This window comes from Pseudoalteromonas sp. MB41, from assembly GCF_020966275.1.
Taxonomy (GTDB): domain Bacteria; phylum Pseudomonadota; class Gammaproteobacteria; order Enterobacterales; family Alteromonadaceae; genus Pseudoalteromonas; species Pseudoalteromonas lipolytica.
Window position 1 is genome coordinate 1 of the sequence record NZ_JAJJZF010000020.1, and the last position, 57,671, is coordinate 57,671.

The 57,671-nt window shown below is 40.2% G+C and carries 45 protein-coding genes and 2 tRNA genes (1 of these 47 running past the window's edge); 25 read left to right on the forward strand and 22 right to left on the reverse strand.

Annotation, left to right across the window (positions count from 1 at the left end):
* Positions 1 to 298, reverse strand: a 298-nt coding sequence (gene tnpA / locus LPA49_RS16450) for an IS200/IS605 family transposase (protein ID WP_230237308.1), incomplete at its 3' end; no start/stop codon positions are given.
* A gap of 187 nt (positions 299 to 485) precedes the next feature.
* Positions 486 to 1,811, reverse strand: a complete 1,326-nt coding sequence (pssA, locus tag LPA49_RS16455) for a CDP-diacylglycerol--serine O-phosphatidyltransferase (RefSeq protein WP_180310861.1) — start codon at positions 1,809 to 1,811, stop codon at positions 486 to 488.
* A gap of 288 nt (positions 1,812 to 2,099) precedes the next feature.
* Here pssA and trxB point away from each other — a divergent pair, with 288 nt between their 5' ends.
* From trxB to infA, 4 genes are all read left to right on the forward strand, one after another.
* A complete protein-coding gene (gene trxB / locus LPA49_RS16460) occupies positions 2,100 to 3,050 on the forward strand; it encodes a thioredoxin-disulfide reductase (RefSeq protein WP_180310862.1) in 951 nt (316 codons plus the stop codon).
* Positions 3,051 to 3,155: 105 nt separating this feature from the next.
* Positions 3,156 to 3,872 carry a leucyl/phenylalanyl-tRNA--protein transferase gene (gene aat / locus LPA49_RS16465; protein WP_036968111.1) on the forward strand — a complete coding sequence of 239 codons (717 nt, stop codon included), beginning with the start codon at positions 3,156 to 3,158 and terminating at the stop codon, positions 3,870 to 3,872.
* A complete protein-coding gene (locus tag LPA49_RS16470; RefSeq protein ID WP_036968108.1) occupies positions 3,865 to 4,569 on the forward strand; it encodes an arginyltransferase in 705 nt (234 codons plus the stop codon). The genes aat and LPA49_RS16470 overlap by 8 nt, the downstream gene beginning before the upstream one ends.
* Before the next feature lie 90 nt (positions 4,570 to 4,659).
* Positions 4,660 to 4,878, forward strand: coding sequence for a translation initiation factor IF-1 (gene infA, locus LPA49_RS16475; RefSeq protein WP_002962494.1), 219 nt, complete (start codon positions 4,660 to 4,662; stop codon positions 4,876 to 4,878).
* A gap of 173 nt (positions 4,879 to 5,051) precedes the next feature.
* On the opposite strand, the gene clpA is transcribed toward infA, so the two are convergent.
* Positions 5,052 to 7,316 (reverse strand): ATP-dependent Clp protease ATP-binding subunit ClpA, encoded by a 2,265-nt coding sequence (gene clpA / locus LPA49_RS16480; protein WP_036968105.1) that lies wholly within the window; start codon positions 7,314 to 7,316, stop codon positions 5,052 to 5,054.
* 70 nt (positions 7,317 to 7,386) lie between these two features.
* Positions 7,387 to 7,695, reverse strand: coding sequence for an ATP-dependent Clp protease adapter ClpS (gene clpS / locus LPA49_RS16485; RefSeq protein ID WP_174403847.1), 309 nt, complete (start codon positions 7,693 to 7,695; stop codon positions 7,387 to 7,389).
* 209 nt (positions 7,696 to 7,904) lie between these two features.
* Here clpS and cspD point away from each other — a divergent pair, with 209 nt between their 5' ends.
* Both cspD and LPA49_RS16495 read left to right on the forward strand, forming a co-directional pair.
* A complete protein-coding gene (gene cspD / locus LPA49_RS16490; RefSeq protein WP_036968098.1) occupies positions 7,905 to 8,120 on the forward strand; it encodes a cold shock domain-containing protein CspD in 216 nt (71 codons plus the stop codon).
* Positions 8,121 to 8,680: 560 nt separating this feature from the next.
* Positions 8,681 to 10,903 carry an NADP-dependent isocitrate dehydrogenase gene (locus LPA49_RS16495; RefSeq protein WP_180310863.1) on the forward strand — a complete coding sequence of 741 codons (2,223 nt, stop codon included), beginning with the start codon at positions 8,681 to 8,683 and terminating at the stop codon, positions 10,901 to 10,903.
* Between the two features lie 301 nt (positions 10,904 to 11,204).
* On the opposite strand, the gene LPA49_RS16500 is transcribed toward LPA49_RS16495, so the two are convergent.
* From LPA49_RS16500 to LPA49_RS16510, 3 genes are all read right to left on the reverse strand, one after another.
* Positions 11,205 to 12,431, reverse strand: coding sequence for an amidohydrolase family protein (locus LPA49_RS16500; protein WP_036968090.1), 1,227 nt, complete (start codon positions 12,429 to 12,431; stop codon positions 11,205 to 11,207).
* 11 nt (positions 12,432 to 12,442) lie between these two features.
* Positions 12,443 to 13,825, reverse strand: a complete 1,383-nt coding sequence (locus tag LPA49_RS16505) for an amidohydrolase (RefSeq protein ID WP_036968087.1) — start codon at positions 13,823 to 13,825, stop codon at positions 12,443 to 12,445.
* 114 nt (positions 13,826 to 13,939) lie between these two features.
* Positions 13,940 to 14,725 (reverse strand): hypothetical protein, encoded by a 786-nt coding sequence (locus LPA49_RS16510; RefSeq protein ID WP_074989370.1) that lies wholly within the window; start codon positions 14,723 to 14,725, stop codon positions 13,940 to 13,942.
* A gap of 364 nt (positions 14,726 to 15,089) precedes the next feature.
* Here LPA49_RS16510 and LPA49_RS16515 point away from each other — a divergent pair, with 364 nt between their 5' ends.
* Positions 15,090 to 15,452 (forward strand): DUF3718 domain-containing protein, encoded by a 363-nt coding sequence (locus tag LPA49_RS16515; RefSeq protein ID WP_036968081.1) that lies wholly within the window; start codon positions 15,090 to 15,092, stop codon positions 15,450 to 15,452.
* Positions 15,453 to 15,499: 47 nt separating this feature from the next.
* Here LPA49_RS16515 and LPA49_RS16520 read toward each other — a convergent pair whose 3' ends face one another.
* Positions 15,500 to 16,195 (reverse strand): hypothetical protein, encoded by a 696-nt coding sequence (locus LPA49_RS16520; RefSeq protein ID WP_036968078.1) that lies wholly within the window; start codon positions 16,193 to 16,195, stop codon positions 15,500 to 15,502.
* Positions 16,196 to 16,306: 111 nt separating this feature from the next.
* Here LPA49_RS16520 and LPA49_RS16525 point away from each other — a divergent pair, with 111 nt between their 5' ends.
* Together LPA49_RS16525 and LPA49_RS16530 are read left to right on the forward strand one after the other, a co-directional pair.
* A complete protein-coding gene (locus tag LPA49_RS16525; protein ID WP_065978462.1) occupies positions 16,307 to 17,167 on the forward strand; it encodes a fructosamine kinase family protein in 861 nt (286 codons plus the stop codon).
* Positions 17,168 to 17,379: 212 nt separating this feature from the next.
* Positions 17,380 to 17,583, forward strand: coding sequence for a CPXCG motif-containing cysteine-rich protein (locus tag LPA49_RS16530; RefSeq protein WP_036968072.1), 204 nt, complete (start codon positions 17,380 to 17,382; stop codon positions 17,581 to 17,583).
* Here LPA49_RS16530 and LPA49_RS16535 read toward each other — a convergent pair.
* Positions 17,580 to 18,209: a riboflavin synthase subunit alpha gene (locus tag LPA49_RS16535; protein WP_180310864.1), complete on the reverse strand. Its 630-nt coding sequence runs from the start codon at positions 18,207 to 18,209 to the stop codon at positions 17,580 to 17,582. The two genes, LPA49_RS16530 and LPA49_RS16535, sit on opposite strands and share 4 nt — an antisense overlap.
* Positions 18,210 to 18,306: 97 nt before the next feature.
* Here LPA49_RS16535 and LPA49_RS16540 point away from each other — a divergent pair, with 97 nt between their 5' ends.
* The 15 genes from LPA49_RS16540 to LPA49_RS16610 all read left to right on the forward strand — a co-directional run bounded on the left by LPA49_RS16540 (position 18,307) and on the right by LPA49_RS16610 (position 35,558).
* On the forward strand, positions 18,307 to 19,662 hold the full coding sequence (locus LPA49_RS16540; RefSeq protein ID WP_180310865.1) for an MATE family efflux transporter: 1,356 nt from the start codon (positions 18,307 to 18,309) through the stop codon (positions 19,660 to 19,662).
* Positions 19,640 to 20,659: a DUF3080 family protein gene (locus tag LPA49_RS16545; protein ID WP_230237310.1), complete on the forward strand. Its 1,020-nt coding sequence runs from the start codon at positions 19,640 to 19,642 to the stop codon at positions 20,657 to 20,659. The genes LPA49_RS16540 and LPA49_RS16545 overlap by 23 nt, the downstream gene beginning before the upstream one ends.
* Positions 20,660 to 20,772: 113 nt before the next feature.
* Positions 20,773 to 20,849: transfer RNA gene (locus LPA49_RS16550), tRNA-Val, on the forward strand.
* 26 nt (positions 20,850 to 20,875) lie between these two features.
* Positions 20,876 to 20,952 (forward strand) — tRNA-Val (locus LPA49_RS16555).
* Between the two features lie 578 nt (positions 20,953 to 21,530).
* Positions 21,531 to 24,503 carry a TonB-dependent receptor gene (locus tag LPA49_RS16560; RefSeq protein ID WP_180310867.1) on the forward strand — a complete coding sequence of 991 codons (2,973 nt, stop codon included), beginning with the start codon at positions 21,531 to 21,533 and terminating at the stop codon, positions 24,501 to 24,503.
* Between the two features lie 201 nt (positions 24,504 to 24,704).
* A complete protein-coding gene (locus LPA49_RS16565; protein ID WP_075593518.1) occupies positions 24,705 to 26,231 on the forward strand; it encodes a tryptophan halogenase family protein in 1,527 nt (508 codons plus the stop codon).
* A 9-nt stretch (positions 26,232 to 26,240) separates the two neighbouring features.
* Complete coding sequence (locus tag LPA49_RS16570) at positions 26,241 to 27,728, forward strand: tryptophan halogenase family protein (RefSeq protein ID WP_180310868.1); 1,488 nt, start codon at positions 26,241 to 26,243, stop codon at positions 27,726 to 27,728.
* Between the two features lie 408 nt (positions 27,729 to 28,136).
* Positions 28,137 to 29,465, forward strand: a complete 1,329-nt coding sequence (locus tag LPA49_RS16575) for a GH1 family beta-glucosidase (RefSeq protein ID WP_180310869.1) — start codon at positions 28,137 to 28,139, stop codon at positions 29,463 to 29,465.
* A 17-nt stretch (positions 29,466 to 29,482) separates the two neighbouring features.
* Positions 29,483 to 31,015, forward strand: a complete 1,533-nt coding sequence (locus LPA49_RS16580; RefSeq protein WP_180310870.1) for an MFS transporter — start codon at positions 29,483 to 29,485, stop codon at positions 31,013 to 31,015.
* A 34-nt stretch (positions 31,016 to 31,049) separates the two neighbouring features.
* Positions 31,050 to 32,051, forward strand: a complete 1,002-nt coding sequence (locus LPA49_RS16585) for a LacI family DNA-binding transcriptional regulator (protein WP_036968046.1) — start codon at positions 31,050 to 31,052, stop codon at positions 32,049 to 32,051.
* Between the two features lie 110 nt (positions 32,052 to 32,161).
* A complete protein-coding gene (locus LPA49_RS16590) occupies positions 32,162 to 32,566 on the forward strand; it encodes a MerR family transcriptional regulator (RefSeq protein ID WP_180310871.1) in 405 nt (134 codons plus the stop codon).
* A gap of 152 nt (positions 32,567 to 32,718) precedes the next feature.
* Positions 32,719 to 33,414, forward strand: coding sequence for a DUF4336 domain-containing protein (locus LPA49_RS16595; RefSeq protein ID WP_075593515.1), 696 nt, complete (start codon positions 32,719 to 32,721; stop codon positions 33,412 to 33,414).
* A 166-nt stretch (positions 33,415 to 33,580) separates the two neighbouring features.
* On the forward strand, positions 33,581 to 33,961 hold the full coding sequence (locus LPA49_RS16600) for an NAD(P)H-dependent oxidoreductase (protein WP_180310872.1): 381 nt from the start codon (positions 33,581 to 33,583) through the stop codon (positions 33,959 to 33,961).
* A 266-nt stretch (positions 33,962 to 34,227) separates the two neighbouring features.
* The gene (locus tag LPA49_RS16605) at positions 34,228 to 34,869 is read left to right on the forward strand and encodes a bifunctional 2-polyprenyl-6-hydroxyphenol methylase/3-demethylubiquinol 3-O-methyltransferase UbiG (RefSeq protein WP_306822749.1); all 642 of its coding nucleotides are present in this window, start codon (positions 34,228 to 34,230) and stop codon (positions 34,867 to 34,869) included.
* Between the two features lie 32 nt (positions 34,870 to 34,901).
* The gene (locus LPA49_RS16610; protein WP_074989381.1) at positions 34,902 to 35,558 is read left to right on the forward strand and encodes a LysE family translocator; all 657 of its coding nucleotides are present in this window, start codon (positions 34,902 to 34,904) and stop codon (positions 35,556 to 35,558) included.
* 69 nt (positions 35,559 to 35,627) lie between these two features.
* On the opposite strand, the gene LPA49_RS16615 is transcribed toward LPA49_RS16610, so the two are convergent.
* From LPA49_RS16615 to bla, 6 genes are all read right to left on the reverse strand, one after another.
* Positions 35,628 to 36,419, reverse strand: coding sequence for a LytTR family DNA-binding domain-containing protein (locus LPA49_RS16615; RefSeq protein ID WP_180310873.1), 792 nt, complete (start codon positions 36,417 to 36,419; stop codon positions 35,628 to 35,630).
* Positions 36,416 to 37,471: a sensor histidine kinase gene (locus LPA49_RS16620; protein WP_227006816.1), complete on the reverse strand. Its 1,056-nt coding sequence runs from the start codon at positions 37,469 to 37,471 to the stop codon at positions 36,416 to 36,418. The genes LPA49_RS16615 and LPA49_RS16620 overlap by 4 nt, the downstream gene beginning before the upstream one ends.
* A gap of 58 nt (positions 37,472 to 37,529) precedes the next feature.
* Positions 37,530 to 40,061, reverse strand: a complete 2,532-nt coding sequence (locus LPA49_RS16625; protein ID WP_180310874.1) for a glycoside hydrolase family 3 protein — start codon at positions 40,059 to 40,061, stop codon at positions 37,530 to 37,532.
* Positions 40,062 to 40,096: 35 nt separating this feature from the next.
* Complete coding sequence (locus LPA49_RS16630; protein WP_065978475.1) at positions 40,097 to 40,873, reverse strand: family 16 glycosylhydrolase; 777 nt, start codon at positions 40,871 to 40,873, stop codon at positions 40,097 to 40,099.
* 60 nt (positions 40,874 to 40,933) lie between these two features.
* Complete coding sequence (locus LPA49_RS16635) at positions 40,934 to 43,624, reverse strand: TonB-dependent receptor (protein ID WP_230237312.1); 2,691 nt, start codon at positions 43,622 to 43,624, stop codon at positions 40,934 to 40,936.
* Positions 43,625 to 43,889: 265 nt separating this feature from the next.
* Positions 43,890 to 44,645 carry a subclass B1 metallo-beta-lactamase gene (gene bla / locus LPA49_RS16640; RefSeq protein WP_180310876.1) on the reverse strand — a complete coding sequence of 252 codons (756 nt, stop codon included), beginning with the start codon at positions 44,643 to 44,645 and terminating at the stop codon, positions 43,890 to 43,892.
* A gap of 288 nt (positions 44,646 to 44,933) precedes the next feature.
* On the opposite strand from bla, the gene LPA49_RS16645 reads away from it, so the two are divergent.
* Complete coding sequence (locus tag LPA49_RS16645; RefSeq protein ID WP_036968026.1) at positions 44,934 to 45,842, forward strand: ABC transporter substrate-binding protein; 909 nt, start codon at positions 44,934 to 44,936, stop codon at positions 45,840 to 45,842.
* Between the two features lie 15 nt (positions 45,843 to 45,857).
* Here the strand turns inward: LPA49_RS16645 and LPA49_RS16650 are convergent, their stop codons facing one another.
* From LPA49_RS16650 to prpB, 7 genes are all read right to left on the reverse strand, one after another.
* The gene (locus LPA49_RS16650; protein ID WP_180310877.1) at positions 45,858 to 47,726 is read right to left on the reverse strand and encodes a hypothetical protein; all 1,869 of its coding nucleotides are present in this window, start codon (positions 47,724 to 47,726) and stop codon (positions 45,858 to 45,860) included.
* A gap of 9 nt (positions 47,727 to 47,735) precedes the next feature.
* Positions 47,736 to 48,827 carry a hypothetical protein gene (locus LPA49_RS16655; protein ID WP_075593509.1) on the reverse strand — a complete coding sequence of 364 codons (1,092 nt, stop codon included), beginning with the start codon at positions 48,825 to 48,827 and terminating at the stop codon, positions 47,736 to 47,738.
* A 59-nt stretch (positions 48,828 to 48,886) separates the two neighbouring features.
* The gene (locus LPA49_RS16660) at positions 48,887 to 51,961 is read right to left on the reverse strand and encodes a hypothetical protein (protein ID WP_180310878.1); all 3,075 of its coding nucleotides are present in this window, start codon (positions 51,959 to 51,961) and stop codon (positions 48,887 to 48,889) included.
* Between the two features lie 362 nt (positions 51,962 to 52,323).
* Positions 52,324 to 53,493 carry a 2-methylaconitate cis-trans isomerase PrpF gene (gene prpF / locus LPA49_RS16665; RefSeq protein WP_180310879.1) on the reverse strand — a complete coding sequence of 390 codons (1,170 nt, stop codon included), beginning with the start codon at positions 53,491 to 53,493 and terminating at the stop codon, positions 52,324 to 52,326.
* A 2-nt stretch (positions 53,494 to 53,495) separates the two neighbouring features.
* Positions 53,496 to 56,087 (reverse strand): Fe/S-dependent 2-methylisocitrate dehydratase AcnD, encoded by a 2,592-nt coding sequence (acnD, locus tag LPA49_RS16670; protein WP_180310880.1) that lies wholly within the window; start codon positions 56,085 to 56,087, stop codon positions 53,496 to 53,498.
* Between the two features lie 116 nt (positions 56,088 to 56,203).
* Entirely contained in the window at positions 56,204 to 57,328 is a 1,125-nt protein-coding gene (gene prpC / locus LPA49_RS16675) for a 2-methylcitrate synthase (RefSeq protein WP_118844358.1), read from the reverse strand.
* 24 nt (positions 57,329 to 57,352) lie between these two features.
* On the reverse strand, positions 57,353 to 57,671 hold the end of the coding sequence (gene prpB / locus LPA49_RS16680) for a methylisocitrate lyase (protein WP_036968012.1). The gene runs 557 nt beyond the window's last position; the window shows 319 of its 876 coding nt (coding positions 558-876); the start codon falls outside the window, past its right edge — the gene reads right to left on this strand; it ends in the stop codon at positions 57,353 to 57,355.

Sequence of the window (57,671 nt, forward strand, 5' to 3'; positions counted from 1 at the left end):
TGTTTTTCCTTAAGTATGGATATTTGCTAAATAGCTTTAACGCTATTTTTCCCTTTAAAGCACCCATTAATTTCGAGACTGATAACTTCGGCGGTATCTTTACTACCAAATGAACATGGTCAACCTGCACATTTAACTCGACTACTTTGCACCCTAACTGCTCACAATAAACTTGTATGCACCTGTAAACATCTCTGCCTACTTTGTTCTTCAATATTCTGAACCTATACTTTGGCGTCCAGACTATATGATATTGACATCGCCAATACACATGCGATGCTTTCTCGTATCTACTCATGTTTTTTCCTTATATGACTTCGCTAAAAATCAAGTAAGGAATTAACATGAGTATTTTTTCAGGCAAAGCCTAAATGATGATAACCACCTACTGAAGTAGGTGGTTTAGGGCCGAAAACAAAAAAGCAGCGATATCGCTGCTTTTTTTCGTCTCAAAAAACACAAGACTCTGTTTATCTGGTTGATAGTTAGATAAATCGTTTGATTATAAAATCAACTTTCACACGTTTGGCCTGACCCAATAATTTTTTTACAGGCGCTGGGTAGTCATCCATCGTTTCTAAATCTTGCGGGCCTGATAAGCGTCGGCAATGTGTTAATATCGCCTGCTTTTCTTGCTCTATTTGCTTTAGTATATGCTGCTGCGGATCGTCAATTAAAATACCATTTTCAATATCAAGCCCCCATGCACGCGGATTTAAATTATGCCCGCTTAACAGATGCAAACGCTTGTCAGAGCAAATCCCTTTTAAATGGAATGAGTTGCTCTCGTGTTTCCACAGATAAACGTTAAGGTTACCATTGGCGATATGACGCTTTTGCGATTTTAAAAATTTATACAAAATGGTTTCGTATAAATATGGCAGCGCACCAATTTTACTAAACGGCTCAGATGGCGGTAAGTAAAAGTCGTTTGCTGTTTTATCTCCCACCACAATGGTCACGTTTTTACCTTGTTTTAATAGGCGACGCAACGAGCGCATCAACGGTGCAGGGAAATTAAAATACGGCGTGTAAAGAATGAGTTCGTGCTCTGTTGTATCAAACAATGATTTGATTAAGCGGTTTAGCTTATTGCTACGCCGACCTAAACCCAAAAACAAACGCACCCCTAACTCACCTGCACTTGCCTCAGCCGCACTGTCATAACTTGCTGATTTTAGATCTCTCATTAATTGCTTTTGAGCAACTTTGATATCATTGAATTGAGTTAACGGACGCGTATCAATGCGTGGAACAGCTGAAGAGCTCAATAAATGTGTGTTAATAAATTCGATGACCGAATTACATAAGCCTGCTTGGTGAACTAAAAAATAACGGTCAAGACGATAACGATCATCCTGTTGTAAATAAACATTATTTAAGCTCGCACCGCTGTAAAGTAAGGTGTCGTCAATTACGAAGCCTTTTAAATGTAATACCCCAAAAAGCTCTTTCGCTTTTACGGGTACACCATACACTTTAACGTTTGACTGATATTTTTCTTGAAAATCACAATACATGCTGGCATTGCCATCAGACTTGGCAGCACCAATTAAGCCCCGTTGAGCACGATGAAAGTCTACTAACACGTTTACTTCCAACTCAGGATTCGCTAAAGACGCCTCATGTAAGGCTGTTAAAACCTCTTGACCTGCTTCATCGTCTTGCAAATATAAAGCAGTAATATAAATTCTTTTCGTCGCCGAACGAATTAGACGCAATAGTTCAGTGCGATACTCTCTCGCATTGGTTAAGACTTGGACGTCTTCTGTAGTCAGCCCAAATGCGGGCTTTTCCTGCCAAAATACCATAATTGCCTGTTCGTTTATCTAGCCTAAAGTCTAAGCTAATATCAAAATTAGCTAAAACATACCAAAAAAATATTGCTTGGTCATGAATTAACGCACTTTGCTACGCTAATACTTCACTATTAGCTCGTTTTATAAGCAAAAAGAGGCATTTAAATTTTATTAAGTAAGGATTATTTGACAGCTTCGCGATTTACTTAAAAAAATAATCCGCCCTTTTGTTTACTTCCGTCTTGTTTTTCTTAGAATCGGGCGCATAGACATCGTATCAAAACGTTTTTAGGAAAAACCATGAGTGACACAAAACACTGTAAATTACTAATTTTAGGTTCTGGCCCTGCTGGCTACACTGCTGCTGTATATGCTGCACGTGCAAACCTTAACCCTGTTCTTATTACGGGTATTCAACAAGGTGGTCAATTAACAACGACAACTGAAGTTGAAAACTGGCCGGGTGATGCTCACGGCCTAACAGGCCCAGCATTAATGGAACGTATGAAAGAACACGCTGAACGTTTTGAAACTGAAATTGTGTTCGACCACATTAACAAAGTAGATGTATCTAAGCGTCCTTTCACTCTAACAGGTGATTCTGGTACGTATACGTGTGATGCACTTATTATCGCAACAGGCGCATCAGCTAAATACTTAGGCTTAGAGTCTGAAACAAACTTCCAAGGTCGTGGTGTTTCAGCCTGTGCAACGTGCGATGGTTTCTTTTATCGTGGTCAAAAGGTTGCTGTTGTAGGCGGTGGTAATACGGCTGTTGAAGAAGCGTTATATTTATCAAATATTGCAGCAGAAGTTCACGTGGTTCATCGCCGTGATAGCTTCCGCAGTGAAAAAATCTTAGCAGACCGCCTTAAAGAAAAAGCTGAAAATGGTAATGTTGTCTTACACTATAACCGTACCCTAGACGAAGTATTAGGTGATGAAATGGGTGTAACCGGTATTCGCATTAAAGCCACGGATTCTGATGAGACTGAGAATTTAGATCTTGCCGGTGTATTCATTGCAATTGGTCATAAGCCAAACACGGATATGTTTGCAGGTCAGCTTGAAATGAAAGACGGCTACTTAGTGGTTGAATCTGGCTTAAACGGTAACGCAACACAAACAAGCGTACCGGGTGTTTTTGCTGCGGGTGATGTATGTGACCATATTTATCGACAAGCCATCACATCAGCCGGTACAGGCTGTATGGCAGCACTTGATGCAGAGCGCTTCCTAGACAATCTGTAACCAGCGATTTAAAACACCTTTTTAAAATACCAAGGGGCTATACAGCCCCTTTTTTTAGGCAAAAATTTTGCTAAAATTATCAAAAAAAATAATGAATCCGCTGCAATGACAAAGCAAATTTATCAACTTCCTGAATCAGGTGTTGATTTCCCCAACCCTGAGCATGCCCTTGACGAGCCTGATGGCCTTTTAGCAATTGGCGGTGGGTTATCTGTTGCGCGCTTAAAGAACGCCTATCAATCCGGTATATTCCCTTGGTTTAGTGATTATGAGCCGATTATGTGGTGGTCACCTAGCCTGCGAGGCATCATTGAACTTGACGAGTTTCATGTTAGTCGTAGCTTAAAAAAATATTTAAAGCGCTCTGCGTTTCGCGTCACGATTAATCATGCTTTTTCTCACGTGATTTCAGCTTGCCGTGAACAACGCTTAGACGCAGAAGGTACGTGGATCACTGAGCAAATGATGGATGCTTACATTCAAGCCCATCAACAAGGTCTTGCACACAGTGTCGAGATTTGGCATGACAATGAGTTAGTCGCCGGTCTCTATGGCATTATGCAACATGGCGTATTTTGTGGAGAGTCGATGTTTCACCAAGTATCAAACGGCTCAAAACTAGCGATGTGGGCACTCGTTAACTGGCTAAAGAAACACAATGCTCATTTTATTGATTGTCAGTTAGAGAACCCTTATTTGCTAACTTTAGGTGCAAAAGTTATCCCACGTAGTGAATTTTTAACTAGACTTAAGTTAGCAAAAAACTATGTTCCCACAGCAGACATGTGGCAACCACAAGAGTTGATAAATATTTATGACTGAGCATTTACCCGCTAGGCTTGGTTTGAGCCAGCAATTTGATTGCAGTTATTTACCGGATCGCCAAGAGCAGCTCCTCGTTATATTGGACCCAAGTTGCTATTGCCCTGATAAATTTGAACAATTGTTAGCATTGGGGTTTAGGCGCAGTGGTGACCAAATATATCGTCCTCACTGCCCTGTTTGTAACGCCTGTAATTCAGTGCGTGTCTTAGCGCAACAATTTACGCCTTCTAAATCACAAAAACGTAAACTAAACAAAGCAGACAAACTTTTTACGGTTAGTTACAGTGAATATGAACGCGCAGAATATTACCCTCTTTATTGCAAGTACATTACGCAACGACATCAAGATGGCTCTATGTTTCCGCCTGATCAGAACCAATATGAAAGCTTTTTATTTTGCCAATGGTTGCCTGTGACATTTATTGAACTGCGAGAAGGTGACAAGCTCGTTGCTGTAGCAGTCACCGACTGCATGCACAATGCAGTTTCCGCAATTTACACATTTTTTGATCCCGATTATGAGAAGTACAGCATTGGTAGTATCATGATCATGCAGCAAATTAAGTTTGCTAAACAACAAGCAAAACAATTTGTCTATTTGGGCTATCAAATCGACGAATGTGACAAAATGAAATACAAAACCCAATTTTTGCCCGCAGAAAAGCATCTTGGCGATCACTGGTTGGCGATTTAATTTACAAATTTGAGCCCTGTAGCTTTACTTATTGCTGTATTTTCGGCAAAATCTGCAGCGTTTAACTATTAAAGAGGTGTTACGCTAAACATGGCGAAAGAAGACGTAATCGAAATGCAAGGTACGGTCCTTGATACTTTACCAAATACAATGTTCCGAGTTGAGCTAGAAAATGGTCACGTAGTTGTGGCTCATATCTCTGGAAAAATGCGCAAAAACTATATCCGCATCTTAACTGGCGACAAAGTAACCGTAGAAATGACTCCTTACGATTTATCGAAAGGTCGCATCGTATTCCGTGCTCGCTAAGTTAGTGCGATAACGAGAGATTTAGCTTTTTGCTGCTTTGAATGGGCAGGTGTGTTTATTACAAAGAGCTAAAAGCGTTTATTAAATGGTGTTCAAACTACCCTAGTTTCAATTCCATTTAATAAACAAAAAGCCCAGCATTAGCTGGGCTTTTTGTTTTCGCCTTTTAAACCTTACGCTGTTTCGAGGTTTGTTTCATATTCAAAGTGAATTTTCTTGTCCTTAACCGACACTTTCACTGAACCACCCGCGGCCAGCTCACCAAATAGAATTTCATTGGCCAACGGCTTTTTGAGCTCGTCTTGAATCACACGCGCCATTGGCCGTGCGCCCATTGCTTTGTCGTAACCTTTATCAGCCAACCATTCACGTGCTTTAGATGTCAGTTCAAGATTAACAGACTTCTTATCTAGCTGAGCTTGAAGCTCAACAATGAATTTATCAACAACCTGCAAAATAACGTCTTTTTCAAGGTGATTAAACCAAATAATGTTATCTAAGCGGTTTCTAAATTCAGGTGAAAAGACCTTGTTAATCTCAGTCATGGCATCGTGAGAATGATCTTGCTCTGTAAAGCCTATCGATTTACGCACAGTCTCTTGTACACCGGCGTTGGTTGTCATTACCACTACCACATTTCTAAAGTCGGCTTTACGGCCGTTATTATCCGTTAAGGTGCCGTGATCCATCACTTGTAATAAAATGTTGTAGATATCTGGATGCGCTTTTTCAATTTCATCAAGCAACACCACCGCGTGCGGGTTTTTGATAACGGCTTCGGTTAATAATCCACCTTGCTCAAAGCCAACATAGCCTGGAGGCGCACCAATCAAACGGCTTACTGCGTGACGTTCAACGTATTCAGACATATCAAAGCGAATAAACTCAACCCCCATGCACTTAGCTAACTGCTTAGTGACCTCTGTTTTACCAACACCCGTTGGGCCTGCAAATAAGAACGACCCCACAGGTTTATCTTCATTTGCGAGTCCAGAGCGAGATAAACGAATAGCCGAAGTTAATGCATCAATTGATTGATCTTGACCAAATACAAGCATCTTCAAGTTACGATCAAGGTTCTTCAATGTTTCTTTATCACTTGAAGAAACGCTTTGCTGTGGTATACGCGCCATTTTTGACACAATTAACTCGATATCAGCTACACCAATGGTTTTTTTGCGTTTTGATATCGGTTGTAGGCGCTGATTTGCACCGGCTTCGTCAATCACATCAATCGCTTTGTCAGGTAAATGACGCTCATTAATGTATTTTGCGCTCAGCTCAGCAGCTGCCTTAAGGGCTTTTTGCGTGTAACGAATACCATGATGCTCTTCGTAACGCTCTTTTAAGCCATTGAGGATTTTCGTTGTATCAGCCACACTTGGTTCAAGTACATCAATTTTTTGGAAACGACGTACCAGAGCACGGTCTTTCTCAAAAATATTTTTATACTCGTTGTAAGTGGTCGAGCCCATACAACGTAATTTACCACTTGAAAGTAACGGCTTAATTAAGTTAGACGCATCCATTACACCACCAGACGCAGCACCCGCACCAATAATGGTATGTATCTCATCGATAAATAAAATTGAATGCGGTTTAGCTTGCAGCTCTTTTAGTAACGATTTAAAACGTTTTTCAAAGTCGCCGCGGTATTTTGTACCGGCTAATAATGCGCCCATATCAAGTGAATAAACAACCGCATCGGCTATTACATCAGGCACTTCGTTTTTCACAATACGATAAGCAAGGCCTTCAGCAATGGCTGTTTTACCTACCCCTGCTTCACCAACCAACAATGGATTATTTTTCTTACGACGGCATAATACTTGTACCGTACGCTCGACTTCATTATCACGGCCAACAAGCGGATCGATATTTCCTTCAATCGCTTGCTGATTGAGGTTTGTTGTAAAGTTTTCAAGTTTAGTCGGCTCTTCGCCTTGCACCTCTTGTACTTCTTCATGAATATCATCATGGTCATCGCCACCGATATCATCATCGGCTTTCGAAATACCATGCGAAATGAAGTTAACGATGTCTAAACGATTTACATCCGCTTTTTTAAGTAAATAAACAGCTTGGCTTTCTTGTTCAGAGAAAATAGCCACAAGTACATTTACGCCTGTTACTTCGTTCTTACCTGACGATTGCACATGAAACACCGCGCGTTGAAGCACACGTTGAAAACCCAATGTAGGCTGTGTTTCTCTGTCTTCTTCTAAGTCAGGAATAACCGGCGTTGTTTCGTCGATAAAATCTGATAACTCAACTTTTAACGCGCTCATATCTACACCACAGGCGTTAAGCGCTTCTCCAGCAGAAGGGTTATCGAGCAGCGCGAGTAAAAGATGCTCGACGGTCATAAATTCATGTCGGCGCGTTCTTGCTTCGCGAAACGCCGCATTCAAGGTTAGTTCTAAGTCTTTGTTTAGCATTGGCAACCCCTTACTGAGATAATATTTATATACCGTTGTGATGGGCTAAATGTTCACCCTACCTTGGTATTTATTCCTGCTCACAACTACATAGCAGTGGATGCTCGTTGTCTCGTGCGTAACGATTAACTTGCTCAACTTTGGTGTAAGCAACATCAGCGCTATAAATGCCGCATATTGCTTTGCCATTATGATGAACTTGAAGCATCACATCTGTTGCTCTATCGCTATCCATATTAAAAAACGTCATTAGTACTTCTATCACAAAGTCCATTGGCGTGTAATCATCATTATTTAAAATGACCTTATATTTTCGCGGTGGTTGCAGTTTTTGCTTTTCACTATCGCGAACCGTTTCAATAACACCAGAATCTTTCATACCACTCATAATTAAATATAGTCTTGTCTTTAGAACTCAAGCAAACTTGAATAAAAAAATAAATAAATTGTTAAAAAATAGTTCAAAACACTTGACTGACTGCCTAAATAAACTACAGTCAATTATAGATTGATTAAACCTTAGTCAGTCTAGCAAATTACACGGTTTAGAATAACTAAATTAGTCAACTTATAGAAGGATGTAGAAGTATGGCTTGTGGTAAAGTCAAATGGTTCAACAATGCCAAAGGTTTTGGTTTCATCGTAGAAGACGGTAGCGAGACTGATATATTCGCTCATTACTCAACGATTGTAATGGACGGTTATAAAACACTTAAAGCTGGTCAAGATGTAACATTCGAATTGCAACAAGGTCCAAAAGGGTTACACGCAACGAATATTGCGCCTAACGATGAAATTTCTTAGGTATTACCTATTCGAGTATCAAGCGAGCGACCTTGTTAAGTTCCTCGCTTACTCTCTTCCCACTAATATATCTCATTTTTATCCTTGAAATTCCTTTTCTTCATCCCAATTGTTTAATTGTTATTAGCCCTTTAGAGCCAAGCTTGTTACACTCTTGTTGCTTAAATTTAGCTTTTTCGTCATTTTGACCTAAGGCTTATGGCTAATTTCATTTTATGCCTATTTAGGCTATAAGAATTTTACAGTCTGTCAGCTGTGGTTATTTTGATACCCCGTATTAAGTTGCAACAGCTAACAGACTGATTGCTATGATACCAATTCAGTTAATTAAATGAGCGATATTGAGGAAAATCTTGCCGATAACTCAGCAAAAGTCGTTATTTAGTGATTCTAAATAAGCGCTGCAATGCTGTTAGGTGCGGTTTATTCTCGAATAAAGCAAATGTTATGGCGAGTTGGTATTATTTGATAGCAATATAATTGCATTGTTGAATATGGCTAATTAAGGGTGGCTGCTTGCAGTAACTGCCAAACATTACGCCAACTATCTAGGAATGATGATGACATCAAAAATTATCTACACTAAAACAGATGAAGCGCCAGCACTGGCAACGTATTCATTGTTACCAATCATCCAGGCGTATACTAACGCGGCAGGTGTTGAAGTTGAAACACGCGACATTTCATTAGCAGGTCGTGTAATTGCTAACTTCCCTGAGTACCTTACAGAAGAGCAACGTATTGATGATGCACTTGCTGAACTAGGCCAAATGGCTAAAACGCCTGAAGCAAATATTATCAAGCTTCCTAATATCAGTGCGTCGGTTCCACAGCTACGCGCTGTAATCAAAGAGCTACAAGAAAAAGGTTACGCACTACCTGACTACCCATCAGAGCCAAAAACTGATGAAGAGCAAAAAATTAAAGCGACTTACGACAAAATCAAAGGCAGTGCTGTAAACCCTGTACTTCGTGAAGGTAACTCTGACCGTCGTGCACCTAGCTCTGTAAAAGAGTATGCTCGTAATAACCCACATTCAATGGGTGCTTGGAGCAAAGATTCTGAGTCGTATGTTGCAAGTATGGAAGAAGGTGATTTCTTTGGTTCTGAGCAATCAGTGACTGTTGCAGAAGCGACTGATGTGCGTATTGAGCACGTTGCAGAAAATGGCGACGTTACAGTACTTAAAGCAAGCACACCGCTTCTAGCAGGCGAAGTGATTGACGCATCTCGTCTAAGCGTTGCAAAATTACAAGATTTCTTAGCGAAAGAAATTCAGACTGCTAAAGAAAAAGGTGTATTGTTCTCACTACACATGAAAGCAACGATGATGAAGGTATCTGACCCAATCATCTTTGGTCATGCAGTAAAAGTATTCTTTAAAGATGTATTTACCAAACACGCTGACCTTTTCAAAGAGTTAGATGTTGATGTGAATAACGGTTTTGGTGACGTATTTGCTAAAATCGAAAAACTAGATGCTGCTAAAAAAGCTGAAATCGAAGCCGATATCCAAGCTGTTTATGACAACAACCCTGCTATCGCGATGGTTGACTCAGACCGTGGTATTACTAATCTTCACGTACCAAGCGATGTGATCATTGATGCATCAATGCCTGCTGCAATCCGTTCAAGCGGTCAAATGTGGAACAGCGAAGGTAAATTACAAGACACAAGTTTTGTCATTCCAGATCGTTGTTATTCTGGTGTATACCAAGCAACTATTGATTTCTGTAAAGAAAATGGTGCATTCGATCCTACAACCATGGGTAGCGTACCTAACGTAGGCCTTATGGCACAAAAAGCGGAAGAATACGGCTCACACGATAAAACGTTTGAAGTATCAGCAGCAGGTACTGTTCGCGTGGTAGATACAAACGGCACAACATTACTTGAGCACGCTGTTGAGCAAGGTGACATCTGGCGTATGTGTCAGGTAAAAGATGCACCAATTCAAGATTGGGTTAAACTTGCTGTTAATCGTGCTCGCGCAACAAATACACCCGCGGTATTCTGGTTAGATGAAAATCGTGCGCACGATGCCGAGCTAATCAAAAAAGTAAATGCGTATTTACCACATCACGATACTGATGGTTTAGATATCCGTATTTTAGCACCCCTTGAAGCGACTAAGTTCTCACTTGAGCGTATTAAAGAAGGTAAAGATACGATTTCTGTAACAGGTAACGTACTGCGTGATTACCTAACTGACTTATTCCCTATTCTTGAGCTAGGTACAAGCGCTAAAATGCTGTCAATCGTACCACTTATGAATGGTGGTGGTTTATTCGAAACGGGTGCGGGTGGTTCTGCTCCTAAGCATGTACAGCAATTCGAAAAAGAAAACCACTTACGTTGGGATTCTCTGGGTGAGTTTTTAGCACTTGCGGCTTCTTTAGAGCACTTAAGCGTTAATACTGGTAATAAGAAAGCACAAGTACTTGCTGATACGCTAGATAAAGCAACAGGTACTTTCCTTGCTGAAAACAAATCACCTTCACGTAAAGTGAAAGAGATTGATAACCGTGGTTCTCACTTCTTCTTAGCATTATTCTGGGCTCAAGAACTTGCTGCTCAAAACGATGACGCTGAGTTAAAAGCACAGTTCACGCAAATCGCTTCTGACCTTGAATCACAAAAAGAGCAAATCGTTACTGAGTTGAACGATGCACAAGGTCCAGCAATGAATGTAGGTGGTTATTACCAACCAAATGACGATGCGGCATTTAAAGCAATGCGTCCAAGCACAACATTCAATGACATTTTAGCTAAATTAGTTTAATTGTTATTGAAATCTGTTAAAAAAGCGCTCATTGAGCGCTTTTTTTATGAATGCGATAATACCAATCCGCAATACGACTTAATTATTTTGAGTGATTAAACCTGCCGCTACCTGCGTTAAAAATGTCTAATTTACGACAGCATGGATGCAGGAGATAGAGCAATGCAGGAGCAATTGCCGAGAACAACTAGCTAACGACATTTTTGCCTTGGTATAAACGGGGTTTTATTGCGTGAAAAAAAGACCAGTTAATTAAGCTAATTGGTATAAAAGGCCGCATAGGCGGCCTTTCTTATTAAAATTACTTTGTGTACGCTCTTGGCATCGCTGATTCGGTTGTGTAACGTTCGCGCAATTTATCTTGACGCGCTTCAGTTGAAACCTCTTCACCATTGATCCACATTTTACTTACGTGTGATTTCAATTCAAATGGATCATTAGACCACATTACTAAGTTCGCACGTTTGCCTGTTGCTATTGCTCCTGAGTTCAAGCCAAAAACATCCGCAATATTACTGGTCACCGCATTCAATGCACCTTGTTGTGTCATACCATACGACACAGCGTTACCCGCATCAAAACGTAACTGGTAAACATTGTGACTCGAGTCCCCTGCAACACCAATAATCACTTTAACACCGGCCTTTTCGAGTTTGCCTGCATTGGCTAAGTTAGCATGCATTGAATCAAAGCTACCCGGTAAGTTTGCCATAGAACTGATAATCACCGGCACATTAGCTTTTGCTAAAGTATCCGCAACAACAACGGCATCATCACCACCATGAATTACTAAATTAATTCCAAACGTGTCTTTTAATTTCACTAATTCATAGATATCTGACGCGCGTTGTACACTGGCAATCAGTGGCATTTCACCTGAGAGTACTTTATCAAGGATCTTTTGCTCTGTGGTGGGGTCTTTTTTATCATCTTTTTTAGCTGACTTGTGCCCTTCAAGCTTGTCGATCAGTGTTTTCATCGACATTGCACGTGAGCCTTTACGCTTTTCACCTAAATGAACCACAAGGGCAACTTGTTTTTGATTTACACTATCGAAAGAACCCGATAAATCAACAACAGAGGCAAGACCTGCAAAAATACTTTCACCACCATTTGGTACGATTACGTCTTGAGTAATCCCGCCTTTTCGAGCATAAGGAATTAAGCTACTGCGTGGGTTAAAAGCAAGACTAGGATCGAAATCAATACTCGCTTTATCATCACCGCCGTCACGAGAACCCGCAACAGCCCCTACTTCAACTAAGCCAAGTTGGTTCATCGTACCGATAAACCCTGCGGTCACGATTTGACCTTGAGCATCAACAGTGGTGTCTGCATTTATTGATTCTGGATTAATTGCAACAATTTTTCCCTCGTCAATAACGACACTAGCACCTTCTAATACACCTTGTTCTGTTGATGTGTGAATGGTTGCATTAATAATTGCAATCGATTGTGCGCTCGCTACCGACGAAAATAAACCAGCAGCAACTAAAGAGAGCGAAAATGTTTTAGTTAATTTTGTCATCAATGTTACTCCTACTGTTGACCAAGCATGAAATCGCTTTGTGCTTGATATTTTTCATCATGACGATCGTATACCTTGGCACCATCAATAAATACTTGCTCAGCTTTTGCGTACACACTAAAAGGGTTTTGATTCCAGATAACAACATCGGCTTGTTTACCCGATTCAAGTGAACCTGTTTTATCATCGATACCCAGTGATTTAGCAGCGTTTGCTGTGATCCACTTAATAGCGTGTTGTTCTGAAATATTAAAACCAACATCGTTTGCACGGTACATCACTTTACCTGCTTCTTGGTTTAAGCGTTGAATAGTTGTATCAGAATCTGAATGGACAATCGCGCATGAGTTTTTAACCGCATCGACAATAGCCACGTTTTCTTGAACCATGTCATAGGCTTCCATTTTAAAGCCCCACCAATCTGGCCACAGTGCTGCACAGTTGCCGTTTTCAGCGAGTAAATCGGCAATCTTGTACGCTTCAATACCGTGGTGGAAAGTGCCTGAGTGATAACCAAATTCTTTGCCTAGGTCGATCATCATCGCCATTTCTTCTGCTTTATAGCAATGGTTATGAATAAGAATATCGCCATCAAGGACACCCGCTAGTGTGTCTAGCTTAATATCACGGTGAGGAATTTCAGGATTTTTACCTGCCGCGTAATCGCTGTCATATTTTTCCCACTGACGCTTATATTCCGTTGCATCAATCCATGCTGTTCTGTAGCCCGCCATATTACCCATACGTGTTGAAGGTAATACCCCTTTACTTCCATAAACACGTTTTGGATTTTCACCACAAGCCATTTTTAAACCATAGGGTGCATCAGGGAATTTCATACCTTGCATTGTATGTGAAGGAACATTTTTTAAAGTAACACCACGGCCACCAATTAAATTTGCTGAGCCTGGTAAAATTTGTAATGACGTAATGCCGCCTTCACGAGCACGGTTAAAACCAGGGTCTTGCGGCCAAATAGAGTGTTCAACCCATACTTCAGCAGTCACTGGGCTTGTCATTTCGTTACCATCTTGATGCGATGCCACAGACGGTGTTGGGTATGCGCCTAAATGCGAATGCACATCGATGATACCGGGCGTGACCCATTTGCCTTGTGCATCAATGGTGTTATCTGCTTGTACAGATAAGTCCTTGCCTACTTGTTGTACTTTACCATCAACAAAATAAACATCAGCCTCGTCTAAACGCTCACCGGTGCCTGTTAGTACCGTTGCATTGGTAATAAGAGTACTTGTTGATGCCAGTGGCTTATAAGTACTTGGGTATGGGTTTTTATCAATGGTTACTTTTGGATCTTGTGGGCCATTATCTTGGCAACCCGCAAGCGCGATACCAAGTGAAATAACCATCAAGGATGGTGCAAATTTATGCATTTTGTTGTTTCTCCTTTTTTTTATTATATAACTTTAATCAAATGTTAATAGCAATGCTAACAAACGAGGTAAGTGACGTTTAAGTAAGACGAATTACGTTATTTCTTCCGTTACTTATTTTTTAATGTAATTCGTATAGAGCTTCTCTAATGCACCTTCGGTCGTGAGGCTAGGATCTTTATTAATAAAATGCGTCACGGTACGGGTTACGAAATCAGAGTTTTGTTTATGTTGTTTAGCAAAGCTTTTGATTAAAGTATTGGCATCAGTGGCTGCCGTTACTTTTTCATGACGGTGGCGATATTGACTCAAGGCACGATTAAAATCGCCGTTATAATCTTCAACGACTAATTTATAAAAGTCACTTTTATCGACGCTAAGCTCGTTGATACAGTAATTTAGCGCCTCTTTAAAGTCGTAAAAGACTATTCCTTGCACATCAAATTCAGTGCGTTTTTCGCGAATAGTAACGCGGGCATCTTCAGTCGCATAACTGTAGCCCTGAAAATCAAGCCGCTGTGCAGCTTCTTCGCCCAATTTCATTCCCGCTTTAATGCTATGAACAAATTCATCACTCATATCATCAAGCTCATTTTCGTGCCACATGTGAAATACTCGCAGCGCTTTGGCATATTTATTGGCTATTTTCTTTTTTACTTTGGTGAATCGGCCATCAATCGTTAGCACTCGCTCATTATGAAGTAGCGCAAAACATTCATAACACGCTGGTATTGAAATAAATTCAGCGTCTTCACCTAAATCAATAATACTTTGCATCATATGAAGAGGGGGGCAATAGTCGCGCTCAGTTGCCTCACAACCACAATAAAAGCATTGATTAAAATGCTTAGAATGTGAGGCATAGGCTTGTTGATAATAGCCTGATAATTTTGTGGTCACTTAAACTCCTTACACTTTATTCAGTGTCTAATAGTGAACATTTAAATTAGAGTTAAAACGTAAATGTAGCAATACCGTAAAACAAATAGAAAATACGCTCTCTAAACCTGCTCAGTTTGCTCTAAAATGAAATTATTTTCTCGTTATTTGTGTCAAAATTCATACTTTAAAATATGTCTAATCAAACGGTTATATATTGGGGTACACATCTACATACTTGCTTACATCTTGTCCGTTTTCATTAACAGCAATCAATCAAATTTAGGGTAATACTTTAATGGTGCCTAGCAAATAGGAATTGTGAAGTATCCCACGCGAGGTTGCACGACTTTCATGTCACATGGACAAACAACTGGAGAGAAAGATGAATACATTAACATTAGCATTTGGTACAGCACTTATTGTCGGTTCTTCAATGGCAGCAACAGATGCAAACGCCGCACAGTTTGTAGCTGCAGATAATTCTGCTGGGACACAAGCATGTATGGCTATTGTGTCAAATAAACCCATAAACCTTGCTCAAACAATGCGTGATTTACGCTTAAACAAACGCGTCATCTCAGACAAGTTACAGTGCAATGATATGTCTACGGCACAGTTTGCCAGCACCTATGGCTTTAATAAATCAGCAAGCTACTTAAATTTAGAGCAACAAACAAAAACAAGTATTCAAGATATCGCTAAAGTCAGTGATAACACCGTCTACGTCATTTCGGGTTCTAAATAATGACAGATTTGATGTAGCAGACCTTGTATAGGTCTGCTACACACTTTTTATAAAAGCGCAGCAATTAAGCCAAATACACCACCAAACACGCCACCCCAAATAACCAGCCAGCCTAAATGTTCTTTAATCATTGTTTGAATGATATCTTTTACCATGACGGGAGTTAGTTCGTTTAAACGCTCATCCACTAACCTTTCTACCGTGTTATGTAACGAGCCACCAATGTGCGAGTTTGCAAACAGCTTTTCATCGAGTATTGTTTTAAATTCGTCACTGTGAGAAATATCAATGACGGCCTGTTTCATTTTATTTATGAACGGCTCACGCATTGGCTCTAAGGCATCACGTCCACCAAACATTCCTAACATACTGCCAAATTGCGATTGCTCAATAACTTCGATTAATGAGTCATAGGCTGGGCTTAGGTTTACTTCAGCAATGACAGGCTCTAATTCTATTTGAGGTTTCGCAAGAGCCATCACTTGATCTATTTTCTCTGCCGCGAAAAATTCCGTCATGACTAACTGCCTGATGGATGCTTTAAACGACTCAAACTTTAGCGTAATGACACCTGAACCATACAAGAAAGGCACTTTTTCAAACAGCATATGTATCGCTAACCAGTTTGTTACAGCGCCAGACAAAGCAAATAATCCCACAGATAATACAATTGCCTGATCAAACAAAAATCCAACTAACACGAAGGCCAAAGCCACTAAATTAGTAACAAGACTTTTATTCATTTAAATCCTCACGCACACAGCCAAATATTTAATAATATTAACGCTATGAGATTGTTAATTCACCGACTTTTTGCCATAGTTTAACTACATGGTTAAAAGGTGAGCGATATTATGTGGAATTCAGTGAATGAACAGATAAGCCAAGCTATGCACTTTGATTTTAAGCATACCTTTAAACGCCAACTGCAATCGCCCAACAGCGATAAATACTTTGAACTGCGCGATGAAAATCACCGATTTTTTGTCAAGGTGGCTCACTTAAGTGATTTAGAAAGATTAGAGTGCGAATCCTTTAATTTAAAGCTTTTAACGCAAGAAAGCTTATTTATGATCCCCGACTGCATTGCCACAGGGTGCAATATTGAATTTTCATTCATCGTTTTAGAGTGGTTAGAACTGGACAAACTTCCTCACTCAAATTGGCATACGATGGGCGAACATTTAGCCACACTTCATCAAAAGCATACGCAAGCCATGTTTGGTTTTGATCACGACAACTTTTTAGGCCCCACAGTCCAGCCAAACCGATGGCACAAAAAATGGGATGTTTTTTTTGCAGAAGAACGGATTGGTTGGCAACTTCAACTCTTACAAGAGAAAGGCATTGAACTCGTTGATCAAGATATGTTTATCGCTTTTATTAAAGACACCTTGCACGGCCATAATGTCGAACCTTCATTACTGCATGGCGACTTTTGGCGACGAAATATGGGCTTTATACAAGCGGTTCCTAGTCTGTATGACCCTGCTTGCTATTATGGTGACCGGGAATGCGATATCGCTATGAGCGAACTTTTCGCACCGCTTCCTGATGCTTTTTATACTGCATACAATCAACAATACCCCCTGCAAAATGGCTATGAACAGCGTAAATTGATCTATCAGCTATACCCTATTTTAAATCACGCTAATATTTTTGCCGGACACTATCTGACTGAAGCTAAACAACAAATTGATTTGCTGCTTAAATAAACTTTAAATTGCTGTAAAACGAATGTCATAAACGCAAGAACAGGACTATAGTGTAAATAGAACACGTTTATATACAGGTGCTAGCCGCTTGTTTAGCGGTTAGTGTGTAAGTTATATCAATCTTATTAAATTTGCGTTCATCACCATTAGATTACGATTTTATAAGATTGCAATTTAACGAATTCAGGCATGCCTGATTAAGGTAAAAGCTGATGAAAGACAACTTTTCTCAACGTATATCCTGCCCTCATTGTGGACATCATATATTCGTGGCATTAGATGCCAGCGAAGGCGACCAAGATTATTACGAAGAATGTAGCGCATGCTGTAACCCTATTCATTTAAACATGCACATTGACTACGCACACAACAAATTAGAATTACATGTTGACAGTGACGACGAGCAAATTTTTTAATTTGCTTGTCGTGCCAAATAGTTTTCAACCGTGTTTATAATTGTGTAAGTTTGTTGGTCAACCTCAATATTGAGTAGATTGCCTTCGCGTTGTTTATCTAAATTAGTAATCGCGAGAGTTTCAGGTATGAGGTGTAACCAAAAACCACGCTCATCAACCTCACCCACGGTTAAACTTGCACCATTTACACTGACAAACCCTTTATACAAAACATATTTTTGCCACTTTGGATCGATTGCAAGATGCATTTTGCAGTTATTTTGTTCATGTATAATAGACGTTATGTTTGCCATACAGTGAATATGGCCCGATACAATATGCCCCCCAAGCTCAGTGCCTACCGTTACGGAGCGCTCAAAGTTGGCCCAATGTCCGTTTTGCAATTGACCAAGGTTAGTCAACTTTAATGTCTCATCAATCACATCAAAATAAATAAGTGTAAAATCACTGTCCTGAAGTGCTTTAAATTCAACAACAGTCAAACAACAGCCATTAATTGCAATGCTGGCACCCATAGTCAGTTTTTGCGCATACTCATTAGCGACTTTTAAGGTTAACCTTAGTACCCCACCCTCGAGCTTTGTGTGTTCGACAATGGCTTGAGTTTGTATAATTCCAGTAAACATCTTGGCGTCTTCTTTTATTCGCAAAATACATATCTGCGATTTTTATTGATCTTTGAATAGATTACAATGACAACCTGTTTTTTTAGTTGTGTATTTTATGTCTTTTTGTAGTTGGGAAGCCAAACGGTTAATTTCTTTAGCCATCCCTGTATTTTTGGCGCAAGTGACACTGATATTAATGACGGTTGTTGATACCGTAATGGCAGGACAAGTGAGTGCAACGGATCTGGCTGCTTTATCAATCGCAACAGGTATTTGGAACCCCTTAATGTTAGCGCTTCAAGGTATCCTGCTTGCACTGACGGGAATTATTGCGCAGTTTTCGGGCTCAAATGACAAACACGGCATAAGCCATTATTTTCAACAAGGTCTATATTTAGCGCTGGTGCTTAGTGTCATTGGCTTAGGGCTTGCTACTTTAGCTGACAATATTCTCTCTCATTTAAATACAACAGCGGCGATTACAACGCTCGCTGAACAGTATATACATTTTGTAAAATGGGGCATTTTTGGCTTTTTACTCTTTAGTGTTTATCGCAATATCACTGAGGGTATGGGCATGACCAAACCTGCTTTTTACATAAGCTTAATCGGCTTAGCCGTTAATATTCCTGCTAACTACGTGTTTATACACGGTCATTTAGGTTTTAATGCGTATGGCGGTGCAGGCTGTGGTATTGCAACGGCGTTAGTTTTTACGGCGATGGCTATCACACAAATGATATACTGCCATTTTGATAAAAAAATTAATGCAAAGGCGTTATTAGCGAATTTCTCGTTACCACAGCCTGCCACTATGTGGACAATCACTAAAGTCGGCATTCCTATTTCACTGGCCACATTTTTCGAAGTGACACTGTTTGCCTGTATTCCACTGTTTATTGCACATTTAGGTGCTGTTGCTGTCGCAGGCCATCAAATAGCGGCAAGTGTAACCACTTTACTTTTCATGATGCCGTTGAGTTTATCTATAGCTATTAGTATTCGTATTGGTAATTTGTTTGGACAACAGCATTTCAAACAATTAAGAAGTGCGGTGAGTACAAGCTATATTTTAGCCGCTATTATTGCCTTTTTATTGGCGAGTGTGACTTTCTTTGCGCGAGATATTATTAGCCAACTGTACTCAGATAATCTTGAGGTTTTAGCGCTTGCCTCATCAATCATGGTACTTGCCTGTATTTACCAATTACCTGATGCATTACAAGTTTCTGCCAATGGAATTTTACGTGGTTTAAAGTATACCGCCCCAATTGGTTATATTACCTTCGTGTCGTATTGGTTGATCGGTTTTGCACTTGGATTCGTACTTGCTCGTACAGATTTAATTGTGCCAGCGATGGGGCCTCATGGGTTTTGGATAGGTATTATCGTTGGCCTCAGTGCTGCGGCCATCATGTTGATGTACACAGTTCATAGGCGATTTAACTATGCACCTTTTCAGCAAAACTAAGTCTTTATTTAAGCTCACAGTGTGTGCTGTGAGCCTTGTGCTATTTGGTTGCTCACCCTCAGCCAGTGATATAAACAAAACATATGCCGAAAGGCTCAATAATGTTCTAGCATTTAAAGAATTTGAACTCACTAAACCCGCGCGCATTGAGCCCGTTCATTTTGATATCGTTTCAGGCAGCGTTCACACCATTGGCATGTTAGAACTTGCGCAGTTACGTCAATGTGAACTCGCAACGTTAATTGCAGAGCATAATAATCAATTAGGTAAAACAGCCACTGCTGCGGGTGTGCTTAGCTATCAAATTGAATTTATTCAAGCCGCTGAAAAGTGCTTAGATACCCTATCGCCTGACAATCCGCTGTATACAAAAATTGCCCAAGCTTCTGAGCAAAAACAACAAACGCTCCCGCAGTATTTTGAAGCAATGATAACGAACGAAAGAGAATTCAAAGTTATTTGGCAACTTACGTCATCTAACTTAGATGAACACACGGCAGGCTTCACAGAAACCGAGCACGCTATGAGCATGTTCGCGATGTTAAACGAACAAATTAAAACCGGTGACATTAGTAAAATTGATACAGCGTCGCTTATAAACGCGTTAGAAGTATTAAATAAGTTTAAATACAACACCTTATTAGTGTCTGCCGTAAGAACACAAATTCATTATAATGAGCAACTCACAACGTTATTGCAGCAATATGAAATAGACGCACTCTGCCCTGCTAACAAAAATAAACAGAAAGCACAAAAGCTCAGTAATATTTTTAAAAAGTTTTATTTAGAGCAGTTACAACCCTATCAATCATTCTTAACAGGTAAACTCGAGTCACTGCTACCTTTGTACGAAAAAATATGGCAAGACCCAACGTTAGGTCATTATGTTGATAGCAGCCATGAAGGCAACATTCTTACACAGCTTAAATTTTCAGCAAAACAACACGTTACTTGGTGGCAAAACTTTTATAAGCAGTGTGAAATTAGTCCATTATGAATAAAAAAACAGCACTTAACACAAAAATAGCTAAAGCAGCTTGATTCAAGTAACCAGTCGCTATATATTAGCCACCGTTGTTTAGCCAATTAAACAACCGCTAAAATCAAAATACAACCGTAGCTCAGTTGGTTAGAGCACTACCTTGACATGGTAGGGGTCGGTGGTTCGAATCCACTCGGTTGTACCACGATTTATTGGATATTTCTTTATTGTACGACCGTAGCTCAGTTGGTTAGAGCACTACCTTGACATGGTAGGGGTCGGTGGTTCGAATCCACTCGGTCGTACCAATTCTCTCCAAAATTTTTACATAAAAATAATTAGCCTAGTTACGTAAAGCACACCCACTCTTAATGACCCGGTCCAGTGGTCTGTGGTGCGTATCCACTCGGTCGTATCAATTAATTCTCTCCAAAATTTTTTCATAAAAATAATTAGCCCAGTGGCTTAAAGCACACCCACTCTTAATTATATTTTCCCTAGCACTGTTGGTTATATCACGCTCACTGCTCCTAGCCCACGCCAGATACTGCAAGCTTTAAGCGAGTCGTAGAATAATTAAAAATCGCAATGACTCTGTTAGTTACCGCACTTATTTATCATTTAATTACTACATGAAGTAAACGGTAATAATGAAAACGAATTAATAAATAACGGTAAATGGCTTGTGTTATTTTTTAATCAATTTTTTAAATCAACTGTTGACGTAAACGAAAATTAGCACTACCCTTTTCTGGAAGCGCTTTCAGAAGCGTTTTCTTTTTCGTTATTTATGGTAGCGCTTCCATATTTATGAAAAGGCATATTTAGACAACAATAGCATGCACTTGCTGCGTGAATAACAATGATAAAGAACGAGGGAAACCTAATGTCAAGCCATAACTTTAAAAGAACAAAGTTAGCAACTAGCTTATCTTTGCTCTTAGGTGCAAGTACCTGTTTACCGGCCTTCGCAGAACAAACTGAACACAACAGCGACATTGAAGTTATTCAAGTTACTGGTTTTAAAGGTAGTATAAAAGAATCAACGCAACTAAAACGCTACTCTTCCGGTGTTGTGGATGCAATATCGTCTGAAGATATTGGTAAATTCCCAGACACGAATCTAGCAGAATCATTACAACGCATTACGGGTGTATCAATTGATAGAAGTAATGGTGAAGGCTCGAAGGTTACTGTGCGTGGTTTTGGTCCTGATTATAATATGGTTACCCTCAATGGCCGTACTATGCCAGCAGCTTCCTTACCAGCGGGAGGAGGAACACCTAACTCAAGAGCTTATGACTTTGCAAACTTAGCCTCTGAAAGTGTTAAATCAGTCGAAGTTTATAAAACAGGTAAAGCAAGCATTGCTTCAGGTGGAATTGGTGCAGCAATCAACATTAATACAACTCGCCCATTAGATAACCCTGGTTTAATTGCAAACGTGGGTGTAAAAGCAATGCACGATACAACAAATCGTGTTGCTGATGATATCACTCCAGAGATATCAGGTATTTTTAGTTGGACTGATGCCGATGCCAAATTTGGCGCATCACTCACCGCGAGTATGCAAAAACGTGATAGCTCTGCAACGGGTGCATTTGTCAACGAATGGCGAACAACAGCATACGATGGAACAATTCCACAAGCAGCTGATGACATTATTGTTGAGAACGCCCCTGCTATGGGCCAGTATTATTCAATGCCATCTGATCTTCGCTATACAATTGCGGACCGCGAAAGAACACGTACGAACGCTCAATTAACTTTACAATATAGTCCCGTCGAATCATTAACAGCAACACTTGATTATACCTATTCGCAACAAGACTTATATGAAGCACGCGCAGAGCAGTCAATATGGATGGATAACTATAAAACCCACCTAATATTTGACGATAATTCCGTAAAAACGCCTATTTATTACCAAGAAGAGCGTCGTGATTTATCAACTCGAGATATAGGTTTGGCTCTACAAGAGTTAAATCAAGTAAATAAAAATGACTCTATCGGCCTAAACCTTGAGTACTTTTTTAATGATCAACTCAGCTTTGTTTTTGACGCACATAGCTCAAAAGCAACAAGTGAACCCGATGCCCCCTACGGCAGCTGGGTAAATGCGGGATTAGGTGCCAATATAGTTGCAGGCCAGCAAGTTGACTTTAGCCGCGATCTTCCTTCGATGGTTATCAATTTTGATGATTGCTCGCGCACTAACCTCAACTGCAGTGGTGCTTTGGAACAAAGCGATGTAGGTACTTCTATTCTTGATAGTAACTTTGCTCGTCAAGAATCAACGGTCGATGAATTCCGATTACTCGGTAAATATGAAATAGAAACGGGCGTGATTGACTTCGGCATTGAGTCTCGTTCAATGGAAAGTCATTCATTACAATCTCTTACTCGAAACACAATGGGTAACTGGGGTATCGAAAACCCAGGGGAACTTCCTGATGGTTATTTAAACCCGACTAATTTTTTAAATGAATTTGATGACTACGATACCTCAGGATCATTTGATCAAGGGTTTACTGGCAGTGCATCTGAAATTGGTTATTGGGCTGCACAACAGTACGGTTTTAACTTTGCTGCTGACGGTGCATTCGCGACCAACCGAACAATAAAAGAAGAAATTAAAGCAGCCTTTGTACAATATAAACATCAAGGTGAAATAGGTGATATGCCATTCAACCTATTAGTGGGTGCGCGTTACGAAACCACAGATGTCACATCAACTGCTAATATTGATTTACCTAATGCTGTTGCATGGGAAGGCAATAATGACTTCAATGTGCGTTATGGTACAGATAAACAAGATTACTCTCTCAGTTCTGACTACAACCATTTTTTACCGAGTATCGATTTCGATATAAACGTGGTTGATGATGTAAAAGTGAGAGCATCATACAGCACCACGATCGCCCGCCCTACTTATGATAATTTAAGTTCTGCAGCGACTGTCGGCGTACCTACAGGTCCAAAACTTATTCCGGGAACAACGAATGCACCAGCATCAACAGGTAACCCGGGGTTAGTCCCGCTTGAGTCTGACAATTTTGATGTGTCTGTTGAATGGTATTACAGTGATGTTAGTTATGTATCTGTTGGTTATTACAATAAAAAAGTCGACAACTTTATTGGTTTAACACCCATGACACAAAACTACTATGACTTACGTGATGTCTCAGCTGGCCCTCGTGCACAAGCGGCCATTGCTGAATTACAAGCCAGAGGACTTGCAATAACAGATTCAAACCTATTCCAAATGGTGGCTGCAATGGAAAATGGGGTTGAATTTGACTCAATGAGCTACGAAGAATTCGAAGCCGCATATGATATATTGCCTAATGGTGACGATCCGTTAATGGAATTTACAGCTCAAGTGCCAACCAACAATAAAGACGCCAAAATAGACGGGTATGAATTAGCGATTCAGCACTTCTTCGGTGACTCTGGGTTTGGTGTTCAAGCCAACTACACCATTGTAAATGGCGATATTGATTTTAACGTTGCAGCAGATCCCACAACAACACAATTTGCATTAGTCGGTTTAAGTGATACAGCAAATATCATAGCCATGTACGAAAATGATAAATTCCAAGCGCGTATTGCCTATAACTGGCGAGATAAGTTCTTAAACAGTGCTGCACGATATGTTAACGAACCAGCATTCACAGAAGAATATTATCAAGTCGATTTTAATGTGGCATATAACTACAGTGAAAAAATGTCTTTCTTTATAGAAGGGATTAACATCACAGAACAAAATAGCCGCCAGCATGGTCGCTACAAAGCACAGTTATGGAATTTAGAACAAAATGGCGCGCGTTATAATGTCGGTATGCGCTATAACTTCTAGATACTATCTCTTATCGTGATGCATTTTTAGCCAGTCTCTTGATGCACAAACACCGTACGTGTTTCAGTGTGAACCACTGGTTAATTATTGCTCATGGTAATGAGAATTAGCTTTGTTGTCAGAGGCATATTTAGCTGAACCCTTTTTATGCCCGCAAGCCGTTCCTTGTTTGGAGCGGCTTTTATTATTTAAAGTAATGCTATGAATACACACATAAATAACATAGTCATCGTGGGTGGTGGCGCCGCAGGTTGGTTAACAGCGGGATTACTGGCAAGCGAACACCCTGATAAAAACATAACGTTAATCGAGTCAGTTAATATTGGGATCTCTGGGGTTGGAGAAGGCACATGGCCGTCGATGCGAAACACACTGCAACGCATCGGTATTAAAGAAACTGACTTTTTACGTCATTGCGACGCCTCGTTTAAACAAGGTTCTAAATTTATTAACTGGCAAACAGAATTAGAAGGCGATAATTACTATCACCCTTTTATGGTGCCTCAAGGCTATACCGAATGTGATATTCATGCGGCATGGCAATACCTATCCCCAGAGCATAAATACGCTGACACTGTAAACATGCAAAGCTTTGTTTGTCAGGCCGCTCTCGCCCCAAAGCAAGCCCAAACACCTGATTATGCAGCTGTTACAAATTATGGATACCACCTTGATGCACATAAGTTTGCTCACTTTTTAGCGCATCATTGTGTTAACAAGCTTAATGTAAAACACATTGTTGATGATGTACTGAATGCAAATAATGATAGTCATGGCTATATTCAAAGCGTAAATACGCTCAGTAACGCAGCTATTTCTGGGGATTTATTTATTGATTGCTCAGGTAGTGCAGGCTTATTAATTGCAAAGCACTACCAAATAGAGTACTTAAATCAGAATCACATTTTATTCAATAATTGCGCCGTCACGACCCACCTTCCCTATCAGGATCCACACGATAATATCGCGTCAGCAACGTTATCCACTGCGCAACAAGCAGGCTGGATATGGGATATTGGATTACCTACTCGACGGGGCATAGGATACACATTCAGTGATAAATATTGTGACGAAGCAACGGCAATAAAGACCTTAAAACACTATGCAGAGCAATCTATTGGCTCCAAACTAGCGGAGCAACTTGATACTCGAACGCTGCGCTTTACACCAGGATACAGAAAAGAGTTTTGGCATAAAAACTGTGTCGCTGTTGGTATGTCACAAGGCTTTATTGAGCCCTTGGAAGCGTCAGCTTTAGCGATGGTGGAGCTAAGTATTAGTATGCTAAGCGAGCAAATGCCGTCAAACCGCCAACATATGACTTTATTAAGCGCACGTTTTAATGAGCGCTTTAACTACCGCTGGCAAAAAGTCATCGAGTTCTTAAAACTCCATTATGTGCTTAGCAAACGTAATGATAGCCCATACTGGCTCGATAACCGCCAAACGAATACAATTCCAACCGCGTTACAGAAATTACTCGAATTATGGTGTTATCAACCGCCAAGTCGGTTTGACTTAATTGAAAATGAAGAAGTATTCCCTTCGGCTAGTTATCAATATGTGCTTTATGGCATGGGTTTTCACACCCGTTTACCCGCTCATATGAGCACAAAACAGCAAGAATTTGCGCAGCAACTGTGTAAGCTAAATCGAGAGCGGATTGGGCACTACTTAAAAAATTTACCTAGCAACCGCTTATTACTCCAACAACTATTAGCTAAGTAAGGGTTAAGAATGACAAATCACTTTACCAAACATGTCGTTATTGCTGGGGGCGGTACCGCCGGTTGGATGGCCGCAGCTGCGTTAGCTAAATTATTAGGCAATGAAATAACCATCACTTTAATTGAATCTGATGAAATTGGGACTGTCGGTGTCGGCGAGGCAACAATCCCCCCTATTCGCACCTTTCATAAGTTACTGGGTATAGATGAACAGCGCTTCATGACCCAAACACAGGCGACTTTTAAACTCGGGATCAGTTTTGAGAATTGGCACAAACCAAACAGTGACTATATTCACTCGTTTGGCATCACAGGCAAAGAGTGCTGGGCTGGCGAATTCCATCACTTTTGGTTACATGCTCAAAATCAAGGTGTTAAAGATGATTTTGGCGACTATTGTTACGAATTGCAGGCTGCAAAACACGGAAAATTTGGCTTCAACAAGCAAAACCCAATCAACTATGCCTTTCATTTGGATGCCAATCGCTATGCTTTATTTTTACGAGACTTTGCTGAACAACACAGCGTAAAACGCATAGAAGGAAAGATAGAGCACATCAACAAATCTGCAACGAATGGCTTCATTGAAAGTGTCACGTTAAAAAATGGCACCACCGTTTCGGGGGATTTTTTTATTGATTGCACTGGCTTTAAAGGCTTACTTATAGAGCAAGCCTTGCATACAGGCTTTGAAGACTGGTCACACTTATTACCGTGTGATAGCGCTGTCGCTGTACAAACAACAGGCTCAGATGAAATTCTCCCGTATACACGCTCAATCGCACACCAATCGGGCTGGCAGTGGCAAATACCATTACAAAACCGTACAGGTAATGGCTTAGTGTATTGCAGTCGCTATTTGACTGACGCGGATGCCACACACCTATTACTCAACAATATTAGTGGCGAGATTTTAACAGAACCAAAAGTCATAAAATTTAAAACGGGGCGTCGTCTAAAAGGCTGGAATAAAAACTGCCTCGCTTTGGGTCTCGCAAGTGGCTTTTTAGAGCCTCTCGAGTCAACCAGTATTCACCTTATTATGACCGGTATAATCCGCTTTATACGATTATTCCCGTTCACCTATATCAGCCAACATGCAATTGATGAATACAACAAACAATTAAAATCTGAACTCGAGAGCATTCGTGATTTTATCGTGCTGCACTACAGGGTAACCGACCGCGACGATAGTGAATTTTGGCGTCATTGCAAAACAATGGAGATCACTCAAACACTCAGCCATAAAATTGCATTATTTAAACAAACAGGGCGCGTTTTTTTAGATGACGGTGACATATTTCGCGTTGATTCATGGGTGCAGGTAATGCTTGGCCAAGGAATAAAGCCACAGCAATATCATCATGTAGCCAGCTTAATGAGTGAACAAGAATTAATGCAGTTTTTACACGGTATTAAACAGCAAATAGCACATCGCCTTGCGCAATTGCCTAACCATAAAGAGTTTGTAAGTAAGTATTGCTCACAGAACAATTAGTGTATTGACTGATTGCCATGCACTTTTTAGGCTCATATCGCATAGAGTCTGTATGCTGTGTCAGTACTCATACCTCGTTAAATATGTTTGGTAAGTATACGCGTTTTATAAGGTCATACTATTACAGCGAGTGTCAGCAGAGATGTGGAATTATTAATCGTTTTTTCTTTTATAAAGCAAGCAGTAACACTTGCTTTATTGTTTTTTAAAATGCAAAAAACACCGTATTAAACCCGTTATTAAAATAAACTATTGACCATAACCAAATTAGTCTCTAACCTAAATATGGAAGCGCTACCATAAACACGCAATATTTTGCGTGTTTTTTTGAAAAAACATGGAAGCGCTTTCAGTAGAAAAGAATTAGTCACCATTTAACTTGCAATTGTTCACCAAAGGTTTCTTTAAATGACTCAGCTCACGTTACCAAAAAACTCACCTATGCTTAGCAAAGACTTTATCTATGGCGTCGCTACGGCTTCGTTTCAAATTGAAGGTTCTGCGGATAAGCGCCTCCCCTGCATCTGGGACACTTTTTGCGCAACCCCAGGAAAAATCGCCGATAATTCGAATGGTGAACGTGCGTGTGAACATGTCATAAAATGGCGTGAAGATATTGCTCTCATTGACTCTTTGGGAGTGGATGCTTATCGCCTCTCAATTTCTTGGCCACGAGTCATAACCTTAGACGGCACTTTAAATCATGATGGTGTAAAGTTTTATACCGATATACTAGATGAGTTAGCACGTCGTAATATAAAAGCCTTTGTGACGCTTTACCATTGGGATTTACCGCAACACTTGGAAGACAAAGGGGGATGGTTAAATCGAGAAACCGCCTTTGAATTTGAACGCTATGTTGATTTAATAAGTAAAGCATTTGGTGATAAGGTTTATTCATATGCGACATTGAATGAACCTTTCTGTAGTTCATACTTAGGCTATGAAATTGGTGTTCATGCTCCTGGAATAAAAGGCCGTGAATTTGGCCGAAAAGCAGCGCATCACCTATTACTTGCCCATGGATTAGCCATGAAGGTTCTGAATAAAAATAGCCCACACGCGCTCAATGGAATTGTACTTAACTTCACCCCTTGTTACCCGGTTACTCAAAGTGATGCCGATTTAGCTGCCACAGCATTTGCTGATGACTATATAAATCAATGGTACATGAAACCGGTAATGACCGGAGCGTACCCTGACATTATAGAGCAGTTACCTGAGGCTCATAAACCTGACATATTACCAGGGGATATGGAAACAATTGCTCAACCACTTGATTTTTTGGGTGTCAATTTTTACACGCGATTACACTATCAAGCGAGCGAAACTGATTATTATGAAGAAATGCCTCACCAAGCACCAATGACCGATATTGGCTGGGAGATATACCCAAAAGCGCTCACTGAATTATTAGTATCGCTGCATGGAAAATACCAGCTACCTCCTGTTTTTATTACTGAAAATGGGGCAGCTATGGATGACAAGATGATTAATTCAGAGGTTCATGATCAAGATAGAATTGATTATTATAATAGCCACTTAAATGCTGTGAACGACGCAATGGAGCAAGGTGTTACTGTCTCGGGGTATTTTGCATGGAGTTTAATGGATAATTTTGAATGGGCAGAAGGATACTCAAAACGTTTCGGTATTGTTTATGTCGACTATGTAACCCAGCAACGTGTTATTAAAGACAGTGGCAACGCATACAGTCACTTAATTAAAAACCGCTAATAATAAAGATACCAATAATGATAAAAAACACTCTGCCCTTACATGAAAAAATAGGCTACGCAATGGGTGATGCGGGCGCCAACTTAGTGTGGCGTGGCGCATTAGCCTACTTAGCCGTTTTTTATACTGACACGTTTGGTATTTCAGCGTCTGCCGCTGCCCTCCTTTTTCTAGTCGTACGTTTATCCGATGGTGTCACCGATATCATTATGGGAATGATAGCTGACCGTACTCAAACGCGACTAGGAAAATTTCGTCCTTGGATTTTGTGGTCGACGCCTTTTTTAGCGTTATTCATGGTACTGTGCTTTACCACCCCCAACATTAGCCCAGTCGCAAAACTAATATACGCCTACTTTACTTATATCGGACTCACATTAGCTTACACAGTAAGTAATGTCCCTTATTCAGCTTTAATGGGAGTCATGACAGGGGGTGACCTAGAGCGGGCAAAACTCTCTGGATTCCGTTTTGCTGGAGCATTCACTGGTGGACTATTAGTGATGGGTTTTTTACCGGATTTAGTTGCTTACTTTGGCCAAGGAAACAGTGCGCAAGGTTATCAATACACTATGTATTTATTCGCTGCTTTACTCACAATACTCATGCTGATCACCTTTGCCAGTACGAAAGAGCGCGTTCAACCCGCTTTAAAAAAACAGACCTCATTAAAATATGAGTTATTAGATTTAAGTAAGAGCTTACCTTTTATAGTGCTTCCATTATTAGCAACTACGTTGTTTTTTTATTATCGTGAACTTTATTCAGGCCTTTTCTTTGCAGTAACAATGGGCTTAATGACAATTGTCATTCGTAAATTGCTGTCTCAAGATCACAGTAAACTCAGTGGCTCTCAGCTGGATATGGTGGACTTATTAACCAATAAACCTTGGCTTATATTATTAGGCATGGGCTTTTTAACCATGATGTTTAATGGCATAAAGTACGGTGTGATTGCCTATTACTTTAAATATTATGTGGGTAATGAGCTGATGGCCGGACAATATTTTATTGCCTTGTTAGTTGTCTCTATCTTTGGGGCTTTACTAACGGGGAAGCTGGCTGAAATATTTGGAAAACGCACTTTATTTATTCTTTCATTAATTCTAAGCGCCCTGTTTACAATTGCCTTTTTCTGGCTACCAAGTGACAACATCCCGCTGATCTTTGCTCTTGGTTGTAGTGCCGAGTTCTTTGCAGCCATGATGCCTACCCTGTTTTTCTCGATGCTCGGTGATAGTGCTGATTATTCTGAGTGGAAAAATAACCGCCGTGCTACTGGCCTTATTTATTCTGCAGGTACATTTGTGCAAAAGACAGGCGGTGGATTCGCCGGTGCGCTTGTTTTAGTCGTACTCGCGGGCTACGGCTATAACGGTATGGATGAAACAACAATCGCTCAATCTTTAGAAGGTATGAAATTGCTTATGAGCTGGTTACCCGCAGCGTTTGCACTTTTAGCGGCCGCACTCATGCTCTTATATCCATTAACCACTGAGATGACAGAAAAAATTACAGAAGACTTGGCAATTAGACGTGCAAGTCTGTAAATTAATCTACAAAGGTATTTATTAAATTATCATTATGGCAACTATTTATCAGGTCTCTGAGCTTGCAGGTGTTTCTCTTTCAACCGTCTCTCGCGTGTTGAATGAAAACGACTATGTAAGTAAAAAAACAAAACAAAAAGTGCTTGATGCAATGAAACAGCTAGGCTATCAGCCTAACTCTATTGCTCGTTCTCTTGCTTCAAACTGTTCAAATAGTGTTGGCGTGTTAGTCTCAGAGCTCGACGGTCCATTCTTTGGAGAAATGATGTCTGCCATTGAAGCCCAACTAAGAGCGGCAGGTAAGCATGTCATAATCACACCGGGGCACAGTGAAGAAGACAAAGAAAAAAATGGTTTAGAATTTTTGATCTCTCGAAACTGTGACGCCATTATTGCCCATGTTGAGGCTGTTACTGATGATTATTTAGTTGAGCTAAATAAAGGAAAAACCCCTATTTTCTTAATCAGCCGATATGTTGAGCAAATGAAAGAAAACTGCATAAGCCTTGATAATGTCATGGGAGGCTATTTAGCAACCAAGCACCTACTAGACTTAGGGCACCGCGATATAACTTATATAGCAGGGCCCTTGTTTAAGCCAGATGCAGCGGACCGTCTGACAGGGCATAAAAAGGCTCTAAACGAATACAATATCCATTTTGATGAGCAATCTCTGTACGTTGGCGATTTTAAGGAAACGGGCGGATACAATGGTTTAAAGCATTTTTTTGAAAATAAAAAGCAATTTACTGCCATCGTGTGTGCTAATGACGAAATGGCGTCGGGCGTGATGAAATGTGCGCGAGAACATAATTTTGAACTTCCTAAAGATCTCGCAATTATTGGCTTCGATAATGTTCATTTTACAAGTTATTTGTACCCTACTCTCACGACGATTGACAATCCCGTTGAACAAATGGGGAAAATGGCCGCTAATTTAGTTTTAAGAGATATTTATAAACAAAATCGTGCCGATATAGAACATATCTTTTCGCCCAATCTTATGATGCGAGACTCAACGCCAAGGTCAAATTAACGGTAACCCCTTGAGAGTATTATCTAATATAAATAAGTAGAGCGTTGACAACGTCTTCGTTTCTACTTGTTACATTCAACTAATATCTAAATATGATAAAGGAGATGTTGGTGTTTATTGGTGAAGTATCAAAGAAGACACAATTAACAGTCAAAACAATCCGATTTTATGAAGAAAAAGGTCTAATACCAGTACCTCTAAGACAAGGAAAGTACCGTGTCTACACAGACGATCACGTTGAAATATTAAAGCTAATTTCTGAAGCTAAAACCCTAGGCGTCACATTGTCTGAACTTAAGGGATTAATTAAATTTAAAGATTCAAAGGCTAACTGGTCAGAAATTAGTGAGTTTTTAGTGATACTAAAAGAACGTCTAACAGAGCAAATAAACGCAACCGCAGCAAAAATTACCAAAATAGACTCATGTATCAGTATAATCAATCAGCAAACACCTCTTGACTCTCTCCTTAACGAGAGAGTGTATGATGGACAAAAGGTCGCGATTACGAAATAAATCAAATCATTTTAAACAAACTGCTTATCCGTTTACTAATCGGTTAGTTTTTGAATTGGTATGTTTTTGAATAGATAAATTCGCTTTGTAGTCTACTCTTTCAGGCCCTTGCCTGCGTTGTTTATAAGTAATTTCTAACTATAAGGAATGACATGGAAAATTTAGCAAAAAATCTTTGGATCTTTAATGGCAAAAGTGTCACGTTTTTAGGCTTACCCTTTTCTACGCGTATGACCATAATCAAGCTTTCAAATAATGAGTTGTGGGTACACAGTCCTATCGAATTAACAGAGGCTTTGCAGCAGCAAGTAGATAGCTTAGGAAAAGTAACGTTTTTAATTGCACCTAACCACCTTCATCATTTGTTTTTACCACAATGGATAGATGCATACAGCGACGCTAAAGTTTATGGCACGCAAGAGCTTATAAAGAAACGCAATGACATTTCATTCAACGCATCATTAAATAATGAAACGTCATACCCTTGGTCACACGACATTGCACAGATATTATTCACCGGTTCAGCATTAATGGAGGAATGTGTCTTCTTTCATAAGCAATCTAACACCCTAATAGTCACCGATTTGGTTGAAAACTTTTCGGGTAACGATTTTAACTTTTGGCAAAAATGGCTGGCTAAAGGCGCAGGTATTTTAGCGCCAAAGGGAAAAACGCCGATAGACTGGCGCTTAAGCTTTATGTTTAATAAAACACAAGCGAGTAAACATATTAGAAAGATATTTGCCTGGGAGGCAGATATGCTAATTATGGCGCATGGTGAAATAATTAAGAAAGACGCAACAGACTTTTTGCGGCAATCTTTTAACTGGTTGGTAAAAAATAAATAGCCGCAGCTACCCGTAATGCAATTTTGCCAAGACCCCATACAAGTACATTAATATTTCACATTATAAATATTTGCTAATAAACACTCTTTATAATGAAAGCCTATTGACTCTCCACCACAGGGGAGACTTTAAAATAACAATTATTTTCTACCCATGAGAGGTAATTGTGAAAAATATTATATTAGTAAATGGCAATCCTAAAAAGAACAGCTTTTCATCGTGTATTACTGATAAATATGCACAGGCAGCACGCAAGTCCGCGAACATTCGTATTTTTAATCTACCCGAAATGGATTTTGATCCAAATTTAATGTGTGGTTATGATGATGACCAACCGCTTGCGCCATGTTTAAAGGAATTTAGCAAATCTCTTCATTGGGCTAATCATATCGTCATAATATCTCCTTTGTGGTGGGGAGGATTACTGGCAAAGCTCAAAGGGGAAACTGCAAGAATGATTCTTACAATGGACACACCCGCAGAGCTAGCTGCAGAATACGCTCAGTCATATTATCTGACGATGCCCAAACAACACAGGCTTAATTGATATAATAAAATTGGTTCATACTATGACTAAAGGCTTATATTAAAAAATACAGGCTATTATACTCTATGTTTAGCGTTGCTCTTATGAGGGAGCCCTGCTAAATATTCGCATATATTTAAACGGAATAATGATGGATTATATTAAAATTAATAAAGAGGCGTGGAACAACAAGACCCCATTGCACATTGCACATTGCATCAAAATTTTACAACCTCCCCGCATTTATAGAAGGCCAAACGTCACTAAATCCCATAGAACTTTCACTTTTGGGTGATGTTAAAGGGAAGTCACTTCTGCATTTACAATGTCACTTTGGCCAAGATACTTTGTCTTGGGCAAGATTGGGGGCTAATGTAACTGGCGTTGACTTATCATCAACGGCTATCGAACAGGCAAATAAACTCAAAGACTCTCTTGCTTTAAATGCGCATTTCATTGAAAGTGATATTTACCAGTTCGGTCAGTTCAATGATACACAATACGATATTGTATGCACGTCTTATGGGGTAATTAGCTGGCTGCCAAATTTAGATAACTGGGCACAGGTTATTGCCGATGCTTTGAAGGCTGGTGGTGAATTCTACTTAATTGAATTTCATCCTTTTCAAGGACTTTTTGATGGCTACAGTTACTTTCCTAAATCAACACCTGATATTGAAGAGGAAGGAACATACACCGAAAACTGCGATGGCACGAAATCCAAAACAGTCAGTTGGAGTCATTCAATAAGTGAAGTAATCAGCTCATTACTAAAAGCGGGATTAAGTATAGAAGCATACGATGAATACCCTTTCAGCCCTTATGATTGCTTTGATGGCCTAGAATATATTCCCCACGCTGGTTATCAACTATTACATAACGGGCAACAGGTTCCATTGGTTTTTTCAATCAAAGCCCGTAAGCGCTAATTAAATCTAGATAATTTTTAACAGAGGTATATATGGATATAAGTTTACTGAGTATTTTTATTTCTGTGGCACTAGCTCATTTCCTTGCTTTACTCAGCCCAGGACCCGATTTCGTGCTGGTAGTGAAAAGTGCACTAAAAGGAAACCAAAAGAATGCTATTGGCGTCGCCCTCGGAATTGCGATAGCAAATGCAGTTTATATAGGGTTATGTTTGATTGGTGTGGGGGCAATTTTATCAACGTCTGTTGGCTTAATGATCGCACTTAAAGTGATTGGTGGGCTGTTTTTAATGTATATCGCTTTTCACGCGTTGAAAGCACCAAAGAGCGCTTACAATAATGTTGTTATCGCAGCTCACAGCTCGGTTGCGTTTTCGTTCACCTGCTTTTGTAAAGAGTTTGCGACTGGATTCCTCTCAGGTATTCTTAATCCAAAAAATCTCTTATTTTATCTGAGCTTGTTTACGGTCGCGCTCACTCCAGAGGTTAGCATTACCTTTAAGGTGATTTTAGGTGTGTGGATGACCCTGATTGTTTTTATATGGGATGTTGCCATTATTTACATGCTATCCAAACAAAGAGTCAGGGAAAAATTTGTTAAAGCGTCTTATTTTATAGATAAAGTTACAGGTGCTGTTCTCGGTGTGATTGGTTTTAATATTGTAAAATCAGTATGGTCAAAACAGTAATGTGATAAGTATTAATCATCGTTGCTGCCACTCGCAATATACGCAGTGTCAGCAACTATTATCACGTCATTATTTAAATAAGCCCTTTAGATGTTTACTATAAGTACGGCTTACTTTTAGTGTTTTTCCGTTGTGTAGTGTTGCCATGTACTCAGAGTTACGCAAGGGATCAAGCTGTTTTACATACTCTAGATTGATGATCGTCGATTTATGAATTCTCAAAAATGCCTCTGGCAAGGTATTGCTTTCAAGCTCTTTTAGTCTGGCTCGCATTACATAGGTTTCCGTTTCTGTGTGGACACACATGTAGTCACCCGCCGCATCAATCCATAGAATATCTGCAAAAGGTATTATTTGAATTGGGCTTTTTGCATCTCTAATAACCAAGTTTTCATCGTCAAACTTATAATCTGACTGCGCTGATTTTTCAAATGTTGATTCTTCTGCTTTGTCTATTTCTTGTTGTACTTCTATTAATTCACTTTTTTGGTATAGCTTTACATTATTAACCACTCTGTCTATGGCCTCTGCTAGCCTAGTGAGTTTGACTGGTTTTAATAAGTAATCAATTGCCCTGACTTCAAAAGCCCGCACTGCATGTTGATGAAATGCAGTGACAAAAATAACAGCAGGACAGGTTTCAGGTTGAAAATGTTTTATTAATTCAAAGCCAGACTTTGATGGCATTTCAATATCTAAGAAAATTAAATCTACTTCATGTTCATTCAGAAACTGAATTGCGTCATCCACACTGCTTGCACTGCCTATGACGTTAATCTCAGCAAATTCTTCTAACCTAATACGTAGGCCTTCAATTGCACTATACTCGTCGTCAACTAATAACGTTTTTAACTGAATCATTTAATAAGACCATTAATTGGCAATGTCATACATACCCAAGCTCCACCAGATGAATGATTGCCTTTTTCTATCCGCTGAGCTTTACCATAAATTAATTTCAAACGTTGCTCGCAGTTTGCCAAGCCTATTCCACGTTTAGTACTCTCATTATGTGTGAAGCCTTTGCCGGTGTCTGAAACCTTTATTATTAGGGTGTTTTTACTCTTTTCAATTACGATTGTTATAGCCATTGTTTTATCAGCTGCCATACCGTGCTTGAGTGCATTTTCAACTAATGGCTGAATTAGCATAGAGGGAATAAGTAGCTCACTACACCCTTCTTCAACTGAGATATTGACAGATAGTTTATCTGCAAAACGACACTTCTCGATGTCTAAATATGTACGAAGAATAGCGATTTCTTCTTTAATTGTGACTTTTTCAAGCGGGTCGGTATACAAACTGTGTCGCAATAAATCACATAACTTTTCAAGCATTTTAACGGCTTCTAAGCTTTCCTTTTTTAGGATTAATGTACAAATCGCATTGATACTATTAAACATAAAATGAGGATTAAGCTGGTAACGAAGCATTTTTAGCTGGGACTCTTTTGCTAAATGTGTTGCCTCAGCCGCTTTTTGTGTTTGTTCTAAGTTATCTAAATAAATCTTAATACCATAATAAAAGGCAGTCCATGTCGACAACATTGTCAATGAGGCGGATGTCCAAGTACCAAAATCAAACCAGCTCATTGGCAGCCAAAAGTTACCATAGAACCATTGTAAAGTGACCCACTTTATTTGGGTCCAAATTAAGGTTGCAGAGATAACGACCACGATATGCAATGCTACTTTTAACTTAAATTCGAGTAAACTGAGATAGGTGAAAACCTTTCTTAGAAAAAGAGTAATTAAAAAGCCAAAGCACGTATCAATTATCAGGTGAGGGATGTGAATAGCCCATGGTTCATTACTGGGAACTTTGATCATGAGTTCGGTCAGAATCGCGTAAACTAGCCAACCGCAAATTTGAAATAACCAAAATAACTGGCTACGAGGGTTCGATGTATTCAAATCATTTATCCAAAAAGCAAAGCAGTCGGGCTATCAACCCCACTGCTTTGCTCCAAATTTAATTACTGCATTTTACCACAACAGCATCACTGTTAGGTTTAATCGTTAAACCAATGTCTGCGAAGGCGATACTCGCTTCGTTTGCTTCAACTTTCAAAACCTCAGTTATCGCTTTCGACTCAGTACCCTCAACGTTACAGCTTAACGGTATTGCTAAGGTATGCCATTTTTTATCACTCAGTATCGCATCAAATGAAGAAAAACTAACCTTCCTTAAACACTGTTTCTGAGAACACATAACCTGTAAATCTGTATGTTCACCGGGTGACTTATTAATTCGCATCTTCAGTGTTAAGTAACCTGACTGATACATCTCACTCATTTTTTCTGGTTTTTGATACGCTAAAGCAAATGTCGCTTTATCTGTTCCAGAACGCCAAATAAATTGTCGCGCATCTTCTTGATAAGATAAATTCACCGATTGCATCAACAAACTCATACCATCAGTACTTGTAGCCGATGAATTTTTGGTAATGACTTTATCAGTTTGGCCAGCTTGAAGAGTCCACACTAAGTTGTCAGATAAACTTCTTACAAACAACGCTTTCGAATCTGTACTTGCCACTTTCCTCGGTGTCGTTTTTTCGGTTAACACAGGTAAGTTAACCGTATCATCGTATGTTAAACCATAACCATACTCAAATAATGGTTGGTAATTTTCGTCGCCAATATTTAACGAATATTGGTCATCATATTTTGGCCAAGAAAAACTCAATTTCCCTGTGAAATCATACTGAATAGCGCCTTTTTCATTGGTTAATAAAATATCAGCAATACCTTCACCTTCTGACCCCGGTAACCACGCAGCCACAAAAGCATCTGATGCATTCAGCTCTTTATTTACCCAAAGTGGACGACCCGTTAAAAATACAGTAACAACTGGAATACCTTTTGCCTTAAGAGTCTTCAATAATGCTAAATCTTTTTTGGTTTCATATTGATACTCTAGGTACTCAATGTCACCAAACCATTCGGCATAAGGTTCTTCACCGATTACGACAATCGCGACATCAGGCTTAACAGAATAATCGCCAAATTCAGCAAACTCAACGTCACCACCCGCCTTTTCAATTTGTGATTTTAGACCCGCAAAGATAGAGGTTGCATTGGGGAAGTCATCATTGGTGTTGTCCGTTCCCTGCCATGAGACACTCCATCCACCAGCTTGCTTAGCAATATTGTCAGCACCGTTTCCGGCAACGAGAACGCGACTTTTAGCATTAATTGGCAGTACATTATTGTTATTTTTAAGTAGTACAAGAGACTTTCGCACTGCCTCTCTAGCTAACTCTCGATGTGGTTGAGCACCTAACCATTCAGGGTGTTGCGACTCAGGTCGTAATGAAGGTTTACCCTTTGCAAACACTCCCCATCTAATTTTAGCTCTCAGAAAACGTCTAACCGCATCATTTATTCTAGCCTCTGGTATCACACCTTCTTTCGCTTGCTTAACCGTATTATGATAAAAAGCTTCAAAGTGTTCAGGCACCATTATGACATCAACACCCGCATTTATGGCAGCAGCACATTGCTCAAGATCGCAGCCTTCAACAAATTTATGCGCATTCCAGTCGCTAACAACGAAACCATCAAAGCCCATTTGGTTTTTCAGTACCTCTGTTAATAAATACTTATCACCGTGGACGCGTTGACCATTCCAACTATTAAAAGAGGCCATGACCGACTGCACACCCTCATTAATAGCTGAAAAATAGCCCGGACTATGAATTACTTTTAATCCTTGCTCGTCGATAATGGTGTTGCCACGGTCTATACCGCGCTCTGTACCACCGTCACCAACAAAGTGTTTGGCTGTTGCAATTCGCTTGGTATTTTTCAAAAAGTCGTTGCCGATTTCTCCTTGGATACCAATCACCATCTCTGCAGCATATTCTTTTACTAAATCTGGATTTTCTGAATAACTTTCATACGTTCTCCCCCAACGGTCATCCCTTACTACAGCAACGGTTGGTGCAAAGCTCCATTCAATTCCTGTTGCTGCAACTTCTTTAGCTGTCGCTTGACCGATTCGCTTAATCAAATCAGTATCTCTAGCTGCGCCAAGTCCAATATTATGTGGAAACAACGTTGCGCCATAAACATTACTGTGGCCATGCATGGCATCGGTACCCCAAATAGTCGGAATAGCAATACCATCGACAGATGCGTCCATTGAAGCGAGATACATCTCATCAGCGTACTTTAACCACATGTCCATTGATGCACGTTTATTGCCATAAGGGGCCGTGTTCCCACCATTTAAATATGAACCGAAGCCATACTTACGCATTTGCTCAACCGTTAAATAGCCAATCTCTGGCTGAACCATTTGTGCTACTTTTTGCTCAATTGTCATCGTGGCTAGCAGTTTATCTATATGCTTTTCAACTGCAGGATCGCGTTTTAGTTTCGTATTAACATTTGGCCATTTTACACTGCCCGTTTCTACACCATACGACAATGGGCTATGAACAACGCCGGTTAAAAAGAGTGGGCAAAACAGTAACTTTAAAAATTTAAATTTAGACATCAAAAACCTATAAGAACAATTAATTACAGAGAAAATCAACGCGGTATGTATTCAATAAAATCGTAATATACCCAAGATGAAGCGCCATAATATTGACCTGGAAAATAATTTGCTTCGACAGAATTATCACCATGCCAATGATTAATCATAATTTTGCTATTATCGATGGGCCACGCGTAAGCTGGAATTTCATTCTCTGCTAAATGACCATCTCCGTTTTCTTTATACACCGTTCGGATCGTTTGCTCATGGCCATTGGCATCGAATAAATACCAGCGAATGGCATTGCTTGACCAATCAAAGCCAATAGTCAGCAAGTTTTCTCGGTAATCTAGCCCATACTGACTTAAGTCAATATCCTTTTCCCAACTTTGGTATTGACCACCTTGCGGTTGGTAAATCACATTTGTATGAACAACATTACCTAACGAAGGAAGCAATTCAATATCAATTTCTTGCCACGCTCGGCCAGGGCTATCCCACCACGATGTATAGGTAAAAATTGATGAAACAGTGCCCGCCACGTTGCCAGATTTTAATCTTCCCTGAACTTTACCGTACCCATAAAAATGGTTGCTTTGTAGTTCTGAACATGAGCCTTGTGCTAATGACAACGTTAAACCATGCTCACTGGGATTTAGTAAATCAGTTTTAAATGCGCAACCAAAGGGTGTGCCATTACTGCCAGTACGTGCAGTCCAAACAGAGCTATCATATCCCCATGAAAAATTATCTTTAAAATAATTAGCATTCGCGTGGGTAGCGACTAAAGTTGTGCAGCCCAATAATGCACTAAGAAACAGTTTTTTCATTGTTATGCCTTAAATAATTTGGCTCCCATATTAAAAATATGGGAGCGTAAAATAGAGGGGTTAGAATGAAAATCCAGCTCTTACACCATAATACCTAGGCATGCCAAAGCTGCCCTTAGGAATACCTTTGCTGGTATTGTTCCAGTATTGAATCGTCTCATCAGATGCATTATTGATGAACATTTCTACATACCAGTTTTTCTCTTTTGGCTCATATTTTAAAGAGGCATTGTATACAGCAAAGGCATCGCGGCTATCGTCTATGTATTTAGTCGCTTCGTCTGAAACTGCAAAGTCCATATCATCCAAATGCTTATCGAGATTCCACACGGTGGTATACGCTTTATCTTTCCAGCTGGCATTAAACCAACCATGAATAAATCCATATTCACCCAGATCAAAGGTATGTGTATAACTAATGTTAGCCGTGTATTTTGGCGTCATTGCTAAGTTATTACCTCTAAGGTTAGTCGTTAGCAATGTATTTTCAGGGTCTTTAGATTCTTCATAAGAAATATTAAACAAATACTCAGAATCATAATCCCATTTAGTGTGCCAATCTTCCGTAATTTTTGCCTCAGTCCAGGTCACATAACCAGTAATTCGCCCATTTGGATACGGTTTCCAGTCAAATTCAAACTCAAGACCTTTAATCGTAGAGCCCGGAACGTTTTGAGTATAATAAGCAATCACAGGCTGATTCTGAAAATCAAGAATTGGCTGACCATCTTCACCGATTACAGGTGCCCCATCCTCATCTTCAACAACAGACAAGCGCTCAACATTACCAATTGATCCCACTGACGCATACTGCATATCTGTATAATCTGTATAGAAAAATGCAGCTTTTAGGTTCAATGAATTATCAAAAAAGCTAGACTTTGCACCGAATTCCCAGGTCAGCACTTCTTCGGGATCAAATTTTGTTTCAAACCGAGTTACTTCACCCGTTCTATCATTAACCACTTCGTAAACATCACCAATACCACCCGCTTTAAATCCGCTTGCAAGGTAGGCATAGAGCATTGTTTCTTCGGAGATGTCATAATCTAAGCCAACACGAAAATCATGATGCTGCCAACTTCCTTTATTGTCGTTTTCAAAGTACGACGCATAAATAGACGGATCTTCATAATAATCGACAGGTTGATTGTTAAGCTCTGTTCTATTTAACCAACCAACAGCACAGCCATCAGCATTTGAACAACGATAGGTACGACCGCCTTTATCCTGCTTCGTTTCATCACTAAAGCGATAACCAAATGTCGCATGCAACTTTTCAGTTAATTTATAAGTGCCTTGGCCAAACAAAGCATACGCATCTGTTGAACGGTCTGGCTGGTCCCAAAATGCTTTATCATCCATTGGATTATCGTAATAACCAACTGTGGTTGTTTTTTCATGAAAATAATTGGCACCCACAATCCAAATAAAGTCACCGTATTCATCTGATTGCAGTTGTAATTCTGTAGAAAATGATTCTGCTCCGGTGCCATCTAGGAAATAAGTAGCGCCATCCCAAGGGTCTAAACCAACTTCGCTATCTTGTGCTGAAGACCTTTCCATATCTTCATATCCCACTAACCACACCAGATCATATTGATCATTTATGGTGTAGTTAAAGGTATTACGAAGGTATGTTATGTCTAGATTCAACTTTCCTGGCACATTAACTACGGCTTGATACGTGTTATCACTCGGTAGGAAATTCGTACAATCACCTCCCATTTCAGCGGGTCTTCCACGTAACTTATCGCAGTTAACTAAATCAAGGTTATTATTACTATCGTTTACATATTTTTGGAAAACGGTGTGGTTTGAAAAATTGCCATCCAACGGCTCCCAAAGTGTACTTATACGGAAGGAATATTCATCTGCATTATTATAAAAATCACTTTTATCTGCAGCTGTTAACTGACGAACTTTTTGAGCCTCAGGATCGGTTCCTGCGCCATCAATCCACCAGTTTTCTCTTTGTGTCACTGTTTGTCCAACACCTTGGTATGAATCTTCAGAGATTACAGGGGCATTTAAAACCTCATCAGAAAGTCGGCGCGTGTCATATTGGTTAGGGTCATAGTAACCCTCTAGGTAAGAGTCACGCTTTAGGCCTTTCGCTGAAAAACGAACTGCAAACTCTTCAGTTACTGGAATATTGATAAGGCCATCAATACTGCGGCTATTAAACTTGCCCGCTTCAATATTCAACTGCCCATATTGGTTTTCAAATTCAGGCTTGGCGGAAATCACATTGATACTTCCCACTGTCGAGTTTCGGCCAAATAAAGTACCTTGTGGTCCACGAAGCGCCTCAACACGGTCAATATCATACATCAGCGCAAGCGCACCTTGCATTCTTGGTGAATAAATACCATCTAAATGAACACCAACAGCAGGGTCCCCTAACTCAGTTAAGTTAGTTGAACGCACGCCTCGCATTGAAATAACAGGAGCAGATTGATCCGTTGCTGTAGAAATATCTAAGCTAGGCACCAAGTTCGCTATATCCTTTATGTTATTTACACCATTTTTTTTAAGCTCAGCCTCTGTAAGTGCAGTGATGGCCACCGGTGTTTCCATCAATTTGGTTTTACGTTTTGTTGCCGTTACTGAGATAATTTCTAACCCACTATTCTGCTGTTCAACGTCTTTAGACTTTGAATCTTGCTGATCATTATTCTGTGCATATACCGGTAATGAGCATGCTAATGCGACAGCGATAGCAACAGCTTTTTTATTTATTGTGTGCATATTCGACCTTTTTAATGTGTGTTCTAGTGTTAAAGTCTTTACGTTTAATTAACAGTATCTAAAGGAGCATTTTTCATTACTAGTCAAATTCGGCAAAGCGAGTTTCAAACAATACAAAGCGAGACTGGATTCAGATAAAAGAGGGTTAGCGACAGAATTTAGGTTTTCTAACGCGTAAAAAAAAGGGGGATAAACGGGGGCCATTGGGCTTTTAATCATTGCGAAATATTCCTAACAATTTTATTAAAAACCCAACGTTTTGACGTTACTTAAGTTGATTGAGAATGAGTTTTTCGGTGTGGCTCAATAAGTCAAACCCGCCTATTTCACCGTGTCCGGGAACCACTCTTCGTAATTTTTTGTAATCATTCTTCAACTGCTGAGTAATTTTCAGCCATGAATGAATATCTCCATGGGCCATATTCCCTACAGAGTTAGACTGTAATGCACGAACCGCACAGCCTGCGTATAAGATACGTTTATCTGGTAACCATACCATTATATTATCCATCGCATGACCGGGGCCTGGGAAAAACACATTCAATGAGCCAAATTTCACCTGTGCACCGACTGTTGCAAGTTCGGCTATCACATTGTTTGGTACAGCAGTCCCTTGCTCTATTGTCAATTGCTGCGTCAAAGGGTGAGAATACACTTTGATACCACGCGCTTCTAATACATCAACCCCTGAAGCTCGGTCTGCATGTGCATGAGTGACAAGTGCCTTGGTTATCGGCAAGTTTATTTCTGTGTTAATGACGCTTAATAACTGTTGTGTTAGTAACTCTCCCCACGCTGTGTCGATCAGGGTTAAACTTTGCCCCTCCCTGACAATCAAACCATTCGAAGGGAATGTTGTCCCGTTAGGATAAACATAAAAAGAGGTATGCAACCAAACGCCTTCATCTATTTTCGTGATAAAGACTTCATTCTCAGCGTGTATATTCGCTAAACTACTTTGAGTAAATACACCGCAAACAACAAAAAATAATACACCCAATATCCTTTTAAATATCATCATAATTCCTAATCTTCTTGACGTTATAATATTATAATTTTTTACGTGATCGTTTTGTACCAAAAACAACGCTAATTTTAAAAGTGGACTCAATTTACTCGATACGAATGCTCGCCCTAGTTCAGCCTCTGATAGCAGTGATTAAAAACGGGTGCATCGGCCCTTTATTCCCTGCTTTTAATTCTGCCAACTCGTTTAAGCGTATATTCTATTTACACGGTTACTTTTCGATGTTGTATATTTGCAACAAGAGGCTAAGCTTTATATACATAACAAATGCTTAGAAAAAATATGAAATTATTAGTAATGCTCTTTTTTTTCTTCTCTACTCAAGTGGTTGCAATGCTTACACCCGTGACCTATGAAAAAGATGGAGAAGTCATTACCAAAAATGCGGTACGCTACAAAGACGGCTATGGTTACAACGTAAATGCCGAACATGTATTAAGACTTGTTACGCTTGATTGGCCACCCTATATCGATGAACACCTATGTAACAAAGGCTGGCTTTACCAGTTTACAATTCAATCTTTGCTTAAAAAAGGCTATGGCGTCTATATCGGCTTCTACCCATGGGCACGAGCAGTAAGGGAGGCAGAGCTTGGCAAAGCAGACATCCTTTTTCCTGAATACTTTATTGAAAGCACGGTTATTTCAGATAACTTTTTAGACAAGACACGCAACGAGTTATTAGCTCTCAGCCAACCGATTCCTGGTGGGGATCTATCATTTGTTGCCTTGAAAGGAAACCAAATTCGTTTTAATGGCGACCTAAACTCTGTTAAAGACCAGGTAATTGGCGTTGTCAGATCTTACAAAAACACTCAGCAACTTGATGAAATGATTGATAATAAACAAATTGACACCATCGTTGCAAACAATGAGTACCAACTTATCCACCTACTACTAAGCAATCGCGTTAGTCTCATTGTTGCAGATCTTGAAGTGCTTAAAGCCAGTGTTTATAAATCAGAGTTATCGATTAATGGCAAAAGACAAATAATTGAATCATTGGTTGCGCTTGAACCAAAACTTGAATACAAGCCCCTCTATTTTTCTATTAGTAAATCAACACCGCACTGGCAAAAAGTACTGAAAGATTTAAATGACGAGATCAAGCAAAAACGACAAAGCGGCCAATTTGAAAACTTCATTAAAAAGATGAAACAGCAATGCTATGGAGTCGAAAAAGCGGCATGAATGCCGCTTCTTAACTTAAAATAATGATTCAAACGTACCATCAGGGAACAAGATACCGGGTGCCCCCCTCACAGTAGTAACATCACCAATCTGGGTATCTCCAAAATAAAGTCCACCACTAAAATTACGTCCTTTTTGTTTCAAATCTAACCATCGGCCATCAGCACCTTTGATAACCGCGTTTACATTATTACCAACAGTTCGTAGGTTAATATCCAGTGCTCGGCTATTCTGCTTGATAAATATATCTGTATTCGTCAACTGCGCTAAAGCAGTTAACTTACCAACAAAGCCAAACTCAAAATCTGTAGCACCATTTAGTGGCGTGCCTAAATGTAATGCGAAAACAAGATTTTCAGTTTCCTCATTTATAAAAGGCGTAGCCTCAATAGCCTGAAGATTAAATGATGTTGTTTTCGATGCGGTTGAAAACTCACCATCAAGATCAAAGTCAGATACAATAGTAAGCAACTCTTCAAACGGTGACACAAAGCGATTAAGTGTCAAGTTTAGGTTTCCTACAAGTTCGCTGTCTTTTTTTACTAAGGTAATATCTGTATTAAGAGTCCCTTCACCAGTAGAGTCCTCACTTAAAATTGTAAAGGGATCATCCGTTCCATCAAACGATAACAGTAACTCACTAACATCAACCAATAACTGAGTCTCATTGCTGCTCATTTGGGCGCTCATAACGCCTGTTATTTGATTTCCTAGTAGACTACTAATCCGCCATTGAGGAACGTTTATATCCATATTCACATCGATGCCATCGTATTGCCCTGAAATTGACCATCGATAAGGGGAATGTTGATACTGCACTGTAAGACCATTTACAGTATAAAGTCCTGGTAAGGTATCATCTGCGGGCGATACATTTGAGAGTACATCAAATAGTACATTTGCTAATGCAACTACAACCGACTGTGAATCATCATCCAATGCATTCGTGAAGCTATTTAAATGTGACGACAACTCAGCGCTGTATTGTTGTTCTTGTAACCTTACGACGCCGATAACATTACGAATATCATCCAATAATTCGCGCGATTGAAGTATGGGAGGTTGTTCATCTAATGCTGAAAGTTCAGAAACCTTGCCTAATCCAACTAAACGTTGCTTTAAATTCCCCACAACCGTTTGAATAAGTTGATTTCCTTTTACATTCAATAAATTTTCACGAATATAGCGATTTGCATACTGCGCGTACTCAGGGAAGCGTGAAATTTGCGCCTGGCTTTCAAGTTCAATAAGCTCAGGTTGCGATAAGTTTGCTTCTAATTCAGCCGCACGCTTTAAAATGACTCCAAAACTTAACGCGTTAGTTAATAGTTCAGCTTCTAATGAATCATTCAATTGGCTATGTGTTAAATGATAAAATGGAGTTGCGCTAACGCTCTGTGATGTAACATCTAACTTTTGAGCGCTAATTACGGCACTGACTGGCGATAAAAAGAGCCTATTTTCACCAGGAGCTGCAAAAAATGACGCACTGTAATCTAACGAAAGCGGTAAAACTTCTTCAAAATCAATTTGACGATTTGCGTTTATGTCATCAGGATTGTCACGATACGTTCTGCCGCACCCTTCATAACTTGGACACAAAACAAAGTCATCATTTGATACAAACTCAACTGAATAATTTGCTAGACTCGTTAGTGAGATATCTAAACTATTGAGATCTGAAGTTTCAAACGTTTGTCGTTCACCACTTGCGTTATTTGTAAGTATCAGCGTTCCAGCATTTGACTGCCATGGCGCAATGTAGAAGTTTGCTGTCGAGGTAGTTTTAATCACGACTTGTTCGGGTACGATGTTTTGCTCTGATGAGCCTCCGCATCCTACCAAAAATAAAAAAATGCCTAAGGGCGCTATTCTTTTTACCATGCTTTATCCTTAGAAATTCACTCTAACAAACCAATTCAAATTTGCATAATATGCTTCGTCTAAATCTAAGCTATCAGTTTGCAAAGTTAACCCTATATATTCATTTTCGATTCCGACTAAAAATGCCTGGCTGTTACTCTCATATCCACCAAGTAGTTTCCATGTATCTGCAAAATGATAGCGTCCAGTTACTTGAGTAAACGTGTCACTTTTTATTTGTTTAGCCATTAAATGCGCAGAGAATGCGTTGTTAATACGATAATTTAATGATGCTTTTAGCCGTACTGGCATTTCAAATGTATGATCAACCTCATGACCATTCGCTGAGGTAGTAAGCCTTATTGTAGGCTCAGTAATGATGCTACCACTCTCACTTTCAGTGAATGGCACTTCGGTTGTATAGCCTTGAACAAAACCCGCCTCTTTATATTCTGTTTCATACGCGAGGTCTTGGGCTTGTACATTCAACTCTAGCTCTGGTGTAATTTGCCAATTAATATTTAGATCGAAGCTATAGCCTAAACCGGTCGGGTTTTCATCTGAAGTAAATCGCTTAAAAAGTAGGTCCTTAGAGTAATAATAATCAACCTCCAAAGCTCCTTGAATTTCATCACTAAACACCGTGCCATCGACCTTGGCGTCTTGGAAATGTGCACTTGAAAAAATGGTGATTTTGGGGGTAATTGTCAGCGCATTATTATCTAAAAATTTAAAATCATAAGCGACAAAAACACCATTAGTAGTTGCTTGTTTGCCGTCTAAAAAATAACGATAATCACGTTCTTCAAACGGCAGATCATTTTTTTCTGTGTGTAAGTATCGTGCGGTATCAGGATCAAATTCAAGCAAGTAATCAAATCGACTTTGTACACCCACTGTATAATTTCGGGTTTTAATACCTAACTCAAAAATATTGAAAGTAAACGCACTATCTCCGCTTTTTAAAGGAGCATCAAAGTCATCTATAAAAGACTTTACAGGTTGAGATTCAGTGTAAACTTCTGCATCTAGGGTGGTGAAAAAAGTAGTTGGCTCTGCGGCAGCTGTAAAGGAAGAAAATAAAGAGCTTGTTATAGCCATAACAAGTAGTGTTTTTTTCATAGTTTATCCACTTATTATTATAAAGGGGAGCAAGCTCCCCTCTTTTTTATACTGCGTTATTACTTAGTCATGTCTAAAAAACTAATATCAGTGTAGTCAATAACTTCACCATCAATATATTCTATAGAGATACCATTGGTAATTTCAGTCACTGTACCAAACTTCATCATTTTCCCTGAATATAATGCATCAACAGAACCAGAGAAGTCAGCACTTTCAACAGCACTGAGTGACATCATATAAGCAATATCGTTATGAAGCTCTACGCTGACCATGTATGTTTCCATCTCATCAACAGCACTGTCTAAGCCAATCATCGCCGTAAATTCAGTGTCACCGGTCATACCTGATGCTTTAATATTAGCAAGACTAGTTAGATCAGAGCCTTCTAAACTTAACATCCCCGTAAAGCCAGAATCGCCATCAGTTACTTGAACTCGAGACCATGCTTCGATAGTTTCAACTTCACCATCCACTAATGTATCTGAAGATATCTCATCGTTAAATTTAACAATCAAACATGAATCAGATAAATCTGCAGCGATCTTACCGTCTTTTACATCAACACAATCTTGCGTTGCTTGCGCTGTATCCTCAAGCGTTTCAACGATAACGGTGACTCCATCTTCGGTGGTAACTGTACCACCAAATGCGAACACAAGTGTATCTGTTTCAATAACACCATTAACACTGATCATTTCAGATGTTGTGTCGTTAGACAACGATAACTCTAACGCATCTTTATCAAAGCTGTATGTCCATTCAGGGAAACGAGTAGACTGTACATTGTCGGCTTCGTCACCTAAGTCCCAAGCTTCTGTTAGAATGTCGTAGATTACTTCAGCTTTATCAAAAAGTGCTTTACCGCCTGACTTCGTAAGAATCGTTGCTTGAGTAACAGTCTCTGTTCCCGCTTTCACGTCGACTAATACTGTGAACTTAGCAATTGCATCCATAGCAGTATCATAAAGCGCTTGTGCTGCTAATAGTGCATCATCTGCGTTTTCTGCATACATAGCGGCTGACTTAAGTTCAGCTGCTGCAGTTTCGAGTTGCGCATCTGCCATTGCAATATCATCAGCTTCAGTGGCGACTTTCTTGAATGCTGTGGCAGCATCTGTTGATAAATTAGACGCAGAAATTGAAGCCGCAGCTTTCATTTGCGAGTCTGTTGCAGCCGCTATTGCTTGTTCTGCTGCCTCTAAAGCCGCAGTCGCACTTTCAAGGTTTGATACATCAGCAGCTTCAACGGCGATCATCGCAGTAGCCATAGTTGTATCAGCTGTCATTGCAACCGTTGCGGCTTCAAGTGCAGCAGCTGCTGCAGCTACCGCATTCGCTTTCGTTACTTCAAACTCTAAACCTAATGCCGATACCGCTTCATCTGCTCGTACAACTTCAGCTTCGATACCTGCAATCAATGACACAACGTTGTCGTATTCCTGTGCTACCGCATCACGGACACTTGCAGCTTGATCTGCAAGTTGTTGGTAATCACTATTTTTAGCTGCAAATGCCGCAGCTGCTTTCGCAATACCATTCATCTTAGATTTAACTGATTTTAATTGCTTCTGCCATACCGTGTAAGTATCAACATTACCATTTAGTAAATATACCGCTGAACTATATGCTATTACTTGCTCATTGGTCTCAAGTCCTGCATCACCTAATTCAGTAACATCGGCAAGTGACGCTTGCGCAGTATCAATAAGAGCCATCACAGCATCTAGATCAGCTTGGGCTTCAATCACTTTTTCATTTAGTTTTTGTGCAGCTTTCGAATCAAAGTCATCCCCAGCATCACATTCTTCACCAGAACAACCAATCTTACTTAGCGCATCTTTTACATTCTTAGCTGTTTCTTTAAGCTCATCATCAGCGCCTGCTTTCTTAGCGTCTTTTACTACTTTTTCAACAGCTTTCGTTGCTTTCGATTTTAGTTTTGCGATAGCGTCAGGGTCCGTTATACCTAAGCTTTGAGCTACCGCGGCAAAAGCTTCGTCAACACCTTCACCTGTTACAAGGGCTGCAAAAATTAAACTCGTATTAATTACCGATTGTTGTAATGCCGCAGCAACCGCTTTGACAGTATCATCATCATTATCGGCGACTTTGCCATCAGAAACACCTTTAGCAAGCTGTGACATCAGTTCATTAAGCGAACCGTTTGTACCCGTGCCAGCCATTGATTGTAGAGATATAGCAGTTTGAATTAGCGCTAATGTACCCGCGTCTAATGAATCACCGTCTTCAAGTTCGGTAAAATCTACCGCACCACCTGTTGAAATATCAGCTAACAAGGCTGCAGCCTCAATGGCAGTATCAGGACCAAGTAGTTGAATTAATGTTTTTAGACTTGCTTGAGAGATTGCGTCTTCAGAAATTGCTTCACCGTTACCCGCACCTTCAAGTAGAAGCTCTGCAGCAATACTGGTAAACAACGTTAAATTAGCAAAATACTGAGTTGACTTATTTTCGCCGTCAGCATAACTCATACCACGAACAGATGCCGCTGCAGCAGGAGCACTTATAAATTTAACAACTTGCAATGTTACATCGTCTTTATACCACTCGCCGAAATCGATGTTGCTATCACCATTGTTTTCCATGCCCGCTTCTTCTGATACACCTGGTGCTGTATCGTAGTCGCCACATCCTGTGAAAGAGTCACATTTGACCATACTGTCATCACCTTCAGATGAGGTTGTAACTGTGATATATAATGGTCCAGTAAAATCATCTTCAACAAATAGTGAGTAACCACCATTCATTGCCGTTAAAACTGACTCTGGGTTTGCAGCAAGAACTTTTGCTTTTGCCATCGCATCAGCTTCAGCTTGTGTGTTAGCAGTTGCTGTAAACGATTCGTCTGCAGAAGCTGCTAAACGAAATGCAACCGGTATCATCTCTCCTGCATCATTCATCGTTTTGACAACGACCGCTGCGTTTGATAATGAGCCTTTTACAGCTCGACCTGTTACTTCTGTTCCAAAGCTTGCAGAAGCTGAACCTTCAAATGTTTGAACCGGCTTGACAGTTTCTTTTTTATTGTCGTCGTCAAACCAATTACAACCCGTTAACCCAAGTGATAAAGCAACAGAAGCTGCTATCGGGGTAAATTTATTAATTCGCATTGTCGTTATTCTCCTTAATGGCTACTTCTGTAGCTTAGCAGTAATAAAATACTAGGTTACAATTTATTATCAAACATTAATTAAACGTAACCAAGAAACTATGCAGGCATAATTCCTTTTTATGGCGTGACAAAATAACGGATGTTTATGACATTCATAAGAAAATGGAATATAAAATACAGAAATACACAGAGTATTTCATCTAAGAAATAAAAAATAAGACATTTATTTTCATTAGGTTACATAAAAACCCTCCGTAAATTACAAAAAAAAATGTGAATAACTAAAAACAGTGCCATAAGGCGTTATCCCTGTTTACAATTATTCACATTTACAATGTAACTTTTTGTAACTGAAAGCTGTTAAGCTGGCACTCTTACCCACCCTTCCATGAGTACTCGCGCACTGCGGCTCATACTGGCTTTTGTTACTTGCCAATCTTCACCAACTCGTTCTGCTGCGGCTCCCACTTTTAACGTACCCGATGGGTGCCCAAAATTTACTTCATGGCGCTGTCCGCCACCTGCAGCTTGATTTACTAAGGTGCCGGGTATCGCAGCTGCTGTGCCAATAGCAACCGCTGCCGTGCCCATCATGGCATGATGCAGTTTACCCATCGACATAGCACGAACGAGTAAATCAATACTGTCGGCTGTTACTTCTTTTCCACTGGATGCATGGTAGCTTTTAGCGGGTGCAACCCACGCAACTTTAGGTGTATGCTGGCGTGCTTTAGCTTCATCTACGTGCTGAATTAAACCCATTTTTAGCGCACCATAGGCGCGAATTGTTTCTAGCTTTTCAAGGACTGAAGCATCACTATTGATAGCATCTTGAAGCTCAGTACCGTCATAACCGATTTCACTGGCATTAATAAATACAGTAGGAATGCCCGCATTAATCATGGTCGCAGATAGTACTCCAACGCCCGGAACGTCGAGTTCATCAACGAGATTACACGTTGGGAATAACGCGCCTTCACCATCAGCCGGATCCATAAACTCAAGCTTTACTTCGGCTGCAGGGAATGTCACACCATCTAGTTCAAAATCACCTGTTTCTTGAACTTCACCATGGGTAATGGGGACATGTACAATGATGGTTTTACTAATATTTACTTGCCAAACTTTAACTTCTACAACGCCGTTATCTGGAATCTTGCTGGCATCAACCAAGCCATTACTCACCGCAAATGCGCCCACTGCAGAGGTTAAGTTACCGCAGTTACCACTCCAATCAACGAATGCCTTATCGATAGCAACTTGACCAAAAAGATAATCAACATCGTGATCGTCCTTGCTGCTCTTCGATAAAATAACGGTTTTACTGGTGCTTGATGTAGCTCCCCCCATACCATCCGTTTGTTTACCGTATGGATCTGGGCTACCAATAACACGCAGAAGTAAATTATCGCGTGCTTCACCTGCCTCTTGGGCAGGTTCAGGTAAATCAGTTAAATTAAAGAACACCCCTTTACTGGTGCCGCCACGCATATAAGTAGCAGGCACTTTAATTTGTGGTTTAAAGGCCATAATTAATGCTCCTCAGACTCTAAAAAGTCTTGAGCAAAGCGCTGAAGTACACCACCAGCTGAGTATATTGATACTTCTTCGGCTGTGTCTAAGCGACAGGTCATCGGTACTTCAACCACCTCACCACTTGTGCGTGTAATGAGCAGAGTTAATGTCGCACCAGGTGTTGGCTCGCCTTTAACGCTAAAGGTCTCACTACCATCAATGCCTGATGTAGTTCGTGTTGTGCCCGCTTTAAATTCAAGTGGTAACACACCCATACCAATAAGGTTTGTGCGGTGAATTCGCTCAAAGCCTTCTGCAGCGATAACTTGTACACCAGCAAGACGAACTCCTTTTGCAGCCCAGTCACGTGATGAACCTTGACCATAATCAGCACCCGCCACAATGATGAGTGGTTGTTTACGCGCCATGTAGGTTTCGATAGCCTCCCACATACGGGTCACTTTACCTTCAGGCTCAATACGAGCATAAGAACCTTGCTTTATTTCACCATTTTCTTTAACCATTTCGTTCAATAGTTTAGGGTTTGCAAACGTTGCACGTTGAGCAGTTAAGTGATCCCCTCGGTGAGTAGCATACGAGTTAAAGTCTTCTTCGGGTAAGCCCATTTTAGCAAGGTACTCACCCGCAGCACTTGATGCTAAGATTGCATTGGAGGGTGATAAGTGATCAGTCGTAATATTGTCACCTAATACAGCTAATGCACGCATATCAGTTAAACTACGCTCACCAGCCAATGCACCTTCCCAATATGGCGGGCGACGAATATAAGTGCTTTGCGGACGCCATTGATAAAGTGGGTCGTTGTCTTCACCATAATCAACACTTAAATCAAACATAGGCTCGTAAACCTTTCTAAATTGTTCAGGTTTAACGCTTTGTTTAATCACTGCATCAATTTCTTCATCTGATGGCCATAGATCCATTAAGCGGATTTCGTTGCCGTGTGAATCGATTCCCAATACGTCTTTTTCGATGTCAAAACGAATAGTACCTGCAATGGCATAAGCAACCACTAAGGGAGGTGACGCAAGGAACGCTTGTTTGGCATAAGGGTGAATACGACCATCGAAGTTACGGTTACCCGACAACACAGCAGTTGCGTATAAGTCACGGTCAATAATTTCTTGTTGAATTTTAGGATCAAGCGCGCCACTCATCCCATTACAGGTTGTGCATGCAAATGCCACAATGCCAAAGCCTAACTTTTCAAGCTCTGGTAATAAATTGGCTTCTTCAAGGTATGATTTAACCGCTTTAGAACCTGGTGCCAAAGAGGTTTTAACCCACGGTTTACGTGATAAACCTTTCGCGTTCGCATTGCGCGCAAGTAAACCAGCAGCAATCACGTTACGCGGATTACTGGTATTAGTACAGCTCGTAATTGCTGCGATAATACATGCACCATCAGGCATTAAGCCTGCTTCATTTTCAACAACCCCTGTGATCCCTGCTTTAGCTAGGTCACTGGTTGCAACACGACGGTGTGGATTAGATGGGCCCGCAATATTACGGCCAACGGATGATAAATCGAACGTTAAAACACGTTCATATTCAGCCGTTTTTAAACTATCGCTCCACAAGCCAGTTTCTTTTGCATAGGTTTCCACCAGCTTAACTTGCTCTTCTTCGCGGCCGGTTAGACGCAAGTAATCAAGTGTGTTGTCGTCAATATAGAACATAGCTGCTGTGGCACCAAATTCAGGTGTCATGTTTGAAATCGTTGCACGGTCACCTAACGTCAGTGCATCAGCCCCTTCACCATAAAACTCAAGGTAAGTTGAAACAACTTTCTCGTTACGTAAAAACTCCGTGATCGCAAGTACGATATCGGTTGCAGTAATGCCTGGTTGTGGTTTACCGGTAAGTTCAACACCAACAATATCAGGTAAGCGCATGTACGAAGCACGGCCAAGCATGACGCTTTCAGCTTCAAGCCCGCCCACGCCCACAGCAATAACGCCTAATGCATCAACCATAGGAGTATGGCTGTCTGTGCCGACTAAGGTGTCTGGAAATGCAACGCCATCACGTTTTTGAATAACTGGCGACATTTTCTCTAAGTTGATTTGGTGCATGATGCCGTTACCCGGTGGAATAACATCAATGTTCTTAAATGCCGTTTTTGTCCAGTTTATAAAGTGAAAGCGATCATCGTTACGACGATCTTCAATGGCGCGATTTTTTTCAAACGCATCGGGTTCAAAACCTGCGTGTTCTACTGCTAACGAATGGTCAACGATTAATTGAGTAGGTACCACTGGGTTTACTTTCGCAGGATCGCCGCCTTTAGCGGCAATTGCATCGCGTAAACCGGCTAAATCAACCAGCGCTGTTTGGCCTAAAATGTCATGACACACGACTCGTGCAGGAAACCACGGAAAATCTAGGTCACGTTTACGTTCAATTAATTGCGAAAGTGCATCGTTTAACATTTCAGGTTCACAGCGGCGAACTAAGTTTTCAGCTAATACGCGTGATGTGTAAGGAAGTGTGGCGTAGCTGCCTGGCTTAATAGCATCAACAGCAGCGCGAGTATCAAAATAATCAACGCCGGTGCCTGCTAATGGTTTTCTATATTCTGTATTCATGATGACTCTACTTGTACTTGGTGACGATGAAGGAAGTTGGGCTTGTTTTTAGTGTTTTTATGCCCTTTTATAAAAGGGCGGCTTAGCCGCCCCTGTCATTGGTTTGATTGGTGTTATTAACGCTCAGTAATTGGCGTATAGCTTCGTGCTTCTGGGCCCGTGTAATCAGCGCTTGGGCGGATAATACGGTTATTAGCACGCTGCTCTTTAACATGAGCAGTCCAACCTGTTACACGGCTCATCACGAAAATAGGCGTGAACAACTTCGTTGGAATGTCCATGAAGTGATACGCTGATGCATGGAAGAAATCAGCGTTACAGAACAATTTTTTCTCGCGCCACATAACTTCTTCACAACGAACAGATACCGGGTATAACACAGTATCACCCACTTCTGCTGCCAGTTTTTCAGACCATTTTTTGATGATCACGTTACGTGGGTCAGACTCGCGGTAAATGGCATGACCAAAACCCATAATCTTATCTTTGCGCTCAAGCATGCCCATTAATGCTTCTTCAGCTTGATCGGCGCTCGTAAAGCTTTCAATCATATCCATCGCAGCTTCGTTCGCTCCGCCATGTAGTGGACCACGCAAACTACCAATTGCACCTGTCACACATGAATGAATATCAGACAAAGTTGAAGCACACACACGCGCTGTGAATGTCGATGCATTAAACTCGTGCTCTGCGTATAGAATGAGCGAAACATTCATTACTTGCTCAAATAATGCCGATGGCGCTTTGTCATGTAATAAATGTAAGAAATGTGCGCCAACCGAATCATCATCTGTTTCAGTATTAATACGTACACCGTCATGACTAAAACGGTACCAGTAACAAATAATGCTTGGGAATACAGCGACCATGCGGTCGATTGCATCATTGGCTTCACTAAAATCTTGCTCCATTTCTAGGTTACCTAGCATAGAGCAACCCGTACGCATAACATCCATTGGGTGTGCATCTTTAGGAATGTTTTCTAGTACTGTTTTTAGTGCGTCTGGTAAACCGCGAAGTGTTTTTAATTTAGCTTTATATTCAGTAAGCTCTGCGGTTGTTGGTAATTCACCGCGCGATAGTAAAAAAGAGACTTCTTCAAACTGGGCTTTATCAGCCAGTTCACTAATATCATAACCACAATACGTTAAACCAGAGCCTGACTTACCTACTGTACACAGAGCTGTTTCACCTGCTACTTGACCACGTAAACCTGCGCCGCCTAATGCTTTATCTACCATGAGTGTTCTCCTTCAATGTTGTCGTTATGATTTTTTAGCTGAGAAAAGGTTATCAAGTGTATTTTCATATGAGTGATAGTCTAAAAACTCATATAACTCAGCACGTGTTTGCATATTATCGATTTGGCTTTGTTGTGAGCCTTCGTTAAGAATAGATGCATACACGTTAAGTGCTGCTTTGTTCATGGCTCTGAATGCACTTAATGGGTAAAGCACCATTTCAACACCCACTTCACTTAACTGCTCTTTGGTATAAATCGGTGTTTGGCCAAATTCTGTGATATTCGCAAGGATTGGCACATTTAACGCTTTCGCAAACGCTTGATAATCGGCTAAATCATGA

Excerpts from the sequence above, each read along its gene's own strand:
- LPA49_RS16505 (WP_036968087.1), bottom strand. The coding sequence starts at position 13,825 with ATGCATAAATTTGCACCATCCTTGATGGTTATTTCACTTGGTATCGCG.
- infA (WP_002962494.1), top strand. The coding sequence starts at position 4,660 with ATGGCGAAAGAAGACGTAATCGAAATGCAAGGTACGGTCCTTGATACT.
- LPA49_RS16540 (WP_180310865.1), top strand. The coding sequence starts at position 18,307 with ATGTCTTTTTGTAGTTGGGAAGCCAAACGGTTAATTTCTTTAGCCATC.
- LPA49_RS16470 (WP_036968108.1), top strand. The coding sequence starts at position 3,865 with ATGACTGAGCATTTACCCGCTAGGCTTGGTTTGAGCCAGCAATTTGAT.
- LPA49_RS16500 (WP_036968090.1), bottom strand. The coding sequence starts at position 12,431 with ATGACAAAATTAACTAAAACATTTTCGCTCTCTTTAGTTGCTGCTGGT.
- LPA49_RS16615 (WP_180310873.1), bottom strand. The coding sequence starts at position 36,419 with ATGATTCAGTTAAAAACGTTATTAGTTGACGACGAGTATAGTGCAATT.
- clpS (WP_174403847.1), bottom strand. The coding sequence starts at position 7,695 with ATGAAAGATTCTGGTGTTATTGAAACGGTTCGCGATAGTGAAAAGCAA.
- prpF (WP_180310879.1), bottom strand. The coding sequence starts at position 53,493 with ATGGCCTTTAAACCACAAATTAAAGTGCCTGCTACTTATATGCGTGGC.
- acnD (WP_180310880.1), bottom strand. The coding sequence starts at position 56,087 with ATGAATACAGAATATAGAAAACCATTAGCAGGCACCGGCGTTGATTAT.
- LPA49_RS16625 (WP_180310874.1), bottom strand. The coding sequence starts at position 40,061 with ATGTCTAAATTTAAATTTTTAAAGTTACTGTTTTGCCCACTCTTTTTA.
- clpA (WP_036968105.1), bottom strand. The coding sequence starts at position 7,316 with ATGCTAAACAAAGACTTAGAACTAACCTTGAATGCGGCGTTTCGCGAA.
- LPA49_RS16515 (WP_036968081.1), top strand. The coding sequence starts at position 15,090 with ATGAATACATTAACATTAGCATTTGGTACAGCACTTATTGTCGGTTCT.
- LPA49_RS16610 (WP_074989381.1), top strand. The coding sequence starts at position 34,902 with ATGGATATAAGTTTACTGAGTATTTTTATTTCTGTGGCACTAGCTCAT.
- LPA49_RS16635 (WP_230237312.1), bottom strand. The coding sequence starts at position 43,624 with ATGCACACAATAAATAAAAAAGCTGTTGCTATCGCTGTCGCATTAGCA.
- LPA49_RS16520 (WP_036968078.1), bottom strand. The coding sequence starts at position 16,195 with ATGAATAAAAGTCTTGTTACTAATTTAGTGGCTTTGGCCTTCGTGTTA.
- LPA49_RS16660 (WP_180310878.1), bottom strand. The coding sequence starts at position 51,961 with ATGCGAATTAATAAATTTACCCCGATAGCAGCTTCTGTTGCTTTATCA.
- LPA49_RS16545 (WP_230237310.1), top strand. The coding sequence starts at position 19,640 with ATGCACCTTTTCAGCAAAACTAAGTCTTTATTTAAGCTCACAGTGTGT.
- LPA49_RS16650 (WP_180310877.1), bottom strand. The coding sequence starts at position 47,726 with ATGGTAAAAAGAATAGCGCCCTTAGGCATTTTTTTATTTTTGGTAGGA.
- LPA49_RS16580 (WP_180310870.1), top strand. The coding sequence starts at position 29,483 with ATGATAAAAAACACTCTGCCCTTACATGAAAAAATAGGCTACGCAATG.
- LPA49_RS16585 (WP_036968046.1), top strand. The coding sequence starts at position 31,050 with ATGGCAACTATTTATCAGGTCTCTGAGCTTGCAGGTGTTTCTCTTTCA.
- LPA49_RS16575 (WP_180310869.1), top strand. The coding sequence starts at position 28,137 with ATGACTCAGCTCACGTTACCAAAAAACTCACCTATGCTTAGCAAAGAC.
- LPA49_RS16495 (WP_180310863.1), top strand. The coding sequence starts at position 8,681 with ATGACATCAAAAATTATCTACACTAAAACAGATGAAGCGCCAGCACTG.
- trxB (WP_180310862.1), top strand. The coding sequence starts at position 2,100 with ATGAGTGACACAAAACACTGTAAATTACTAATTTTAGGTTCTGGCCCT.
- pssA (WP_180310861.1), bottom strand. The coding sequence starts at position 1,811 with ATGGTATTTTGGCAGGAAAAGCCCGCATTTGGGCTGACTACAGAAGAC.
- LPA49_RS16560 (WP_180310867.1), top strand. The coding sequence starts at position 21,531 with ATGTCAAGCCATAACTTTAAAAGAACAAAGTTAGCAACTAGCTTATCT.
- LPA49_RS16525 (WP_065978462.1), top strand. The coding sequence starts at position 16,307 with ATGTGGAATTCAGTGAATGAACAGATAAGCCAAGCTATGCACTTTGAT.
- LPA49_RS16655 (WP_075593509.1), bottom strand. The coding sequence starts at position 48,827 with ATGAAAAAAACACTACTTGTTATGGCTATAACAAGCTCTTTATTTTCT.
- LPA49_RS16595 (WP_075593515.1), top strand. The coding sequence starts at position 32,719 with ATGGAAAATTTAGCAAAAAATCTTTGGATCTTTAATGGCAAAAGTGTC.
- prpC (WP_118844358.1), bottom strand. The coding sequence starts at position 57,328 with ATGGTAGATAAAGCATTAGGCGGCGCAGGTTTACGTGGTCAAGTAGCA.
- LPA49_RS16645 (WP_036968026.1), top strand. The coding sequence starts at position 44,934 with ATGAAATTATTAGTAATGCTCTTTTTTTTCTTCTCTACTCAAGTGGTT.
- cspD (WP_036968098.1), top strand. The coding sequence starts at position 7,905 with ATGGCTTGTGGTAAAGTCAAATGGTTCAACAATGCCAAAGGTTTTGGT.
- LPA49_RS16630 (WP_065978475.1), bottom strand. The coding sequence starts at position 40,873 with ATGAAAAAACTGTTTCTTAGTGCATTATTGGGCTGCACAACTTTAGTC.
- LPA49_RS16565 (WP_075593518.1), top strand. The coding sequence starts at position 24,705 with ATGAATACACACATAAATAACATAGTCATCGTGGGTGGTGGCGCCGCA.
- LPA49_RS16530 (WP_036968072.1), top strand. The coding sequence starts at position 17,380 with ATGAAAGACAACTTTTCTCAACGTATATCCTGCCCTCATTGTGGACAT.
- aat (WP_036968111.1), top strand. The coding sequence starts at position 3,156 with ATGACAAAGCAAATTTATCAACTTCCTGAATCAGGTGTTGATTTCCCC.
- LPA49_RS16570 (WP_180310868.1), top strand. The coding sequence starts at position 26,241 with ATGACAAATCACTTTACCAAACATGTCGTTATTGCTGGGGGCGGTACC.
- LPA49_RS16535 (WP_180310864.1), bottom strand. The coding sequence starts at position 18,209 with ATGTTTACTGGAATTATACAAACTCAAGCCATTGTCGAACACACAAAG.
- bla (WP_180310876.1), bottom strand. The coding sequence starts at position 44,645 with ATGATGATATTTAAAAGGATATTGGGTGTATTATTTTTTGTTGTTTGC.